This is a genomic window from Vagococcus xieshaowenii, assembly GCF_004792515.1.
Taxonomy (GTDB): domain Bacteria; phylum Bacillota; class Bacilli; order Lactobacillales; family Vagococcaceae; genus Vagococcus_A; species Vagococcus_A xieshaowenii.
In genome coordinates this window covers 1,277,501-1,335,171 of the sequence record NZ_CP038865.1, presented here as the reverse complement: position 1 = coordinate 1,335,171, position 57,671 = coordinate 1,277,501, and the positions used below count along the sequence as shown (strand labels likewise).

Annotated in this window: 49 protein-coding genes and 2 rRNA genes (2 of these 51 running past the window's edge); 47 read left to right on the top strand and 4 right to left on the bottom strand. The window is 35.2% G+C overall.

From position 1 onward, the window contains the following. The 9 genes from leuS to lepB (E4Z98_RS06355) form a co-directional block, all read left to right on the top strand. A protein-coding gene (gene leuS, locus E4Z98_RS06395; protein WP_135253431.1) for a leucine--tRNA ligase crosses the window boundary here: on the top strand, positions 1-2,238 show its 3' portion. 177 nt of this gene lie to the left of the window's left edge; 2,238 of the gene's 2,415 nt are visible here — the last part of the coding sequence; its start codon lies off the left edge, out of view; the stop codon is at positions 2,236-2,238. Positions 2,239-2,400: 162 nt separating this feature from the next. Then, entirely contained in the window at positions 2,401-2,856 is a 456-nt protein-coding gene (locus E4Z98_RS06390; RefSeq protein ID WP_135253430.1) for a YaiI/YqxD family protein, read from the top strand. Then, the gene (locus tag E4Z98_RS06385) at positions 2,849-3,319 is read left to right on the top strand and encodes a low molecular weight protein-tyrosine-phosphatase (protein WP_135253429.1); all 471 of its coding nucleotides are present in this window, start codon (positions 2,849-2,851) and stop codon (positions 3,317-3,319) included. The genes E4Z98_RS06390 and E4Z98_RS06385 overlap by 8 nt, the downstream gene beginning before the upstream one ends. A gap of 393 nt (positions 3,320-3,712) precedes the next feature. Next, positions 3,713-4,192 (top strand): signal peptidase I, encoded by a 480-nt coding sequence (gene lepB / locus E4Z98_RS06380; protein ID WP_168182775.1) that lies wholly within the window; start codon positions 3,713-3,715, stop codon positions 4,190-4,192. 22 nt (positions 4,193-4,214) lie between these two features. Then, entirely contained in the window at positions 4,215-4,943 is a 729-nt protein-coding gene (locus tag E4Z98_RS06375) for a hypothetical protein (protein WP_135253427.1), read from the top strand. 1 nt (position 4,944) lies between these two features. Beyond that, a complete protein-coding gene (locus E4Z98_RS06370) occupies positions 4,945-5,475 on the top strand; it encodes a hypothetical protein (RefSeq protein ID WP_135253426.1) in 531 nt (176 codons plus the stop codon). Between the two features lie 16 nt (positions 5,476-5,491). Then, complete coding sequence (locus E4Z98_RS06365; RefSeq protein WP_135253425.1) at positions 5,492-6,502, top strand: coiled-coil domain-containing protein; 1,011 nt, start codon at positions 5,492-5,494, stop codon at positions 6,500-6,502. Positions 6,503-6,557: 55 nt separating this feature from the next. Next, entirely contained in the window at positions 6,558-8,852 is a 2,295-nt protein-coding gene (locus E4Z98_RS06360; RefSeq protein ID WP_168182774.1) for a glucosaminidase domain-containing protein, read from the top strand. 162 nt (positions 8,853-9,014) lie between these two features. Then, positions 9,015-9,578 (top strand): signal peptidase I, encoded by a 564-nt coding sequence (gene lepB, locus E4Z98_RS06355; RefSeq protein ID WP_135255223.1) that lies wholly within the window; start codon positions 9,015-9,017, stop codon positions 9,576-9,578. A gap of 19 nt (positions 9,579-9,597) precedes the next feature. Here lepB (E4Z98_RS06355) and E4Z98_RS06350 read toward each other — a convergent pair whose 3' ends face one another. Further along, positions 9,598-11,073 carry an AcpB/EbpR/MafR family transcriptional regulator gene (locus tag E4Z98_RS06350; protein WP_135255224.1) on the bottom strand — a complete coding sequence of 492 codons (1,476 nt, stop codon included), beginning with the start codon at positions 11,071-11,073 and terminating at the stop codon, positions 9,598-9,600. 275 nt (positions 11,074-11,348) lie between these two features. On the opposite strand from E4Z98_RS06350, the gene E4Z98_RS06345 reads away from it, so the two are divergent. The 7 genes from E4Z98_RS06345 to E4Z98_RS06315 all read left to right on the top strand — a co-directional run bounded on the left by E4Z98_RS06345 (position 11,349) and on the right by E4Z98_RS06315 (position 20,865). Then, positions 11,349-12,362, top strand: a complete 1,014-nt coding sequence (locus E4Z98_RS06345) for a WxLIP family cell surface protein (protein WP_167790972.1) — start codon at positions 11,349-11,351, stop codon at positions 12,360-12,362. A gap of 20 nt (positions 12,363-12,382) precedes the next feature. Further along, on the top strand, positions 12,383-12,688 hold the full coding sequence (locus E4Z98_RS06340; RefSeq protein ID WP_135255226.1) for an EF2685/EF0750 family sortase-dependent surface protein: 306 nt from the start codon (positions 12,383-12,385) through the stop codon (positions 12,686-12,688). Position 12,689: 1 nt separating this feature from the next. Then, positions 12,690-13,451, top strand: a complete 762-nt coding sequence (locus E4Z98_RS06335) for a WxL domain-containing protein (protein WP_135255227.1) — start codon at positions 12,690-12,692, stop codon at positions 13,449-13,451. Between the two features lie 28 nt (positions 13,452-13,479). Beyond that, positions 13,480-14,373: a WxL domain-containing protein gene (locus E4Z98_RS06330; protein WP_135255228.1), complete on the top strand. Its 894-nt coding sequence runs from the start codon at positions 13,480-13,482 to the stop codon at positions 14,371-14,373. Between the two features lies 1 nt (position 14,374). Beyond that, on the top strand, positions 14,375-15,208 hold the full coding sequence (locus E4Z98_RS06325; RefSeq protein ID WP_167790973.1) for a WxL domain-containing protein: 834 nt from the start codon (positions 14,375-14,377) through the stop codon (positions 15,206-15,208). Between the two features lie 260 nt (positions 15,209-15,468). Next, positions 15,469-18,093 carry a MucBP domain-containing protein gene (locus E4Z98_RS06320; protein ID WP_135961178.1) on the top strand — a complete coding sequence of 875 codons (2,625 nt, stop codon included), beginning with the start codon at positions 15,469-15,471 and terminating at the stop codon, positions 18,091-18,093. 315 nt (positions 18,094-18,408) lie between these two features. Further along, positions 18,409-20,865, top strand: a complete 2,457-nt coding sequence (locus E4Z98_RS06315; protein ID WP_167790974.1) for a bacterial Ig-like domain-containing protein — start codon at positions 18,409-18,411, stop codon at positions 20,863-20,865. An 803-nt stretch (positions 20,866-21,668) separates the two neighbouring features. On the opposite strand, the gene E4Z98_RS06310 is transcribed toward E4Z98_RS06315, so the two are convergent. Next, the gene (locus E4Z98_RS06310) at positions 21,669-22,385 is read right to left on the bottom strand and encodes a class A sortase (RefSeq protein ID WP_135255232.1); all 717 of its coding nucleotides are present in this window, start codon (positions 22,383-22,385) and stop codon (positions 21,669-21,671) included. A gap of 294 nt (positions 22,386-22,679) precedes the next feature. Here E4Z98_RS06310 and E4Z98_RS06305 point away from each other — a divergent pair, with 294 nt between their 5' ends. From E4Z98_RS06305 to acpS, 5 genes are all read left to right on the top strand, one after another. Continuing rightward, the gene (locus tag E4Z98_RS06305) at positions 22,680-23,435 is read left to right on the top strand and encodes a hypothetical protein (RefSeq protein ID WP_135255233.1); all 756 of its coding nucleotides are present in this window, start codon (positions 22,680-22,682) and stop codon (positions 23,433-23,435) included. A gap of 134 nt (positions 23,436-23,569) precedes the next feature. Then, positions 23,570-24,610: a D-alanine--D-alanine ligase gene (locus tag E4Z98_RS06300; RefSeq protein WP_135255234.1), complete on the top strand. Its 1,041-nt coding sequence runs from the start codon at positions 23,570-23,572 to the stop codon at positions 24,608-24,610. Positions 24,611-24,683: 73 nt separating this feature from the next. Next, on the top strand, positions 24,684-26,066 hold the full coding sequence (locus E4Z98_RS06295) for a UDP-N-acetylmuramoyl-tripeptide--D-alanyl-D-alanine ligase (protein ID WP_135255235.1): 1,383 nt from the start codon (positions 24,684-24,686) through the stop codon (positions 26,064-26,066). Positions 26,067-26,194: 128 nt separating this feature from the next. Then, positions 26,195-27,787, top strand: coding sequence for a degradosome RNA helicase CshA (gene cshA / locus E4Z98_RS06290; protein ID WP_135255236.1), 1,593 nt, complete (start codon positions 26,195-26,197; stop codon positions 27,785-27,787). A 135-nt stretch (positions 27,788-27,922) separates the two neighbouring features. After that, positions 27,923-28,279: a holo-ACP synthase gene (gene acpS / locus E4Z98_RS06285; RefSeq protein ID WP_135255237.1), complete on the top strand. Its 357-nt coding sequence runs from the start codon at positions 27,923-27,925 to the stop codon at positions 28,277-28,279. Between the two features lie 27 nt (positions 28,280-28,306). Here the strand turns inward: acpS and E4Z98_RS06280 are convergent, their stop codons facing one another. Further along, complete coding sequence (locus tag E4Z98_RS06280) at positions 28,307-28,660, bottom strand: hypothetical protein (RefSeq protein ID WP_135255238.1); 354 nt, start codon at positions 28,658-28,660, stop codon at positions 28,307-28,309. 150 nt (positions 28,661-28,810) lie between these two features. Here E4Z98_RS06280 and E4Z98_RS06275 point away from each other — a divergent pair, with 150 nt between their 5' ends. The 14 genes from E4Z98_RS06275 (at position 28,811) to E4Z98_RS06210 (ending at position 43,030) form a co-directional block, all read left to right on the top strand. Beyond that, positions 28,811-30,532, top strand: a complete 1,722-nt coding sequence (locus E4Z98_RS06275; RefSeq protein ID WP_135255239.1) for a patatin-like phospholipase family protein — start codon at positions 28,811-28,813, stop codon at positions 30,530-30,532. Between the two features lie 4 nt (positions 30,533-30,536). Beyond that, the gene (locus E4Z98_RS06270; RefSeq protein ID WP_135255240.1) at positions 30,537-30,755 is read left to right on the top strand and encodes a YdbC family protein; all 219 of its coding nucleotides are present in this window, start codon (positions 30,537-30,539) and stop codon (positions 30,753-30,755) included. A gap of 19 nt (positions 30,756-30,774) precedes the next feature. After that, positions 30,775-31,659, top strand: a complete 885-nt coding sequence (locus E4Z98_RS06265; RefSeq protein WP_135255241.1) for a YicC/YloC family endoribonuclease — start codon at positions 30,775-30,777, stop codon at positions 31,657-31,659. An 89-nt stretch (positions 31,660-31,748) separates the two neighbouring features. Next, positions 31,749-32,363: a guanylate kinase gene (gene gmk, locus E4Z98_RS06260; RefSeq protein ID WP_135255242.1), complete on the top strand. Its 615-nt coding sequence runs from the start codon at positions 31,749-31,751 to the stop codon at positions 32,361-32,363. Between the two features lie 4 nt (positions 32,364-32,367). Then, entirely contained in the window at positions 32,368-32,667 is a 300-nt protein-coding gene (rpoZ, locus tag E4Z98_RS06255; RefSeq protein WP_135255243.1) for a DNA-directed RNA polymerase subunit omega, read from the top strand. Between the two features lie 120 nt (positions 32,668-32,787). Beyond that, positions 32,788-35,211, top strand: coding sequence for a primosomal protein N' (gene priA, locus E4Z98_RS06250; protein WP_135255261.1), 2,424 nt, complete (start codon positions 32,788-32,790; stop codon positions 35,209-35,211). A gap of 16 nt (positions 35,212-35,227) precedes the next feature. After that, positions 35,228-35,722 carry a peptide deformylase gene (def, locus tag E4Z98_RS06245; RefSeq protein WP_135255244.1) on the top strand — a complete coding sequence of 165 codons (495 nt, stop codon included), beginning with the start codon at positions 35,228-35,230 and terminating at the stop codon, positions 35,720-35,722. After that, on the top strand, positions 35,715-36,656 hold the full coding sequence (gene fmt, locus E4Z98_RS06240) for a methionyl-tRNA formyltransferase (protein ID WP_135255245.1): 942 nt from the start codon (positions 35,715-35,717) through the stop codon (positions 36,654-36,656). The genes def and fmt overlap by 8 nt, the downstream gene beginning before the upstream one ends. Before the next feature lie 11 nt (positions 36,657-36,667). Continuing rightward, entirely contained in the window at positions 36,668-38,026 is a 1,359-nt protein-coding gene (gene rsmB, locus E4Z98_RS06235; protein WP_135255246.1) for a 16S rRNA (cytosine(967)-C(5))-methyltransferase RsmB, read from the top strand. Between the two features lie 27 nt (positions 38,027-38,053). Next, positions 38,054-38,800: a Stp1/IreP family PP2C-type Ser/Thr phosphatase gene (locus E4Z98_RS06230; protein WP_135255247.1), complete on the top strand. Its 747-nt coding sequence runs from the start codon at positions 38,054-38,056 to the stop codon at positions 38,798-38,800. Next, positions 38,800-40,701, top strand: coding sequence for a Stk1 family PASTA domain-containing Ser/Thr kinase (pknB, locus tag E4Z98_RS06225; RefSeq protein ID WP_135255248.1), 1,902 nt, complete (start codon positions 38,800-38,802; stop codon positions 40,699-40,701). Before E4Z98_RS06230 ends, pknB begins: the two co-directional genes overlap by 1 nt. A 110-nt stretch (positions 40,702-40,811) precedes the next feature. Beyond that, positions 40,812-41,711, top strand: a complete 900-nt coding sequence (rsgA, locus tag E4Z98_RS06220; protein WP_135255249.1) for a ribosome small subunit-dependent GTPase A — start codon at positions 40,812-40,814, stop codon at positions 41,709-41,711. Positions 41,712-41,729: 18 nt separating this feature from the next. After that, positions 41,730-42,380: a ribulose-phosphate 3-epimerase gene (rpe, locus tag E4Z98_RS06215; protein WP_135255250.1), complete on the top strand. Its 651-nt coding sequence runs from the start codon at positions 41,730-41,732 to the stop codon at positions 42,378-42,380. A 2-nt stretch (positions 42,381-42,382) separates the two neighbouring features. Continuing rightward, positions 42,383-43,030, top strand: coding sequence for a thiamine diphosphokinase (locus E4Z98_RS06210; protein WP_135255251.1), 648 nt, complete (start codon positions 42,383-42,385; stop codon positions 43,028-43,030). Positions 43,031-43,133: 103 nt separating this feature from the next. On the opposite strand, the gene rpmB is transcribed toward E4Z98_RS06210, so the two are convergent. Continuing rightward, positions 43,134-43,322, bottom strand: coding sequence for a 50S ribosomal protein L28 (rpmB, locus tag E4Z98_RS06205; RefSeq protein ID WP_135255252.1), 189 nt, complete (start codon positions 43,320-43,322; stop codon positions 43,134-43,136). A 235-nt stretch (positions 43,323-43,557) separates the two neighbouring features. Between rpmB and E4Z98_RS06200 the strand changes: the two genes are divergently transcribed. The 12 genes from E4Z98_RS06200 to E4Z98_RS06145 all read left to right on the top strand — a co-directional run. Beyond that, positions 43,558-43,920: an Asp23/Gls24 family envelope stress response protein gene (locus E4Z98_RS06200; protein ID WP_135255253.1), complete on the top strand. Its 363-nt coding sequence runs from the start codon at positions 43,558-43,560 to the stop codon at positions 43,918-43,920. 78 nt (positions 43,921-43,998) lie between these two features. Next, positions 43,999-45,633 (top strand): DAK2 domain-containing protein, encoded by a 1,635-nt coding sequence (locus tag E4Z98_RS06195; RefSeq protein ID WP_135255262.1) that lies wholly within the window; start codon positions 43,999-44,001, stop codon positions 45,631-45,633. Between the two features lie 94 nt (positions 45,634-45,727). Further along, positions 45,728-47,773: an ATP-dependent DNA helicase RecG gene (gene recG, locus E4Z98_RS06190; protein ID WP_135255254.1), complete on the top strand. Its 2,046-nt coding sequence runs from the start codon at positions 45,728-45,730 to the stop codon at positions 47,771-47,773. Positions 47,774-47,817: 44 nt separating this feature from the next. Further along, positions 47,818-48,828, top strand: a complete 1,011-nt coding sequence (plsX, locus tag E4Z98_RS06185) for a phosphate acyltransferase PlsX (RefSeq protein ID WP_135255255.1) — start codon at positions 47,818-47,820, stop codon at positions 48,826-48,828. 86 nt (positions 48,829-48,914) lie between these two features. Then, positions 48,915-49,154 (top strand): acyl carrier protein, encoded by a 240-nt coding sequence (gene acpP / locus E4Z98_RS06180; protein ID WP_135961177.1) that lies wholly within the window; start codon positions 48,915-48,917, stop codon positions 49,152-49,154. 256 nt (positions 49,155-49,410) lie between these two features. Continuing rightward, the gene (locus tag E4Z98_RS06175) at positions 49,411-50,418 is read left to right on the top strand and encodes an ABC transporter ATP-binding protein (RefSeq protein WP_135255257.1); all 1,008 of its coding nucleotides are present in this window, start codon (positions 49,411-49,413) and stop codon (positions 50,416-50,418) included. Further along, entirely contained in the window at positions 50,418-51,368 is a 951-nt protein-coding gene (locus E4Z98_RS06170) for an ATP-binding cassette domain-containing protein (protein WP_135255258.1), read from the top strand. Before E4Z98_RS06175 ends, E4Z98_RS06170 begins: the two co-directional genes overlap by 1 nt. Positions 51,369-51,370: 2 nt before the next feature. After that, the gene (gene opp4B / locus E4Z98_RS06165) at positions 51,371-52,333 is read left to right on the top strand and encodes an oligopeptide ABC transporter permease (RefSeq protein WP_135255259.1); all 963 of its coding nucleotides are present in this window, start codon (positions 51,371-51,373) and stop codon (positions 52,331-52,333) included. A gap of 30 nt (positions 52,334-52,363) precedes the next feature. Further along, complete coding sequence (locus E4Z98_RS06160; RefSeq protein WP_135255260.1) at positions 52,364-53,287, top strand: ABC transporter permease; 924 nt, start codon at positions 52,364-52,366, stop codon at positions 53,285-53,287. A 54-nt stretch (positions 53,288-53,341) separates the two neighbouring features. Continuing rightward, on the top strand, positions 53,342-55,099 hold the full coding sequence (locus E4Z98_RS06155; protein WP_135255263.1) for an oligopeptide ABC transporter substrate-binding protein: 1,758 nt from the start codon (positions 53,342-53,344) through the stop codon (positions 55,097-55,099). Between the two features lie 392 nt (positions 55,100-55,491). Beyond that, positions 55,492-57,051 (top strand): 16S ribosomal RNA (locus tag E4Z98_RS06150). A 237-nt stretch (positions 57,052-57,288) separates the two neighbouring features. Further along, positions 57,289-57,671, top strand: a 23S ribosomal RNA gene (locus E4Z98_RS06145); it runs 2,534 nt beyond the window's last position. The 16S and 23S rRNA genes sit together here, the layout of an rRNA operon.

The following is a 57,671-nucleotide window of genomic DNA, read 5'->3' as shown; positions in this document are numbered from 1 at the left end:
ATCTTGTCACGTTTAAAACGTGCGCAAGGTTACAATGTTCTACATCCAATGGGGTGGGATGCGTTTGGTTTACCCGCTGAGCAATATGCCCTAGATACTGGTAACGATCCAGCGGAATTTACTGAAAAGAATATTCAAACATTCAAGCGTCAAATTAATTCATTAGGTTTTAGTTACGATTGGGACCGTGAAATTAATACCACAGATCCAAATTACTATAAATGGACACAATGGATTTTTACTAAATTATATGAAAAAGGCTTAGCCTATGAATCAGAAGTTGCGGTTAACTGGTGTCCTGCTTTAGGAACGGTCTTAGCAAACGAAGAAGTTATCGATGGCTTATCAGAGCGTGGAGGACATCCAGTTGTCCGCAAACCGATGAAGCAATGGATGCTTAAAATTACAGCCTATGCAGATCGTTTAATTGATGATTTAGAAGAAGTTGATTGGCCAGAAAGCATCAAAGAGATGCAACGTCACTGGATTGGACGCTCAGAAGGCGCACATATTACGTTCCAAATTGATGGGACAGATCACAACTTTACGGCATTTACTACACGTCCAGATACATTATTTGGTGCAACGTATGCCGTTATGGCGCCAGAACTACCATTAGTTAAAGACATTATGACGGATGAACAAGCAGACGCAGTTGAAGCATATATCAAAGAGGCAGAGAAAAAATCTGACTTAGACCGTACGGAGCTCTCTAAAGGAAAAACAGGAGTCTTCACAGGTGCTTACGCGATTAACCCAGCTAATGGTGAGAAAATGCCAATTTGGATTGCTGATTATGTGTTAGCAAGCTACGGTACAGGTGCTATTATGGCGGTTCCAGCTCACGACGAACGTGACTACGAATTTGCTAAAACATTTGGCTTATCCATTATTCCAGTGATTGACGGTGGCAACATCGAAGAAGCTGCTCACACAGGTGAAGGGACACATATCAATTCTGATTTTCTAAACGGTTTAGACAACGAAACAGCGATTGCTAAAATGATTGATTGGTTAACTGAAAAAGGTATTGGTAAAAAAGAAGTCAACTACCGCCTACGTGACTGGTTATTCTCTCGCCAACGTTATTGGGGAGAACCGATCCCTGTGATTCATTGGGAAGATGGTACGATGACAACTGTTCCAGAAGAAGAATTACCACTAGCTTTACCAAAAACAACCGACATTCAGCCAAGCGGTACTGGTGAATCACCTCTTGCGAACATTGAAGAATGGGTAAATGTTGTAGATCCAGTAACAGGTAAAAAAGGTCGCCGTGAAACCAATACAATGCCACAATGGGCAGGTAGCTCATGGTATTACTTACGTTATATCGATCCTCATAATCATGAACAAATTGCTGATCCTGCTAAATTAGCGAAATGGTTACCGGTGGATATGTATATCGGTGGTGCAGAACATGCGGTACTTCACTTATTGTATGCTCGTTTCTGGCATAAATTCTTATACGATATCGGTGTAGTTGGTACAAAAGAACCATTCCAACGCCTGTTCAATCAAGGGATGATTTTAGGTAGTAACAATGAAAAAATGTCTAAATCAAAAGGCAATGTTGTGAACCCTGATGATGTCGTTGAAAAATATGGGGCAGATACATTACGTTTATACGAAATGTTCATGGGACCATTAGACGCCTCAATCGCTTGGAGCGAAAACGGATTAGAAGGTTCTCGTAAATTCTTAGACCGCGTATGGCGTCTAATTGTTGATGAAAACGGCAAAATGCGTGACCGTATCACAACGAAAAATGACGGTAAATTGACAAAAGTTTACCATCAAACAGTGAAAAAAGTGACCGAAGATTACGAAATCTTACACTTTAATACAGCCATTTCACAATTAATGATTTTTGTTAATGAAGCGAATAAACAAGATGCACTTCCTTATGAATACATTAAAGGCTTCGTCCAATTACTAGCGCCAATCGCACCTCATTTAGGTGAAGAGTTGTGGCAAATTCTAGGGAACGAAAACGATATTTCTTACGTTGCTTGGCCAACTTATGACGAAGACGAGTTAACCGAAGATACAGCCGAAATCGTCATCCAAATCAACGGAAAAGTGCGCGCGCGTGTTGAAGTAGCGATTGATATTAACAAAGAAGACTTAGAGAAATTCGCGATTGCACACGAACAAATTGCCCCACAATTAGAAGGCAAAACGATTCGTAAAGTCATAGCTGTACCAGGCAAACTAGTCAATATTGTCGCAAATTAAAGTGCTTGTAGTCGTGTTTAGCTCCGACCAAAAGCCGGATTAGATAAAGTGCTTAAGGGGACGAATGACTTTTGAGCAATATGTTGTCCCCGAAAGCCTAAATAGAAAAGTAAAAAGGATTGTGGCCATTTGTCACAATCCTTTTTTGAAAGGAGCTATTATATGCGAATTGTTATTGATGGAGATGCTTGTCCAGTTAAGCAAGAAATCTATCAAGTTGCTCAAAAGACGCAAATCCCAGTTATTTTAGTTAGTAGTTACGATCATGTGAGTGATAAACATCCAGACCAAATCGAAGTGGTATATGTCGATCGTGGGGCGGATTCGGCAGATTACAAAATCATCGGCTTAATTCAAGCACACGATATTCTTGTCACACAAGATTATGGCTTAGCTTCACTTGCTTTACCTAAAAAAGTTCGTGTGTTACATCATACGGGTAAAGAATATACGTATACCAATATTGATCAATTACTTGAACAACGTCATCATTCAGCTAAACTAAGAAGAAGTGGCCAACGCACGAAAGGCCCAAGTAAATTGACGGTTGAACAAAAAGAAACATTTAAAGAACTGCTAACAAAAATAATATCAGAAGGAGATAACCAAGATGATTAAAGTACTATTTGTTTGTTTAGGAAACATTTGCCGTTCACCAGTTGGCGAAGCCGTAATGCGTCACAAAGTCTCACAAGCTGGCTTATCAAATCAAATTGAGGTGGCTTCACGTGCCACTAGTGATTTTAACGTCGGTAAACCACCGTATCATCAAACAAGAGAACTGCTAGACGAGAAAGGCATTGACTATTCAGGCATCACATCCGAACAAATAAAGCCCCAAGATTTCGAGGCGTTTGATTATATTATTGGGATGGATGAACAAAATATTGCCAATCTAAAAGCCATCGCACCGATAGAGTATCAGGATAAAATCGTGACATGCCTATCTGTATTGCCTGAAGCCGGTCGTCCAGATGTGCCAGATCCTTACTATACAGGTGAATTTGAGTATACATACGAGTTAATAGATCAAGCAACTGATAAATGGTTGTTGTATATATATAAAATATTGTCTAAATAATATTACTAAAACATAGAAGGTGGTCATTATTATAGCCACCTTCTATGTTTTTATGTCAATAATAAATTGGCAACAAATTGTTAAAATATTAAATTTATACCAATCATCATTCATTTTCACATAGATTAGTATTGTATTATTTTTATTTTGGTGTTAAACAGTTCTAAACTAAAACTCTCAAAAAAATTGTAGTTTTACTAAAAGGTCAAATTTGAAAAAAAATAAGTGTTTTTGACCTTTTTATGCATGTGAAGGAATAGTATTCTGAATACGATAGTATATGCCTATCTAAAGTATGAGGGTAATTCAATTTAAATTTATATAATAGATCATAGAAGTCTTATTGGGCAACAAAGAAGTGAGGGATTAAATTGAAAAAAAAAAATTGTTTTAGTGAATATAATCACTTTAATATTTATTATAGTATTTAACTTTCTATTTAAAATTCATTCTATTAATGGTAGAAGCATGGAACCAACAATCCATAATAATGATATAATTTTAATCAAGAAAACTAAATTAGTTCCTAGATATTCATTGATTGGTTTTGAAAATAAGGAGAGCGGATCTTTACTATTAAAAAGAGTAATTGGGATGCCAGGAGACGAATATATTATAGCTCATAATCAAATTATTATTACTAATAAAGAAGAAGATAATTATGCTTCTGTAAGCAAATTTGAGTTAGATATAAAGGTAGCTAAAGAGTTATCTTACTACAATAAAATTCCTGAAAATCAGTATTTTGTTATAGGTGATAATAGAGGAATCTCTAACGATAGTAGAAAATTTGGATTTGTTAATAAGGAAGATGTTGAAGGCATTCTAACATATCGAGTATATCCTTTTAATAAAGTGGGAAGAATAAATTAAAATTTAAAGAAGGGAGAAAAATATGTTGCTATTATTTATAATTATATCCATTTTAATAACGATGACTGTTTTAGTAGTTCCTAGAGCAATAATTCAGATGAATATAAATAAAATAAGTAAATTGAGACGATATTCTGAAGATTTTAAGCGTAAGTTTTTAAAATACCAAATGATACAAATGGTTAATCATGTAAAAATTTTAGTTTTGGTTGCCATTTTGTCAGTTGGATCTACAATTTTAATGACATATAAACTTATTGTGTATGAAATTAAACAGTCATCACTAGTTGGAGAGTTAGCTGGTGTCAGAGAAGAAATAGAGATAATACACTTAAAGTACCAAGAGTTATTAAATGAGCTTCCAGTTAGAGAATATCCCTCAAATGGTATAGAATTATCTCAAATTTTCCCGAAAAATAATGTAGACCAAAAAGAAATTGAAAAACTAGAAGTTAATATAGCTAATAAAATTTATCCATATTTTGGATATACTAGTCCAGTAGTTATTTATAATCAAGAAAAGAAACTACTGATAATTAATTTTAGTAGTTTAAGTGTTGAGAATATTCAAGCAGATGAGATAAAAAAAAATCAAAATTATTTTATCGAAGAACTATCTGCAAACAGAAGTATTATTGAAGTATTAATTAAATTTAATCAAAAAAATGAGTTAGTTGAACAATTTCATTATATTAGGAATACGATGACAGATAAATTGGAATCGAATTATGAATATGGAAAGGTGGATTAATATGATGGAGAAGTTTTTTTCTGTACAATCAATGATAAGTGAAATTGATTTGATGGATGAAGTGACTTTTGATAATACATATCAAAATTTGTTTGATTTGTCAGATAGTTTAAAAATGGAGAGAAAAAAAAACAAAGAGATTCGTATTTTAAAAACAGAAATAAATAACTTGAAAGAATCATTAGAAAATGAAAAAAAAGAGCGTTCAATTAGTGAACAGGAGATTATTTTGAATAATAAAAATCAAAGTTTTAAGATACTAGATATATTAGATAACATTGCTAGATTGGAATTTGAGTTGGATAAAAAAGATATAAAATCAGAAAATTCACTTAAAAATGCAACTTCTAAGAGTTCTAAAAAAGTGAGTTCAGACGATAATTTATTGCTTAATGATGGATTAAAAGAAAAAAGTAATCAAAAATTAGATGACGAAAATGTTAAAGAGAATTTGAAAAATTTAGATCAAGATTTACAGTTGTTTAGTGAACAGCTATTTTATGAAATAGATAATTTATTCGAGAATAATTAATTAGGAGATGAAAAGATTGAATAATAAAAAAGTGGAAACTTTTAAATTTCAAACAGTTATGACAGGATATTCAAAAAAAGAAGTTGATAACTACATCAATGATTTATTAGAAAAACAATCTAAATTAGAGAATATTAATAATGCTCTTAATGAAAAAAATAATGAATTAAAAGAAGAGCACTTACATTTGAATACGCTTTATAAACAAGAGCAAGAGCTGAGAAAGAGTCTAGATATTGAAACTAATAAATATGTTCAGGAAATGCAGAGAATAAAGAGTGAAAATGAAGAATTACTACGACATAATCTAAAAATTAATAAAAAAAACGAAGAACTTTTAATGCTGGTTGATAGTACAGAAGGATTAAAAGATGATGCTATTAATAGAGCGCAGGCTTTAATAATTGAAGGAAAGGAAAAGTTAGAAGAATATGCTCAAAAGATACAGGAAGATTTTATTGATGTTGAAAATAAGAAAAAACAACTAATAGATGAGGCTAATGAAAAAGCAAAGTATATTATAAATGAAGCCAATGAAACTACACTAAAAATTACACAAGAAGCAAATACAAAAGCTACTTTAATAGTACAAAAAGCATTCGATGAAAGAGAGCAGTTTTATGTCGATTTTGAGTTGGAAAAAGAAAATTTTGTTAATGAGGCAAAAAAACAACGAGAAAAATTATTTCAGCAATTAGCTAAAGAAAAAACGTCAGTTAAAGAGCAGTTAAATACATTGAGGATTAAAAGAGAAGAACTTGTTTCCCAGATAAATAAGTCTATTACAAATTTAGGTCAAGAATGCAGTATGTTAAAACAACAATTAGAAGAGATTAAGTATGAAGATAGAACATTTAGACAACAATTAGCCACTATGTATCAAAGGAAGATAGACGATTTAAAATTAGAAGAATCTGAAAACACCTCAATGGCTGCAATTGATTTTTTTAAGGAACTAGAAAATGAAGATAAATTATTAGATCAAAATTTCAATTCGGAATTATTGGATTATAATGTAGAAATTTAGTTTATTATTAGGAAGTATGCTGGTTGATAATTTCTTTATAAAAAGAGAGGGAAATATGAAAATAAAAAAAATAATTGTGATATCTTTAGTTATATTTGCTGGTTTAGAATTAACTAGTTTTGTAAAAGGAATGATTCAAACTAAACCATTAATGGCGGATGAATTAGATATAGTTGATTCAGAGACTATGTCTAATTCATATACAACAGAAGAGTTTATGGGGAATAAGAACAGTGAAGATGATGTTATATCAGTATTACCAGATCAATCATTAGAAATAATAGAATCAAGTGAAGAAATACCAAAAGACTCTAGCGAATTAATCGAAGAGACAACAGATCAAGTGACTACAGAAACAACAGAAATGACTGAAACAACGGAAGAAAATATTCCAGAATCAACAACTGATTCTAGTCAGACATTACCTGAGGAATCTCAAACAACCGAAGAAACTACTACTTCTGACGCTCAAGAAAGTACAGAGGAGACGGTGTCATCTACTGAATCAGAAGGTTCTGTGACTAATACAACCACTGAAACAAGTGAAAATTCGACAGAAACAACTGAGACAAGTAAAGAGTCGCCTAATAAAGAAGATAGTTCATCATCCGTAGACAAAGGTGAACAGCCAGTAGCTAATCAAAAACCCGGCAAAGATAATAATCCGGGGAAGAAGCCAGTGAATAATTTAAAACCAGGTAAAGACGAAATAAAACCTCATAAAGAAGGAAATAATCAACCAGTAGCAGCTTCTAAAACGAAACAAAATAATAAGCAATCAACAACGGATAATCGAGTAAGCACAAAAGCAGCCACTTCAGGTCCGTCATTTAATACGCAGATCGACTTAGGTGAACAGTCTGAAGAATTTGCAACGTCTAATCTATTAAATTACCGTTTACCTTTATTATCTGAACTAAAGTCAGAGCAAGAAGCTGTTCTTATTTATGGTAGTTTATTGTTGGTAGGCAAAGAGCAATTTGAAGAACCTTCAACAAAAGACAAAAAAAATGAACAACATAAAAAGCATGAAGAAAATAAAGAAAATAAGGTTAAGCCTACTCCTATTACCTCAAGAGCTTTAATGACATGGTTAGGTAATGAATATTTTGACCAAGATTTATTGACCAAACAAACTAAGCCATTATCTGCTTCAGAAACAATTGCTGTAGGCGATATTGTTGTTTGGACAAATTATATGAATCAAACGCAGTATGGTTTATATATCGGCGATGATTTGTTAATCACGGTAGAAAAAGATGGTGATGATCACTATGAAGTGGTAACTCAGTACTATGTCGAAAGTGATGATCAAACTATCTATCGAAATGAAAAGCTAACTTTAAATAAAGAAGGGGAAAAATTATTAAAACAATACCCTGCTTCTTTAAATTTTCAAACCAATCCGTTAACAGAAAAATTTGTTAAATCTATTGGAGAAGGAGCGCGTGAATTAGGTTTAAAATATGATGTTTTTGCATCTGTTATGATTGCACAAGCATTGTTAGAAAGTGCCTCTGGAACAAGTGGTTTAGCACAAGCACCTAACCATAATTTATTTGGCATAAAAGGACAATACCAAAGTCAGAGCGTTTCAATGGCAACAAATGAAGACGATGGTAAAGGAAATCTTTATGCTATCCAATCAGCGTTTAGAAAATATCCTAGTTATCAAGAATCTCTTAAAGATTATGTGTCATTAATCAAGAGTGGTACAGGATGGCAATCAGATTTTTATAAAGAAGCATGGCGATCAGAAGCTAATAACTATATTTCAGCTGCGCAAAGTTTAACAGGTAAATACGCAACGGATACACAATATGATAAAAAAATCATTAGTTTAATTGCTGCGTATGATTTAACACAATATGATGAACCAAAATTAGATAAAACTTATACTGGAACAACATCAGGCATTTTACAATCTAGAAATGAGATTCCAAAAGAATATCGTCGTTTGATGAAATTCCCCGATTTTAACCAAAAAAATTATAACACTTCAGGTTCTTATCCAATTGGTCAGTGTACATGGTATGCGTTTAACCGTGTGGCGCAACTAGGTATGACGGTAGATGATTATATGGGTAATGGTGGAGAATGGGGAACTAAGGGAGCTAAATTAGGTTATAAAGTAAGCAATACACCTAAAGCCGGCTATTTAGTTTCATTCTTACCAGGAGTTGCAGGATCTAGCAGTGAATATGGACATGTGGCGTTTGTTGAAGCAGTCACAAAAGATGGTATATTAATTTCAGAAGGAAATGTCTTAGGTGGCACACGTGTTTCTTATCGTATTATTTCAAACGATATCGCACGCTCAACACAAGTGAAATATATTGAAGCTAAGTAAAAACGTAATACTTTACTAAAATAATAAAATTATTATATAATTACCTTATTGAACCTCAATATTATATAAAAGACCAGTGAACATGTCGTCATTGGTTTTTTTATTAATTAAAAATTCAATAGTTGTTAAATAGATTAGTGAAATGTTTTTGGAGGTAGTTTTATGATAAAGTTTAAATCGACGAAAATATTAGTACAAAGTATAGTAATAATGTTTATTATAATACTATTATTGATTATACGAATTACTGTAAAGCCTTCAATTCATATGATATCAGGTAATTCTATGGTGCCTACAGTGAAGAACGGGGACTATGTTGTGACAACAAAGGTAAAAACAATTAATCGGTATAGTATTGTTGTAATAAAGGAAAATAATTCTGAAGAGTTGTTAATAAAGCGAGTAATAGGTATTCCAGGAGATGGAATTGTAAGATCAGGAAATAATGTATCTATTGTTAATAAAATGATTAGAAATTCTGATTTTTTATATAATTTTAGGGTATCCAATGAAACATTAATAGAATTACGATCTCATACCCACATCCCATTTAATAAATATTTTGTGATAGGGGATAATTTGGAATATTCTAGAGATAGTAGAATGTTTGGTTTGATAGATGAGGAGCAAATAATTGAACAAGTAAAAGGAAAGTTGTTTCCATTAAGTCAGTTTGAATTATTATATAAAAAAAACAAAGCCACTAGTAATTTCTTTTTTTACTAGTGGCTTTGTTTTTTTAAAATTAATTACTTAAAGCACGATGAATCATTTCATCTGCGATAGTATTGAATTTCTTTTTCAAAATATTTGAATGTAATTTTTTTATTTTAGTTAAATCAATTTCTGATAAGAAATGAGAAATAATTATATAGTTATCAATTTTGGGGGCATCATCAAAGAAATGATTAGTGATAACTAAATCATAATCATTAAAAAAAGATTCATCGAACTTAATTGATTGTCTTTCATCGATAAACTTTAAGGTGTTTTCACCAGGTAAAATAAGTTTAAGTTTATTTTTAAGATAAGAATTAAAAGAAAAATCAAAATTTACATAAACTAGAATCTCTACAGGTTTAATATTTTTCATGAAATTTTCGAGTAAATTATCAGTTTCGGTAATCATACTAAAGAAGATCATATACATGTTATTTTTTGATGTATTCTGGAAATGTTTGTTGAAAATTATTTTGAAAATATCGTTCATGTTTTCAAGAAAAAAATCATTTTCATTGAAAAACTTTTTATAATAGTTATTGGCAGATTCGTAACTATCCGGAATTGATAAGTATCCCCAAATAATATCATATATTTTTTTTAATAATTTATTACGGTTGTCTTCTGAGTATTTATAAATAAATACATGTTCGATTTCATCTAAAAAAAGACCGATTTTTTTAATCCTATCGTTATTTAATGATAAGTCATCGTTTTTTTCTAGAAAGTACCTATCGGTAAGTAAAAAATGGAATATTTTAATATAAGAAACACCCTTGTATTCTGGTATGAAAAGATTAGGCTTCTTAGATATTAGAGAGTTAATTATAGTTTCTCTATTTGAAATTAGATTAGGATTAATAGTAAAGGTATTACTATTAATCTCCCTTTGAAGAGAAACTAAAGAAAATAATTGTAAATTTAGTAAATCTTGACGACAATATTCTGAACCGAATTTAGTATGGAGGTTATTGTAAACTTGTTCTACAAAATATAAATCTTCATTTTTGAAAGGTAAATTTTCTAAACCAAACATTTCTTTAATTAAAATAATAAAAAAATGACGGATTTTTATTTCATCTCCAATAATTCTCACAGGTTTTGTAGAAATTTTATAATTAAGAGGACTTAAATTTAAGTTAATATCCTTAATAGTTCGTTTAATAGTCGATTCACTTGTGAATAGGGCTTCTGCTAGTGAAGAAATAGTGTAGCTTTCGTCAAAAAAAATTTTTAAAAGAAGATTATACTCTAAAGAGTTTTGCAGAGCTTTTGAAATACAATAGTCACTTGAGTGGTGATTGGCAAGCTCTAGACTTAAGATATTGCCGTTAGACACGAGCTTGGAAGGATGAATAAGATTGTTTAATTCATTAGATAAGCGAATAAGAGTTGCGCTTGAAATCTTGTATTTATTTAAAATATAGTTGATTTCTTTAGGTCGAAACTCCACCTCATTTATTAAATCTACAAATTTTTTGGTTCGACTTGGTAATAACATCGTTTCACTCCTTTGTTTCCTCTAACTGTTAAATAATAAATTTTAAGAATATATCTAAGTATTTAAAGTTAATCATATAAATATATAAATGTCCAACAGTTCAAAAATGTTTTTTATATTTTTTTTTTGAACTGTTTCTTTTAAATTTTTTTCGTTAATATGATAAAGTACTAGGAATTTGGTAGGGAATGATTAACTGTCTTTCATGAATTAATGTTTAATAAATTGGACGATTAAACTAAATCAAATGAAGAACTTAAGGAGAGATGTACATAATGAAAAAAATTTGTTTATTATTGATTACGTTATTTAGCTCAATGGTCACAGCAGCAGAGTTCGTTTCAGCCTCTGAGTTTAATTTTAGTGTAGATACGGTATTGCCAAACAATCAGCGTGAAGGAAGTACTTATTATGATTTAGTAATGGAACCTAATAAGCAGCAAGAAATTATTACAAAAATAAAAAATCATACTAATAGGGAAATTGAAGTTGAAGTATCCATTGAACCAGCCACTACTAATATTAATGGTGTTGTTGATTACAGTAAAACGGAAAAATCAGTGGATGAAACAGCACCTTTTAATATAAAAGATTACGTCAAAGCTAATGAGCAAACAATAAAAATACCAGCCAATGAAACATGTGAATATAAATTAAAGATTTCAATGCCTAAAAATAAATTTAATGGTATTGTAGCGGGTGGTATTACTTTTAAAGAATTAGAAGAAAAAAAAGAAAAAAAAGAAAAGAGTGAAAGCCAAAGTATGGCAATTGAGAATAAGTTTGCTTATTCCATCGCTTTACTATTAAGACAAAATGAAATTTCTTTAGACTCTGATTTGAAACTAATAAATGTTAGACCAGATCAATTGAATGGACGTAATGTCATTTATTCAGATTTGCAAAATCCAATTGCAAAGTACTTAAATAAATTAACAGTTGATGCCAAATTAACAAAAAAGGGAAAAAACGAAACTTTATTTGAAGCATCAAACGAAAACATGCAAATGGCACCTAATACAACAATGTCTTTTCCAATTAGATTAGATGGTAAAAAACTAGAAGCAGGAAAATATACGATGTACATTAATGCTTCTTCTGGAGAGAATAAATGGCAACTAGAAAAAGATTTTGAAATTACAGCGGAAAGAGCTCGTGAGCTAAATAAGACAGATGTTTCAATTGAAGAAGATAATTCGATGTTATTCATTTATATAGGAATTGGTATCCTGATAGTTCTTATGCTAATTATTATCATTTTGCTTATTAAGAAAAAAAATAAAGCATAGGGAGTGAAAAATAATTAATTATGATAAAAAAAATAATTTGGTTATTAGTTTGTGTATCGTTATTAGCATTATCAACAGGAACAGCTTATGCTGAGGATAATGGATACGTGACAAAGGGGCAAGTGAGTTTTACTGGTATATATGAAGAAGACAACGGCCCTGCTGTTTCACCTCTAACAGAATCTCCACAAAAGGTTCATCAGGAACACCACTATTTGCCACAAACTGGTGAAGAAAAAATGGAATATGAATTGTTAGGGACGTACATTGTTTTAATAGCAATCTATCTTTTACTAATAATTAAAAACAAACTAAGGGAGGTGTAAAATGTTAAAAACTAACCTGCTGTTTGTGCTTACCTTATTATTAATTCCTTCATCTAGTTTAGCAGAAGAAAAGAGCTATTCATCTAAAGGACAAATAGATTTTGTGCAAGGTGATGATGTTGTTTCGCCTATTGATCCAGAAAATCCTGATCCAGACCATTCGGTGGTACCGTGGGATCCAACAAATCCTGATGGACATGCAAATATAGGGACACAGGGGCCTCTTTCTATTGATTATGTTTCGAGTTTCGATTTTGGTGCTAATGAAATAAGTAACCAAGATACGATATATTATGCAAATCCACAATATTATTTTAATGAAGATGGGACCCAAAAAAGTGAAGCCATTAAGAAACCAAACTATGTTCAGATTTCTGACTTCCGTGGCAATAATTCAGGATGGTGTTTGACTGTAAAACAGTCTAAACAGTTTACAAATAATAAGACTAAAAACAGTATGTTAATAGGAGCTCAAGTTAGTTTACTAAATAGTCAAGCAACTTCCTATATTGAAGAAGAAGATCAAATTCCAGAAGTCAACGATATCAAGTTAGAACCAGGTGAAACTAGGATCGTTATGAAAGCAAATAGCGGCCAAGGAACCAATACTTGGATTAATTCTTGGAATCCAATTGAAATATTGGAAGACGGGGTAGTAAAAAACACGGGCATTCAATTATTTATACCGGGAGCTACACCAAAAGATTCAGTAAAATATACTACGGAATTTATTTGGACGTTATCAGACATTCCGTTTGAGTAAAATAAAAATTTATAAAGGAGTTTTAAAAATGAAAAAAACAAAAATTATTACAACAACCTTATTAAGCACGTTAGTTTTAGGAACTATTTCAGCAACAACAGTGGTAAACGCAGAAGAGGAAGTAAAAGAGTATAATACTAATGCAGCAGTGGGGTTTGAAGCTAATGATGAGCCGGCCCCCCCAGTAGATCCGGAAAACCCAGACCCAACAGAACCAATTGATCCAGTAGATCCAATTAAACCGACAGATCCAGAGCAACCAGGACCAACTCCTACTGTTGGACCTTTATCTATAGATTTTGCCTCTACTTTATATTTTGGCAATCAAAAAATTAGTACAGCAGATGAAACGTACTTTGCAGCAGCTCAGTTAAGTAAAAATTCAGATGAAACTTTTGATGAAACAACCAACTATGTGCAAATAACTGATTCACGTGGATTAACGGAGGGTAGATGGGAATTACGTGTAAGTCAACCTAGTGCTTTTATCTCTGATGAATCAAAACAAGAATTGTCTTCTGCAAAAATATATTTTACTGATATTGCGTTGGTATCACAAGAAGGAAATACATCGAAATATCCAGTGCTTAATAATGATGGATTCTTTTTAGAGAGTGGAAGTACTGAAATAGTAGCGACAGCAAATGAAGCTAATCAAGGTTTGGGAACATGGGTAACTCGTTTTGGAAGTAAAGGTACGTTAGTCGAAAATGAAGAAGGTAAAGAGGTCGAAATTGCAGGCAAAACTGTTACTGTTAAAGGTAAGTATGCAGAGCAAACAACTAAGTTAAGTCCACAAGTACGTCTAGAAGTTCCAGGAGCAGCTAACAAAGTAGCGGAGTTATATTCAACAAAGATTATTTGGACATTATCAGATACTCCTGATAATGGCGAAGAAAATACAGAAGGGGATACACTGTAAAATGAAAAATAAGTTAAAGAGTAGTTTAATATTAAGTTCATTGCTGTTAAATTCTATTTCAACCATTGTATTGGCTGATAATCAAGAAGAAGAAAAGCAAGTTCCCAAAGAGGCATCTGTAGAATTTGTTGCAGATGAATTACCTACACCACCTGTGGACCCAACAAACCCAGACCCAGACCCTGGTATTCCAGTTATTCCAACAGATCCAACAGATCCAACAAATCCACCAACTGAGCCACCAGTTGGAACAGATGGTCCATTATCTATCGACTTTGTTTCAACCTTATATTTTGGAGAGAATAAAATTACTGGTAAAACTGAAAATTATTCAGCCAGAGCCCAAGGATTATTTGTTGGAGAAGACTTTAAAAATGTTACGAACTATGCTCAAGTTACTGACAAAAGAGGCACATTAGAAGGATGGATCTTATCAGTTAAACAAGATACCCCATTTATGACGGAAGCTTCAGAAAACAACAAAGTACATGAGTTAGTAGGAGCTGAGTTATCATTTAAAAATGCTTATATTTCAACACATTCAGAAGATCCAGAAGTTTCTACTATCAAGGAAAAACATATTTTTGTTTCAGGTCAAGAAGAAGAAGTTTTATCCACGTCAAAAGGACATGGAGGTGGAACATTCACTTATAATATGGGATCACCAGAAAGTTTAGTTGTTCAAGATGGAGATAATGAAAACCTTAAAGATGATGAAAAAGTTATTATAAATAAAGATATTAATTTAAATGTTCCAGGAAAAGCAGTTAAAAAAGCTGAAAAGTATAGTACAACTTTAATATGGACTTTAAAGAATGCTGTAGAGAATAGATAAATACACTGTTTTATTAGTTAGAAGTACTAATTATAAAAGGAACCATAAAAGTTAGAGGAATGAACTCTAATTTTTATGGTTCTTTTTTTTTGCACATAATTTGACAAATTATAAAAATTAAAGCCTTCAACGTATTAATATATTAATAAAGATGCGTTTCAGTTCCTATAAAACAATATTTCTGTTTCAATATGATATATAGACAATTGTTTTTTTATTTGTTAGGACTTACGATTGGAATGCTATAGGAGGTATATGAATTGAAAAAAAATAATGTTAGGAACCTGATAAGTGTTTTAGCAGGTATCAGCTTGGTCTTAAGCCCATCTATTAGTGTAGCTGAAGCTATAACTCAAGAGACTGAAACGAGTAAGGTACTTGAGTCCATCAACGAAGAATCACTATCTACACAAATTTCTATTCCTGAAGATAAGGAGATTAGTAATAATAAGCTAGATTTTTCTGATTCATTTGAAGAAATAAGTTCAGAAACAGATAGTATTCATAAGGAAGAATACGCTGTTGATGAGCCAAATAATAAGAATCTCAAAATTCTTACTAAAACTGATGGAACGAATAGAAATTCAACTCATTTAGGCACATTAGGAACTTGTAGTTGGGAAATAACAGACGATGGTGTGCTTACAATTTTTGAAGGGGAATTACCAAGTTTATCAGAATCACCTTGGATAGAGTATAAAAACGAAATTAATAAAGTTGTCATAAATGGATCTATAACCACTAAGGCATATATGAATAATTTATTTGATGGATTAAGTAATGTTACCGAGATTAGTGGACTAAATAATATTGATACATCTAATACTACTAGAATGATGTACTTGTTTAGAGGCTGTTCATCATTGAAAGAGGTAGATTTATCTTCTTGGAGTACGTCTAAGGTTACGACATTTACTTCAATGTTTAATGGGTGTAGTAGCATTACTGAATTAGATTTATCAAATTTTGATACTAGTGTTACCAATTCATATATTTCAATGTTTGCAGGTTGTGAGTCACTAGAAACGTTAGATATTAGTGGACTAGGTAAAAAAAAGACAACTAATGCATATAAAATGTTTGATTCGTCCAATAAAAAACTACGTTCTATAACTGTAGGTGAATATACGCCTTTTGACGCCAGTGATTCTGGACTGCCAAGTCATACAGCTACAGGAAGTTACACAGAAGGTTGGATAGGAGTTAATACTAGTCAATACTACACTTCTTCTAAAAATTTTGCTAATAAATATGATGGAAGTTCCCCTGATACCTATGTTTGGGCTACACGTATATTAGTGGAATATTTAGATGAGCATGGGAATAAACTTCATAAGGACAATGAAATAATTGGTTACTTAGGTGGGGGGTATGATGCTACGATAGATGACTATCAATTAGAAATACCCGGATATCAATTAAATACTAGTAAATTGCCTGATAATGTTACCGGAATTTTTACTGAGGAATTACAGACAATAAAACTTGTGTATTCCTTACCAGACGCAAAAGATATCACAATTAAATATATCAATCAGGAAGGGAGTGAGATACATCCTTCGAAAACCATTTCAGGTAGCCTCGAGGATGCATACGATGCCACAACAGACGACTATAAAATATCTATAGATGGATACATATTAGATGAAAGTAAACTACCTGATAATGCTGTTGGAATAATGAGTGATAAAGAGCAAGAAGTGGTGTATGTCTATACACCAATCAAAGATGTGGAGCTACAAACGGTGATCGTAAGATTCGTAGACGAAGCAGGCAAAGCATTAGCAAGTCCTAAAACGTTACACGGGGCAGTAGGGGAAAACTATGAAACAAGTGCGCTTGAAATTGAAGGGTACGGGTTAAAAACTTACCCAAGTAATGCGAATGGCACCTATGGAGAGACACCAGGGGAAGTGGTGTATGTCTATACACCAATCAAAGATGTGGAGCTACAAACGGTGATCGTAAGATTCGTAGACGAAGCAGGCAAAGCATTAGCAAGTCCTAAAACGTTACACGGGGCAGTAGGGGAAAACTATGAAACAAGTGCGCTTGAAATTGAAGGGTACGGGTTAAAAACTTACCCAAGTAATGCGAATGGCACCTATGGAGAGACACCAGGGGAAGTGGTGTATGTCTATACACCAATCAAAGATGTGGAGCTACAAACGGTGATCGTAAGATTCGTAGACGAAGCAGGCAAAGCATTAGCAAGTCCTAAAACGTTACACGGGGCAGTAGGGGAAAACTATGAAACAAGTGCGCTTGAAATTGAAGGGTACGGGTTAAAAAAAATACCTGCAAATAAAAATGGGAAATATATTGATTTTCCAATAGAAGTTATTTATATTTATGAACCAACAGAACCAACAGAACCAACAGAACCAGCAGAACCAACAGAACCAACAGAACCAACAGAACCAACAGAACCAACAGAACCAACAGAACCAACAGAACCAACAGAACCAACAGAACCAGCAGAACCAACAGAACCAACAGAACCAGCAGAACCAACAGAACCAACAGAACCAACAGAACCAGCAGAACCAACAGAACCAACAGAACCAGCAGAACCAACAGAACCAACAGAACCAACAGAACCAGCAGAACCAACAGAACCAACAGAACCAACAGAACCAACAGAACCAACAGAACCGACAGAACCAACAGAATCAACAGAACCGACAAAACCAATAGAAACAACAGAACAAATCAAGGATAAGATAAATTCTCAAGTAGAAAATAGTAATCACTCTAATGATAAAGCTGGAGGTAGTGATATATTACCTCAATCTGGTGAAAATAAAAAATCACTTCTAGCTATAGTAGGATTAATGTTACTAAGTTTTTCTGCTTTATTCTCAAGGATAAAAAGAAAGAAATAAGTAGAGATTTATTAATAAATGAATGGCAATGTTGAAGTTTGTAAATAATAAAATTATAGAATAAGCTAATTAGGTGGAGTGTGTAAACTCCACCTTTTTGTGTTTACTCGATAATTTGTAGTAATAGTTTTAACCATGTTTTCACGGATAACTTCCATTAAAGAACCAGTCAAAAATGAAAAACATCTATCAATCTTGAACTGTTTAGAGGAAGTTACTTGTAGTAAAATTATGAAGCGAGAGTAATATAATTGGATTTTGAATTTAAAAGGATAATATGTTGATAATATAACCGCATGATAGGAGTGAATGTTTTTGAAAAAAAAGCAATTGAATAATTGGAAGGTATTTATAATTATTTTTAGTGTGATGATAAGTGGTATTCTTTTATATAGTAGTTATTTTCTGAAAAATGCGTCTCCTTTATGGGCGGATGAGGTGAAACTTGATCAAGTCGATACTACAGGAAGTCAAGAAATAGAAGAACTAAGGATAGAAGAAGCCCCAGAAGAGAGTGTAGAGCAAGAAGAAGCCCCAGAAGAAAGTGTAGAGCAAGAAGAAGCCCCAGAAGAAAGTGTAGAGCAAGAAGAAGCCCCAGAAGAGAGTGTAGAGCAAGAAGAGATTATGAATGATCAATTAAGCCCATCGATAGGTCAAAGAGTGGTTAGTGGTGATTATGAATATAAAGTGTTGAAAGATGGAACAGCAAGTATTACTAAATATACGGGTACCATTACTCATGACTTGGTAATTCCAGAGCAATTAGACGGCCTTCTTGTAACTGAACTTTCAGGATATACATTTGCTAGTAAAGGATTAACTGGTCATCTAACTATCCCTGAAAATATTAATAGGATAGACGGCTCGAATGTTTTCAGTAACAATAATTTAACCAGCGTAGAGATAAAGTCAAAACAATTAACGACCACTTCAAATGCTTTTCGTGCTAATAATATTAAAGAAATTATATTTCCAGAGGGCTATGATTATACCATCCCGTTTAACAATTTATTTAGTTCTCAAAAAACAGATATTTTTATGTATTTACCGGAGCTGGGAGATAGAGTAAATATTCGAGATTTTATCATAATTGACACGGATGAACCAATTAAGTGGTCATGTAGGCATACATCGGTTTCGATTGATGATCAATATATAGTATTTGATAATATGTTTAAAAGCACAAATATCGAACTGGAGGCTACTATTAAAGGTGGAAAATTAGGGGCGTTTACTTTAGAAGTTTTTAAGGAAAAATCATTTGTTGAAGTCTTTGATTCAATAGTTCCTCTAAATACATCATGGAAAGCTGATAATAACTTTGCCTATTCAATTGATGAATTAGGTTTTAAGTCTACTAGACTGGCGTTTAGTGGTGTGAAAGTTACTGGAGAGGTAGATACTACTACTGAAGGTGTTTACCCAATTACTTATACAAAAGATAAGTTTTCAAGAACGATTAATGTAACAGTTAAAGACACTAAAATGAAATTAGAGGCACATGATTCTGAGTTATTAATTGGAGAAACATGGGATCCAACAGATAACTTAGACAAAGCCATTGGAGAATTTGGTGAAGAAATTCCATTTTCAGAAATTGAATATGAAGGAACGGTAGATATTGAACAGATTGGAGAGTATCCAATTATATACAACTATCAAGGAATAAAAAAAGGAATAGTGGTATCGGTAATTGAACCAATAATTGTCAAAGCTTCCTATGTTGATTTGAACGGTAAAGAATTAGAACAAACAGAAGAAAGATTAGGTAAGACAGGAGATCCCTATTCTTTTGAACCTAAAAAAATTGAGGGTTATGTTTTGGCGTCTATCAACGGTGAAGTAGCAGGTAACATAAGTGAAGAGACAGAAGATATTGTTTTCAAGTATATCAAAGCAGAACAAGTCTTAAATTTAAATCAAGAAGTATATAATGAGGATGGTAATTCCTTAGATAAAGAATCAGTTAATAAAGAGGATTCGTTAAACTATAAGTTAACTGTTTCTCTAAATAAAGATATCGAATTAAGTTATTACAGCTTAGATAATATATCGCTAACAGAAGTGATTGATGCTTCACTTGAGAATGTTAGGAACATAAAATTAGTTAATTCAAAGGGAGAGGAATTACCATTTCAATTAGAAACGGAAACAAATACGATAATTTTCTCAGGGAAAACCGAATTATCTAGTGAATGGATTTTAACATATGATGCAGAAATTCCAAGAACAGCAGAAACAGCTACTGAAATTAAAGAAAAAGCAAATGTGACATTAACGCTTAAATCAGACTTGTTAGAAATTGAACCATTAATAGCTGAATCAAATGAGGTTGTAACAATTATAGCCCCCTCACCGCTGACCTTAATAAAAGCGCCTAAATCTATATCGTTTGGTCGTTCTAATATTATTCCTTCTAGTACTCAATCTTATGAGTATGAAGAGGTTGATATGGATGACAAAAACATCGTTATCAATGATGGGCGTGGTACAACAGGTGGATGGAGTTTGTTTGGCAAGATGGAAAAAGAACTAACAAATGGTAACTATGTATTAAGTTCAGCTTTAAGTTATAAGGAACAGGTAATGGACTCTATTAATGGAGCCTTGATTCATAATCAAGAAAAAACTGAAAATTCAAAAGATTTAACGATTGAAATTAATAAAGAAGATCTTTTATTAACTATTTTACCGGGTCAAGCTCGTCAAGGGGAATTTGAGGGGGTAATCCTATGGTCGTTGAGGGATGTGCCATCAAATACGGTTAACTAAAGGGATTTAGACATTTAAAAAGAGATGTAAATAGTTTATATAACAACAATAAATCGAACTGATAAAAGAAGTTGTTACTTTATCAGTTCGATTTTATTTCGGCTCCTCTTCAAATAGTGTTGATGAGTTCAAATTTATAAATTTAAGTCACTAGGTGAAGTGTAAAAGCTTCACCTTTTTGTACGATAGTTTGAAATATTAGTTTTTTAGAAATATAAATTCTATCACGTAAGTTTCTAAAGCTACGATATCCATATGAAACTCGTTTAATTTTATTATCAACGTCTTAGATAACAGGGATAAAATAAGACAACATCAAGGTGTTATATGTGCCTTTTTCGGGTCCATTGAATAAGATTAATCGATTTTTAAATCAGTTAGGAAGCTCTTTGGTTAGGGAAATATGAGAGTTGATTTAATTTGAAAATAATTAGGGAGCATGGTCATCAATTACTTTCAAATAAGAAAAACAACCAATTAAACAGATGAAGAATGAATGGTAAAGTTAGAAAAACAAGTTAGTTAAGAAGTAATACAGAAGGTTTATTTAAGAGGACTGAGACGGATAAGGAAATGGAACGACAACTATAATAATCAGAGGGATAATTTGGAACTATATGATACAGGTCTAGGAATAGATCATCTCAAACGAACTGAGTAAAATAAAAAATAAGAGCAGCTTTCGCTACTCCAAAATAAGTTTAACTTCTGGGTGTTCACTAAACTACTTAACTTTAACATGAAGAGCTCATTTATTCTTGCTCACTTAACTAGTTTGGTCATTAATTCAAAAATCAGGATATTTAGTTATTCAATCCAAAAATATTATTTTGTTCTTGATCTGCACCGTCAAAGTCTAAGACATCGACCAATTCACCTTGGACACAATAGCGATTTGTTCCTGTTGTATCACAAGTAATCAATGTAACGAGTGTTTGATCTTCCACATCATCAATTACTTCAACTTTTGTTGCGGGAATATAATCCATATAAGTTGCTTCATAAATGTAAACCTTGTCCAAATCAGTCAAATAAATTTTATCACCAGATTTAATCTCAAGTATCGGTGAAAATAGCAACGTAGGATCTACCATGCGATGACTAGCAAGGCCATAGTTTCCTTGCCCCATTGCTTGTTCGAGTTTCATTGTCCCTGCTCCGAATAGAAGAGAAGTATTCGATACACCTTTAAAAATGGGTAAATTCATATTCACACTAGGGACAGAAATGTTACCAATAACAGGTAAAGGCTCATTGGCAGCACGTGCTCTTAGAACGGATTCTAAATCAAGGGACTCTACTTTATCAAAATCAAATTCCGCATCGCCTTTTTGGTTCTTTTTGATATCCTCTAGACTTACGTTGTTTAGTTGATACTGATTCGTTTTTTGATGAATTAAAAAGTTTTGAATTTGCTTATTAAAAATCAAAGCTAGGCCAACTAATAAAAGTAGGAAACAGATGAAATTGATGAACCAATTTTTTTTATGTTTATTATTATTTTGCTGTTTATTTGTCATAGGTGGGTATCCTCCTTAATGGGGTATTATATTAAGATTGTTTTTTGTGAATATGGGACAGGAATATTTTACCATATAATTAATATAAATAGAGATGTTTTGAATTTGTTCATTAAAAATTTATGAACAAATAGCGAATACTCTATGAATGAATTAATTAATATAAATGATGTAATATTACAACATTATGTCTAGTTTTAATAATGTAACATAAATTTAACGTTTAATCTCTCCCATTTACTAATAGAATCATGTAAAATAATAAAGAGAGATATATAGAGGGGAGTGGGGAAAGTGAGTGGTTCACAAATTTATGTGCGTTTAGATTCTATGTCCAATGCTGTGACATCTAAAGGAATAGGTTTGAAAGATTTTCAAAATGCTATCACTACTTTTCCACAACATATATTATTATTAAATAATCAAGCAACACAAGGCGAAATCGAAACGAACACAGGCCTTCGAATGATTAAAGGCGAAGAAACTATTCGTCAGTTTTTTACAGAGCAGGCTAACTCAAGTCAATTGAAATGGATTGACTTTAAGAATATCGATTTAATTCGTCAAATGAAACCGATTGAAATTGCGGAATTACTTTATTTTGGTCATATGAAATCACAATTGCATTCACCGTTTTTTTATAAGTTGCAAAATAATTTTGTCTATTTTGCAGAAGATAATGACTTTGGTAAAGTTTATTATCGACACATGAGTGATTTTTATACCGTATTACAACACACAATTGAGCGGACATTACAAGGACAAATGGATGACAGTAGACGTTTCTTCCAAAAGAGAACCGTGGTTAAAACGATGGCTAGTGATTTATTAGAAGAACTGACGCCTATTTTACAAGAAGGAGTTGTCTTTGATTTTTCAAAAGCTGATAAAACCAACGACTGGGAAATCAATGCTTATATAGTTGAAGATAAATTTAGAATGTTAAATGCTAAAGATCAAGTGGTCTTGACGTTAAATTATGAGACAGAATCTAGTGAATGGTCGCTAGAGAAAAAAATCGAAATGACGAATTTTTTCGGAATTAGTTAATTAAATAGTGAAAAAGCCAAAACTTTTCTAAAATATTGTAGAAGAGTTTTGGCTTTTTTGTGCATATACTTTTTTTTTATTCTGAAAATTGCTATAATAGGATAAGATTTTGTTAAGAATAGAGGAGAACAACAATGAAAATTATTGCTTTATATGGTGGGAAGAGTGCTGAACATGATATTTCGATTCTATCGACTTTTTCAATGTTACAAGCTTTTTACTATGACTACTACCAAGTGCAATTAGTGCATATTACTAAAGAAGGTAAATGGTTTAGAGGACCATTATTAACACAAGCACCTGAAGCAATTGAGACACTACACTTAAATAATGAAACATTTGAAGAAATAAAAATTGGCGATATCATTGAAGAAAATGCTGTTGTATTTCCAATTTTACATGGTCCAAATGGTGAAGATGGTACGATTCAAGGGTTACTTGAAACCTTGAACATGCCCTATGTTGGGACAGGGGTGTTATCAAGTGCCTGCGGAATGGACAAAATCATGACGAAACATATTTTACAACAAATTGGTATTCCACAAGTTCCTTATGTGGCGTTATCAAAAGTAGAATGGTTAGCCAACCAAGAAAAAGTTTTTGACAAATGTGAAGGCTCTCTTATTTACCCAATGTTTGTTAAGCCAGCTAATTTAGGCTCAAGTGTTGGAATTAGTAAAGCCGAAACAAAAGAAGAATTGCAAGTGGCGATTGAAACGGCATTGAAATATGACCGTCGTATTGTGGTAGAGCAAGGAATCGAAGCACGTGAAATCGAAATTGGTGTTTTAGGAAATGATGAAGTACGTACAACACTAGCTGGAGAAATCGTCAAAGATGTGGCGTTTTATGACTACGAGTCAAAATACATTGATAATCAAGTAACCTTACAAATACCAGCTGATATTCCAGCTGAAATCCACGAACAAGCAAGAGAGTACGCAAAAAATGCTTATATCTCATTAGACGGTAGTGGATTAAGTCGTTGTGATTTCTTCTTAACGACTAACAATGAACTGTATTTAAATGAATTAAACACAATGCCTGGTTTCACCCAATTCAGTATGTACCCATTATTATGGCAAGAGATGGGCTTACAGTATGGGGACTTAATTGAAGAATTAATTCAATTAGCTTTAAACAGACATAAAGAAAAACAAGCATTAGCTAACTAAGCATGAGATAGACATTTTTTGAGACTGTGACCGTTGTTGTTGCAGTCTTTTACTATGAAGAGGAGCGTTTTTTATGTTAACCATTGGAGAAGTTGTTGAAGTTTTAGAGGCAAACTTATTGTTAGAAAAAAATTTAAACACTGAGATTACGTCAGTTGAATTTGACACGCGTAAAGTAGGCGAAGGATCGCTATTTATTCCGTTAAAAGGAGCTAGAGATGGACACGAATTTGTTACTCAAGCCATTGAACAAGGCGCAATCGCGACTCTTTGGGAAAAAGGAAATCCTCATACACAACCATCAGGTATTATTATGATTGAAGTAATAGATGTTTTACAAGCTTTACAAGATTTAGCGCATTATTTTGTTCAAAAAATTAATCCTAGAGTCGTTGGGGTAACTGGATCAAATGGCAAAACAACGACCAAAGATATGTTAGATTCAGTTTTAAGTCAAGCATTTAAAACATACAAGACACAAGGAAACTATAATAATGATATTGGGTTACCTTATACCATTTTACATATGCCAATTGACACAGAATTATTAGTATTAGAGATGGGGATGAATCATAAAGATGAAATTCGTCCGTTATCGTTGATTGCTGAGCCAGAATTAGCAGCTATTACTATTATCGGTGAATCTCATATTGAATATCTAGGTTCTCGTCAAGGCATAGCGGAAGCAAAAATGGAAATTGTTGAAGGTTTATCACTGACAGGAGAATTAATTATTCCTGGTAATGAACCATTATTAGAACCATTAGTTAAAGGCTTATCACAAACAATCGTGCGTTTTGGGCAAGAAGGAAATGAGGATATTAGTGCGACTATCGTGGAAAGTTCGAAACATTCAGTGACATTCACGGTTTCAGTATTCCCTGGTGAAACCTTTATGATTCCTATTGTCGGCGATTATAATGTGAACAATGCGTTGATTGCTATTCAAGCGGGCCGTTATTTTGGCCTAGAAGTTGAGCAAATTAAAACAGGATTGGCGCAATTAAATTTGACGCAAAGTCGAGCTGAATGGGTAAAAGCATGGAATGGTGCCGATATCTTAAACGATGCTTATAATGCCAATCCAACAGCGATGAGCTTAGTTTTAGAAACTTTTAGTCAAATAGAAGTTGAAGAAGATGGCAAACGGATAGTAGTTCTTGCCGATATGGGAGAGTTGGGTGAGCAATCTCAACAAATGCATGAAGAGATGTTACATGCTATTAATTTTGATGCGATTCATCATATTATTTTATATGGTGAATGGATGGGATATTTGGCGGATAAAATGGTAACAGCCGATACATTAGTTCCTATTGATTACTTTAATAAAGCAGAGCGTTTAGAGTTAGTGGCTCGCTTGCGTGAAATTATTTTACCTACTGATTTAGTGCTGTTTAAAGGCAGTAATAGTATGAAATTGTCTGAAATTATCAAAGAGATTTCTGAAAAGTAATCATATTTGTTTGTAAGTCTCTTATAATTGTGATAATATGTATTAGATGTGGACGGACACAAGACACCTACGGACAGGCATCTGTAGAAAATAAGTGAAACTGTAGTCAAGATTTAGGAGGATATTATTTGAAATTCAAAGATTTAGGATTAGCACCAGACATTTTGAGCTCAATCGAAAAAGCTGGTTTTGAAGAAGCAACACCCATCCAAGGTGGAACAATTCCATTAGCGTTGGCAGGAAGAGATGTAATTGGACAAGCCCAAACAGGAACTGGTAAAACAGCGGCGTTTGGTTTACCAATGTTACAAAAAATTGATACAACAAAAAAAGCTATTCAAGGGATCGTCGTAGCACCAACTCGTGAATTAGCTATTCAAACACAAGAAGAATTATACCGTTTAGGTAAAGATAAAAAAATCCGCGTACAAGTTGTATATGGTGGAGCAGATATCAGTCGTCAAATTCGCGGCTTGAAAGATTTCCCTCATATTATTGTTGGAACACCAGGGCGTTTAATCGATCATATTAATCGTCGTACATTGAAATTAAACAACATCGAAACATTAGTGTTAGATGAAGCAGATGAAATGTTGAACATGGGGTTCTTAGAAGATATTGAAACAATCATTTCAAGTACGCCAAGCGAACGTCAGACCTTATTATTCTCAGCTACAATGCCTAAGAGTATTAAAAACATTGGTGTGAAGTTCATGAAAAATCCTGAACACGTAAGTATTAAAGCTAAAGAAATGACAGCTAATTTAATTGATCAATATTATGTTCGTTGTAAAGATTTCGAAAAATTTGATGTGATGACACGTTTATTCGATGTTCAATCTCCAGATTTAACGATTGTTTTTGCTCGTACTAAACGTCGTGTTGATGAATTAGCACGTGGCTTAGAATCTCGTGGCTATAAAGCAGAAGGAATTCATGGTGACTTAACACAGCAAAAACGTATGAGTGTCTTACGTGCCTTTAAAGCAAACACAATTGATGTGTTAGTAGCAACCGACGTAGCAGCCCGTGGTTTAGATATCTCAGGCGTTACGCATGTATATAATTATGATATTCCTCAAGATCCAGAAAGCTATGTTCACCGTATCGGACGTACAGGCCGTGCAGGTAAAGAAGGTATGTCAATTACTTTCGTAACACCTAACGAAATGGACTACTTACATGTTATCGAAGATTTAACGAAAAAACGTATGTCACCATTACGTCCACCAACCGAGCAAGAAGCATTGCAAGGACAAGTGAACGCAGCCGTTCAAGGCATTGAAGAAGATTTAGCTAAAAATGGTTTAGAACAATACCTAAAAACAGCCGAAGTATTATTAGAAAAATATTCTGCTGAAGATTTAGTGGCATTGTTAGTTAAATCAGTTGCTAAAGAAGATTCATCAGCTGTTCCGGTTAAAATCACACCAGAACGTCCATTACCATCAAATCGTCGTAAAGGTAAAGGTGGTGGCGGTAAAGGTCGTGGCAATGGTAACGGCCGTGGAAACTACTCTAAGTCAAGAGATAGCCGTGGTGGTAACCGTGGCGGTAACGGTGGCGCTCGTCGTGACCGTAAAGAAGGCGAACGCAGTGGCGAACGTCGTGCAGGTAAAGAAGGCGGAGAATTCCGTGGCAATAACAAACGCAAAGACGCTGGTCGTAAACGTCCAGAAAAAAGCAAACGTGATTTTGTCATCAGAACTGCAAGTAAATAACAAAAATTGAGCAGTGTCACACATCAATAATAGCGTGACCTGTAAATAACTAACATAAAAAGTACGATAGTTTATGCTGTCGTACTTTTTTTGATATATAATAAAGAAAATGAAACGATTGAAGGTTGGGATAACATGGCGATTTATGGAATTGGCGTGGATGTTGTAGATATGCCGAGAATTAGACAGATTGTTGAGGAGAATCCGAAGTTTATTCAACGGATTTTGACGGACAAAGAATATGAACAGTTTTTGTCACGCGGTCTAAAAAGACAAGTAGAATACTTTGCTGGACGTTTTGCATGCAAAGAAGCCTTTTCTAAAGCGTGGGGAACGGGTATTGGACCAATCGACTTTAAAGCAATTGAGGTCTTAAATGAAGACAACGGCAGACCAATTGTTACTTCCTCTCCTTTTGAAGGGGAAGTTCATGTAACGATTTCGCATTCGGACACTGTGGCAATTGCCTATATGGTATTGGAAAACAAATAAACGGACTGTGACATCGTCACAGTCCGTTTAGCTTATTTTAGAATGTTGTGGCTCGATATAGCTAACTTTTCGAATATGTTTAATAGGCAACATATGTAAGGATTGTGTTTGTTCATCTTTGAGGATGACCGTGGTCTCATTTGTTGGTTGAAACATGACTTGTCCATACATAGTAGTTGCACGTTTCGTAACAGATTCAGATACTTGTAAGACAGTTGTTGCCTTTAGTGTAGAAGCTTTAATAAGCTGTTCTTTAATTTTTTCTAGTTCTTTCTTAGTGATTAAAGAGTCATCAAAGAAGGATGCGAGAAAACGTTGCGACGAACTAGAAATAATTTGAGTCAGTTGTTTGACTTGGTGCTTCATAGTTGTTTTTTCCATATTTTCTCCTCCAAACTTTTTTAATAATACGTTTATTATACTTAAATTTACGATTCTAATCAACTTAATCGATTATGTGGCTTTTCTATTTGCTAGGATATTTTTTAGGGTATAATAAGAAAGTAGAGAAGGACAAGGTGAGGTGGTTTAATGAAATATAGTGAATTAGTTGAAGATTATTTATTGGATTGGTCTGAGGTTGATTCGTTTATTCAACATGCAACGCCTATTATTACAAATGAGCTTAAAGATACGCGTGAACTATGGTTTCAAGGATATTTTCGTCCAAAAAAAACTGAAGATAAACGTGTGTTTTTGATATATGATCGCACAATATTGCTTGCCATACGTTGGCAAGAACTTGATAAGAGAGTCGTTTGTTTAAAGGAAGTGCTATTAAATAGTGACATTGAGATTAATCGAAACGAGTGTGTTGAACTTGTTCGTGTTGCGACACATTTAGGCTATTTTCGAGAATTGGTTATTGAGGAGAGTGATTGTAACCCTTCGTGGAAATATTGGCTTAAGCAAGCAGGAGCAGTGACACTATCTCATCGATTAACTTTGTCTAGTCAGTATACAGAAGGCTTGGTATTAAGTGGTGGGGGTGCTAAGGGGGCTTATCAGATTGGTGTATGGCAAGCAATTGAAGAACATGCTCGTCAGTTTCCTGTTATAACAGGTACATCGGTTGGCGCTTTGAATGGTGCTTTAATTATGCAAGGTGATTTTGATGTGGCAAAAAAAATGTGGGAAGACATCGCAACAAATAAGATACTTGATTTCCCAGTAAATGACGAGTTGGATTCTTATGATACCAATCACTTAGTTGAAAATATACAATTATTTATTAAGTCTGCCTTGATGAATAAGGGAGTCAGCACTGAACCACTAAAAAAAATGATAGAGACACTTTTGTCGGTTGAGAAGATTAAAGCCAATCCATCTCGTTTTTACATTTGTACCACCAGGCTTAAAATGATGAGTGAGAAAGTGATTGATATTAAAGAACAATCGAATGAAGACGTTTATTTGTGGCTGCTAGCGTCTTCTTCATTTTTTCCAGCGATGGCAGCGACCACTATTGAACAGGAGCCTTATATTGACGGTGGTTATCGTAATAATATTCCTATTGACGTAGCCTTAGCTAAAGGAGCAAATAGTTTATTAATTGTTGATATCGAAGGTCCTGGTGTGACAAAGACACATAAAATATCGCCTACCGTTCCAATCATATACTTAAAAAGTTATTGGTCACTTGGGACAGTGTTATTATTTGACCATGAACGTTCTAAATGGAATATTAAATTGGGTTATTTAGAAATGAAAAAAAAGTTAGGTGAATTAAGCGGCTATTTGTATAGTTTTAACTATGATGAGCAACAACAGCCTCTTAGGGCGATGAATTATCGGTTGTTGCCTCGTGTGTTTAGTAGTGAGCAAATAAAAAATATTTCGAATGATGCATTAGATGGGATAATCAAAAAAATTCGTAAATTAAGTAATGACAGGGTTTCAGTACATACATGGTTAGTTGTCTTAATGGAACTGCTAGCTAAGTATTTAGGTGTTTCACCTATACATGTGTATTCCTATGATGCATTTATTGAGGAAATTATTAAAGAATATCATGCATCCATAGAGGAAAAGTCTCCTACAACAAGTGACATGTTATTATCATTAGGTGAGCATTTAAGTGCTTATTTTGGTAGTACGCCGTTAATTAGTGAACGGGCACAGCTGGTGTTGTTGACAGATTTATTTTTACAAGAAAAAATTTCAACTGACACGTATAAAAAAATAGCGATGATAAATGAACCGGTATTGTTGATGGCTCAGATGTTATCGTGTTTCATTAAAGAAAGAGGGTAAAAATATGGCACAGGAATTTAAATATGAAATTGTTGAAGAGATTGTAGTACTATCTGAAAATCCAAAAGGTTGGCGTAAAGAGTTGAATTTAGTGAGTTGGAATGATCGTCCTGCGAAGTTTGATTTAAGAGATTGGTCCCCTAATCATGAAAAAATGGGCAAAGGTGTCACCTTAACGAATGAAGAATTTAACCTACTAAGAGAAACGTTAAAAAATATGTAGCAAAAGGAGCCCTGTCACAATGAAAAGTATGACTGGATTTGGCAAAAGCCAATCGTTAAATAATAATATTCAAGTAGAAATTGAAATTAAAAGTGTTAATCACCGCTTTCTTGATACTCAATTTAGGATGCCTCGTGAATTGTTAGCTTTTGAGAATGACTATAAGACTGTTTTAAAAGAATTAATTCAACGAGGAAGAGTGGAAAGTTATATCACCGTAACTACCAATATTGATAATCAACGACAATTAATGATTCATTGGTCGTTATTAGATGAGTTAGTCTTGCAATTAAATCAGGCAAGTGAGATGCGTTATAAAGAAAAGGCGTTTAATCCAGAAAGCATCATGACAGGTCTCGTAACAAATCCACAATTTTTTGAAGTGACAGAAAATAAAGAAATGACCCAAGAAGATGCGCAATTGATTATGAAGTGTTATCGTGAAGCTGTAGAACGACTAGATAGTAGTCGGTTAGCAGAAGGAAAACAGATTGCTGGTGTTTTAACGGTACTGCTAAATGAATTTGAGCAACAAATGTTAGCCGTTAAAGAATTAGTTCCAGAAATTGAACAAGACTATCGTCATCGCCTTGAAAAGCGCTTGAAACAAGAAGTGGGCGAGCAATTTGAAGAAAGTCGTTTGCTAACAGAATTGGCATTATTAATTGAAAAGGGTGACATTCAAGAGGAACTAGACCGCCTAGTCATCCATATAAAAAAAGCGCATGAATTAATCACAACAGATGGTCCAATTGGTCGAGAATTTGATTTTTTACTTCAAGAAATGAATCGTGAAGTAAACACAACAGGGTCTAAATCAGTGAATATTGCTGTTAAAGAACTGATTGTACAAATGAAAACAATGCTTGAGAAAATCAAAGAACAAATTCAAAATATTGAATAAATTAGTCAGATTGAGTGACTTACTCTTGAAATTATTGCGAATTTAACGTAATATAAAAGATACTATTGAAAAGTAGAGAGGACGACATTATGTCAACAAGAGGACTATTATTTATCTTGTCAGGACCATCTGGCGTAGGTAAAGGGACAGTGAGAAAAGCGTTATTTGAGAAAGAAGGCAACGAATTAAAATATTCAGTATCCATGACCACACGTAACAGACGTGACGGTGAAGTGGACGGGGTAGATTACTATTTCCGTTCAAGAGAAGAATTTGAACAGTTAATCGAGGAAGGGAAGATGCTTGAACATGCCGAGTATGTCGGTAACTATTACGGCACCCCGCTAGATTACGTGAATAAAACACTTGACGAAGGATACGATGTATTTTTAGAAATAGAAGTGCAAGGTGCTATGAAAGTAAAAGAGAAAGTGCCAAATGGTATCTTTATTTTCTTAACGCCCCCAGACTTAGGAGAATTAAAGGCGCGTATTATCGGTCGTGGAACAGATGAAATGTCTGTTATTGATGAGCGCATGGAAGTGGCGAAACAAGAAATTGAAATGATGAGCCACTATGATTATGCTGTCGTTAATGATAAAATTGAATTAGCTGTAGAGCGTATTCAATGTGTTATTGAGAGCGAACATTTAAAAGTATCCAATGTATTAGAACATTATCAAGAAATGATGAAGGAGTGGTAGACATATGATGTTAAAACCATCAATCGACTCATTATTAGAAAAAGTCGATTCAAAATACTCGCTAGTAATTTTAGCAAGCAAACGCGCGCATGAATTAGAATTAGGTGCAACACCAATGAAGGAAGATTTTTATTCTGTTAAGCACGTTGGTCAAGCATTAGAAGAAATTGAAATGGGCGATGTAGTGGTTGATCCTAACCCTGAATTAAAACGTGAATTACAACGTCAAAAAGAAGAAATGCGTTTAGCTGACAAAAAACGTGAACGTAATGAATTAGAAGCAAAGTTAAGAGCTGAAGGATAACATAATGTTATAGAGCTGTGACAGCGATGTCTCAGCTCTATTCTTTTTTGTAACAGACAAATGATAGATAGTTTAGTAAAATAGAAGTAATAGTCAAAAACAGTTAAGGAGGCAAGAATGATGCGAAAAGTAGCTGAAGTAATTGTCGATGTCCCTACAATGCAAACAGACTTGCCCTATACGTATCTCATTCCTGATGAATTAGAAGATAAGATTCTCCCTGGTATGCGAGTGATTGTGCCTTTTGGTAAAGGTAATCGTAAAATACAAGGATTTGTAACGGCAATCAACGAGATACTACCAACAGAGGATTTAACAGCTCTGAAACAGATTGAAGCACCGATGGATTTGGTGCCAGTGCTCTCAAAAGAATTGCTAGAGATGGCTGAGGAAATGCGACGTACGACATTGGCATTTAAGATTACTTGTTTTCAAACGATGCTCCCCAATGTAATGAAAGCTTCTTACGATAAAAAGTTAGTCGTACGCTCAGATTGTCCACAAGAAATTATGGATACGGTATTTGATGGTTTAGCTGAAATGACGTGGGAAGACGCTCAAACAAGCGGTAAACTCCCTACTATTATGAAGTTACGTCAAGAAAATCTCGTCGATGTCGTCTACTTGGTAAACAAAAAGAATCGTGTTAAAACAATTAAAGGCTTTCAATCTCTTTTAACCAGTCAAGAGTTAATGGCAGTTAAGGACTCGCTAAAGCCTAATGCGAAACAGCAACATTTACTAATAGATGTCCTACTGTTGCTCGATGGCAGCATGATATCTAATAAAGAAGCCCAAGAATTGTATGATATTTCTACAGCCGTTATTAAAACTGGGCAAACCAAGGGCTGGTTGAACATCATTGAACAAGAAGTAAAACGTGATCCTTATGCTAATCACACGTTCAAACAAACGTTTGCAGCGACATTAAATAGCGAACAACAACTGGCTTACGAAGCAATTACTCACGCTGTTAGAGAGCAAAAATCAGAGACATTTTTATTAGAAGGAATTACTGGTAGTGGGAAAACAGAAGTTTATTTACAAGTTATAGCCGATGTCTTGAAAGAAAATAAAACAGGCATTGTCCTAGTTCCAGAAATATCATTGACGCCTCAAACCGTTCGACGATTTAAAGAACGGTTTGGTTCTGAGGTAGCTGTCTTACACAGCGCGCTATCAGTCGGCGAAAAATATGACGAGTGGCGTAAGATTGAACATGGAGATGCCAAAGTAGTGGTCGGTGCGAGGTCGGCTATTTTTGCCCCACTTGATAATTTAGGTGTTATTATTATTGACGAAGAGCATGAAAGTACCTATAAGCAAGAAGAAAACCCTCGCTATCATGCGAGAGACTTAGCCATTTGGCGCGCAAATTATCACCAATGTCCGGTTGTATTAGGAAGCGCTACGCCTTCACTTGAAACCCGTGCTAGAGCGCAAAAAAAAGTTTACCACATGTTGCAACTAACGGAACGTGCCACACAAGCAAGTCGTCTACCAAAAACTGAGATTATTAATATGACGGAAGCCGAAACATTTGGAAAGATGCAAACTTTTTCTCGTCATCTCTTAGAAAAAATCCAATTGCGACTTCACAAAAAAGAACAAGTCGTATTGATGCTAAATCGTCGAGGTTATTCATCCTTTGTTATGTGTCGCGATTGTGGTTTCGTGGTACCGTGTCCTAACTGTGATATTTCTTTAACGCTACATATGGACAGTCATTCAATGAAATGTCACTATTGTGGACATGAAGAGCCAATTCCTAATAAGTGTCCAGATTGTCAAAGTAATAAAATTCGCTATTATGGAACGGGAACACAAAAAGTAGAAGAAGAGTTGACACAATTATTTCCAAAAGCCAGAATTTTAAGAATGGATGTAGATACGACAAGGAAAAAAGGGGCACACGAGCGCCTGTTAGAACAGTTTGGTCAGCATGAAGCAGATATATTGTTAGGCACCCAGATGATTGCTAAAGGGTTAGATTTCCCTAATGTGACGTTAGTCGGGGTCTTGAATGCTGACACGGCGTTAAATTTACCAGATTTTCGAGCAAGTGAGCGTACGTTCCAATTGTTAACGCAAGTTAGTGGTCGAGCGGGTCGAGGTGACAAAGCAGGAGAAGTAGTTATTCAGACGTTTAATCCGGATCATTACGCGATTCAATTGGCAAAACGTCATGATTATGAGCAGTTCTTTAGATATGAAATGTCAGTTAGGCATGAAGCTAACTATCCGCCGTATTATTTTACGGCGCAAATTATTGCTAGTCATCCAGAAGAAAATGTTGTAGCAAAAAAAATGTATGATATATTATTAGGTTTAAAAGAACAGCTTAGTGCTCAAGCGATTATTTTAGGACCAACGCCTAAAGCGGTTATGCGTGTTAATAATCGTTATTTTTACCAAATCGTGATAAAATATAAAGCCGAACCTCATTTATATGAGTATTTACGTAGTATATTAGAAAATAACCAAACAGAAATAAGCAAAGGTCTTAAACTATCTGTTGATACAGAGCCTTTGAATTTTGTTTAATGAAACGAGGAAGATAATGAATTATCCAGTAGTACTTCACCCAGATAAATTATTAAAGAAACAAGCGAAAAAAGTAGAAGCGATTACCGAAGAATTAATTGTCATGTTAGATAATATGTATGAGACAATGGTAGCTCATGATGGTGTCGGCTTAGCAGCGCCTCAAATTGGTCGATCACTTCGTATTGCAGTTATTCAAGCAGATGAAGAAGATGATATTTTAGAGCTAATTAACCCAGAAATTGTCTCTTTTGAAGGTGAGACGATAGATGTTGAAGCGTGTCTTAGCATACCTGGAAAATATGGATTAGTCCCTAGACATGATCGTATTGTAATTCGCTATTTTGATCGTGAAGGTGTCGAATACGAGTTAGAAGCAGATGATTATTTTTCTCGTATTATTCAACATGAAATGGACCACTTAGACGGTATTTTATTTATTGATAAAGCAACTAGATTAATGAGTGAAGAAGAAATGGTACAGTATATGGAGGAATTAGAAAATGACTAAAATCGTATTTATGGGAACGCCAGCTTTTTCAGTTCCTATCTTAGAAGGGTTAATAAAAAATGGGTACGAAATATTAGCGGTTGTGACACAACCAGATCGCCCAGTTGGACGTAAAAAAATACTAACCCCTCCACCAGTCAAAGAGGCGGCATTAAAACATGGGTTAGAAATTCTACAACCAGAAAAAATATCTGGTTCAACAGAAATGGCGCGTGTCATTGAATTGGCACCTGATTTAATCGTGACAGCTGCTTTTGGGCAGTTTTTACCAGAAAGTTTATTAAATGCGCCAACATACGGAGCAGTAAATGTTCATGCGTCATTACTCCCTAAATATCGTGGTGGTGCGCCTGTTCATTACGCCATTATGAATGGTGAAAAAGAAACAGGGGTTACGATCATGCGTATGGTCAAACAAATGGACGCTGGAGATATCTTAACGCAACGTTCAATTGCGATTGAATCAAATGATAATGTAGGCTCGATGTTTGATAAGTTGAGTCAAGTCGGTCATGACTTACTATTAGAAACTCTGCCAGAACTATTAGCAGGGAATATTACTCCCGTTCAACAACGTGAGGAAGAGGCAACGTATTCGCCTAATATTTCACGAGAACAAGAACAAATTGATTGGAATAAATCAGCTCAAGCCGTTGATTGGCAAGTACGTGGTATGTATCCGTGGCCTGTTGCTTATACAATGAATCAAGAAAATCGTTGGAAAATTTTGGGAGGATTTGTGGGAGAAGAAACAACCGATGCGTCAATAGGTACAATTGTAGCAATTGATAAAAAAGACTTTAGTATTGCGTGTGGCAATCAAAGCGTTTATCACGTGACGCATATCCAACCAGCGGGCAAAGGTTCTTTAACGGCACAAGAATTTATAAATGGAGTAGGTCGTCAAACACAAATTGGCGATCAATTAAACTAATGAGTAAAATAATGAATAAGCAAGTCCCAACTAAAATCAAACAAAATCCACGTTTTGTGGCAATGAACTTGTTAACGCAAGTAGATCAAAATCAAGCGTATTCGAATCTATTAGTAGATAAAGGCATTAGAGATGGCCAATTAGACGCTCGTGATGGCCGTTTAATGACAGAAATCGTTTATGGTACGATTAGTCGCCGTTTAACCTTAGAATATTATTTAGCGCCTTTTATTCAAAAGGTCAAAAAAATCGATCCGTGGGTTAAACAACTGTTATTACTATCAATGTATCAATTGCATTATCTAGATCGTGTTCCAGCGCATGGCATTGTTAATGATGCGGTAGACATTGCGAAGGCTTATGGTAATCCTGGCATTGGAAAATTTGTCAATGGTGTCTTACGTAATGTCTTGCGAACAGAATTACCAGATTTAGAGGAAATCGATAATACGACGAAACGTCTGTCTGTTCAATTAAGTTTACCGGAATGGTTAGTGGATAAATTGTTAGCAACAATTGGAGAAAATGAAACTATCGCATTAGGCGAATCACTGTTTGAAACGAGTCGTTCAAGTGCGCGTGTTAACACAGCATTGATTTCAAGAGAGGACGCACTTATCCAATTAAAAGATGAAGGATATGAAGTTGAAGCGTCAGAGGTTTCAACTTTTGGGATTATTGCTGCTTCAGGTTTCTTAGCAGGAAGTGAGTTATTCAAAAAGGGTTATATCACCATTCAAGATGAAAGCTCGATGTTAGTCGCACCAAGCTTGCAGTTAGAACTTGATGATATTGTACTGGACGCTTGTGCAGCGCCAGGTGGAAAAACCACACATATTGCCCAATTTTTAGATGCAAGCGTTGGAGGACGTGTATTAGGACTGGATATTCATCAACACAAAACAAAATTGATTGAAAAAAATGCCCAACGCCTTCAGTTGGAGTCAGTAGTGAGTGCTCAACAACTTGATGCTAGAGAAGTAAAAAATACATTTGAAGATGACGCGTTTGATAAAATTTTAGTTGATGCGCCGTGTTCAGGATTAGGTTTACTACGTAGAAAACCAGATATTAAGTATAGTAAAAAGCCAGAAGATTTTGTGAATTTACCAAAAATTCAACTTGAAATTCTTGAAAGTGTGGCTACGAAAGTGAAACAATATGGTATTATTACTTATAGTACCTGTACCATATTGCCTGAAGAAAATGAACAGGTCATTGAAGCTTTTTTAGCTAAACATCCTGAATTTGAAATAATTGATGTTGCAGGGGCTGATAAGTTTGCGAAATCAAACAGTTATGTAACACTTTATCCACACGAATATGGAACAGATGGGTTCTTTATTTGTAGTTTAAGAAGAGTTAAATAAACAAGCAATTTATAAGAGGTGTAAAAAATGAAAGTTGCTTTTCAAACGAATGTAGGGAAAAAACGTTCAAGTAACCAAGATTCTGTTGGTTTGTATATTAATCAGAAAAATATCGCGTTAGCAATTGTGGCCGATGGAATGGGAGGTCATCAAGCCGGAGATATCGCGAGTCAGTTGACCGTTAGTCAATTAGGCGATGCATGGGAACAAACCGATATTGATGACGAAGAGCTTGCAACGTCATGGTTAAATGTTGAAATTCAACGACTAAACCATTTGATTTATGAAGAAGGTATTCAATTTCCAGAACGAGTAGGTATGGGAACAACGATTGTTGCAGCAGTTGTAATTGATAAGCGTGTCATTTTATTCAATGTTGGAGATAGCCGTTCTTATAGGGTAAGAGGAGATGTTATTTCACAGTTAACAGAGGATCATTCGCTAGTTAACGAATTAGTGAAAACAGGTGAAATCTCAAAAGAAGAAGCCCAGCAACATCCAAGAAGAAATGTCTTAACACGTTCTCTAGGGTTACCTACTGATGTTGAAATTGATAGTGTAACTGTGGACTTACTATTGAATGACTATATCATTTTATGTACAGATGGCTTAAGTAATATGGTACCTGATGAGCGTATGTTAAGAGTTGTTAGTAGTGAGATGACACTCAAGAAAAAAGTAACAACGTTAATTGAAATCGCAAATGAAGCAGGCGGTAAGGACAACATTACGGTTCTGCTGATGGATTTTGAAGACGAAGAGGGTGAAAACTAATGGTAGAAATAGGTAACAAAATAAACGGTCGTTACCGAATTATTCGAAGTATTGGTAGTGGTGGTATGGCCAATGTCTACCTTGCTTACGATTTGATTTTAGATCGTGAGGTAGCTGTAAAGGTGCTACGATTTGATTTTCTTGATGATGAAACAGCCATTAGAAGATTTAGAAGAGAAGCTTTAGCCGCTTCAGAATTAGTCCATCCAAATATTGTTGGTATTTATGATGTTGGTGAAGAAGATAATCGTCAATATTTAATAATGGAATATGTCAAAGGAACAGACTTAAAAAAATATATTAAAGAGAACCACCCATTATCTAAGGAACGAGTAATTGCTATTATGCAACAAGTTCTTTCGGCAATTGGTTTGGCACATGAACATCGTATCATTCATAGAGACTTGAAACCCCAAAATATTTTAATGGATGAAGCAGGAAATGTTAAGATTGCTGATTTTGGCATCGCTATTGCGTTATCAGAGACATCTTTAACACAGACTAATACATTATTAGGTTCTGTCCATTATTTATCACCAGAGCAAGCAAGAGGAAGCATGGCAACACGCCAGTCGGATATTTATGCTTTAGGGATTATTTTGTATGAACTATTAGTAGGAAAAGTACCGTTTGAAGGAGAATCAGCAGTTTCTATTGCATTGAAACATTTTCAATCGGATATGCCTTCTGTGCGTGAACAATTACCTGATGTTCCACAAAGTTTAGAAAATGTTATTCTTAAAGCAACAACAAAAGAGCCTTCAGATCGCTACGTTTCTGCTGATGAAATGGCAAAAGATTTAATGACCTGTTTATTGCCAGAACGAGCAAATGAACCTATATTTAAACCAAAATCAATTATGGAAGATGAAACCAAACGAATTCAACCTATAAGCGATGCACAAGTAACAAAAGCTAATCAGACCAATCAATTGGATAAAGAGTCCGATGAGATAACAGTTGAAAAACCGCCTAAAATTGAACCTAAGAAGAAAAAACGACGTGGGGGTAAGATCGGGTTATTGTTAATGCTAGGTGTTTTAGCAGTTTTAGCAGGTGTCTGGCTTGCACCATCAGGAACAACTATTCCCGATGTTTCAGGTCAAACGATTGATGAAGCTATTACATTGCTAGAAGACAAAGGATTTAAGGTGTCGGATGATTATGAAGAAGCTTTTTCTGAAACAGTTAAAGCTGACCGAGTGATTAGCACATCACCTCGTATTGGAACGCGTGCCTTTAAATCTGAAAAAATAATTTTAACCGTTAGTAAAGGGTCTGAAAAAATTGAGATTGGTAACTATATTGGCTCTCGCTTGACAGATGCTAAAAAAGAATTATTAGATTTAGGTTTTACGGATGATCAAATTAAAATAGATGAAGTGGAAGATCCGGATTATGAACCAGGTGTCATTGTGAGTCAATCACCGGCAGAAGGGTCTAAAATTTCGCTAGCTGATGGTCAAGTAGAGTTAAAAGTCAGCGTGGGAACTGAAACGATTATTTTAGAAAATTTAACAGGTTACACATTAACTGAAGCTATTAATTATTTAAATGGCCAAGGATTAGGTTTTACTCAGGCTACAAGTGAATTTTCAAATAGTATTCCTGAGAATTCTGTTATAAGTACCTCACCAGGAGCGGGTGCAAGTTTAGTAAAAGGGAACTCTGTCATGATTGTGCTTTCAAAAGGACCAGAACCTGTTGAAACTGTCGAATCATCTGAAGAACCAGAAGTTGAATCAACTGAAGAGTCGTCAGCTGATTCAGAAAGCTCTGAAGAAAGTACGGAAGAAAGTACGGAAGATAGTTCAAAAGAAACATCATCTGAAACAAGCACATCTTCTGAGGTTGCCAAAGAAGAGTTATCTAGTGAAAAGACAGAAGATTCAAGTCAATAATATCTATCAACTCTAACAAGAAGTGTGTGATGCTCTTCTTGTTGGAGTTTTTTTATTATAAGTGAATTATGGTATACTGTAATTAATTAAATGGTCATAAAGGAGGCCCTATGGCAAAAGGACAAATAAGGAAAGCATTAAGCGGCTTTTATTATGTATATTCAGATGGAAAGACCTATCAAACAAGAGCGCGAGGAAATTTTAGGAATAGAAATATTACGCCTTTAGTGGGAGATGAAGTTGAATTTAAATTTGATACGTTAAAAGAAGGGTATATTTTAGCGGTTGAACCAAGAAAAAATGAACTGATTCGTCCGCCTGTTGCTAACATTGATCAAGCGGTCTTAATTATTAGTTGTAAAGAACCAAATTTTTCAGAAAATTTATTAGATCGCTTTTTAGTTTATTTAGAGTATAATAATATCGTGCCTATTTTATACTTTACAAAGACAGATTTGCTAGATGAATCCGGCTATTATCAAGTGAAAGAGTATGCAGATTATTTTGAAAAAATTGGGTATCACGTGCTGATGCCATTATTAGGCCATCCAGATGAGTTAGTCGCTACGATATCAACGTTATTTTCTGACAAAGTAACCGTCTTTATGGGACAAACAGGTGCTGGTAAATCAACATTGATTAATAAAATATCTCCAGAGTTGAACTTAAAAACAGGAGAAATTTCTCAATATTTAGGCCGAGGAAAGCATACGACACGTCATGTGGAATTAATTCCTTTAGAAGGTGGATTAGTTGGTGACACGCCAGGGTTTAGTGCTATTGATATTCCGCAAATGGAAACAACGGAATTATCGCAACAATTCATCGAAATAAATGAAGCAAGCCAGTCTTGTAAATTCCGTGAGTGTAAACATGTTCATGAACCTAAATGTGCAGTTAAGGCACAAGTTGCAGCAGGAGAAATTTCACAAGAGCGTTATGATAATTACTTGCAAATATTAAACGAACTTGAAAATCGTAAACCTATGTATGGAAAAAATAAACGTTAATTAGAAAGAGGGAATAAAATGAAAATTGCGCCATCAATTTTAAGTGCAGATTTTGCTAATTTAGAAAGAGATGTTGTATTAGTTGAAAAAGCAGGAGCAGATTATATTCATATCGATGTAATGGACGGTCAATTCGTCCCTAATATTACTTTAGGTCCTAATATTGTTGCTGCTTTGCGACCGGTAACTAAATTACCACTGGATGTTCATTTGATGATTGTGAATCCTGAGCGTTATATTGCTGATTTCGCCAAGGCAGGAGCAGATTTTATTGTGATTCATGCCGAAAGCACACCTCATTTGCATCGTGGTATCCAAATGATTAAAGATTTAGGTGTGAAAGCCGGTGTGGTAATTAATCCAGGGACACCCGTTAGTGCCATTGAACATGTTTTGAGCATGGTAGACATGGTGTTATTAATGACGGTTAATCCAGGGTTTGGTGGACAATCGTTTATTCCAGAAGTTACCGAAAAAATCGCACAAGTGGCGGCTATCCGTCAAGAAAAGGGTTATCAATACGAAATTGAAGTAGATGGTGGTGTAACGGATAAAACCATCAAACAATGCGCAGATGCAGGAGCGGATGTATTTGTTGCAGGCTCATATGTCTATGCTGCGGAGAATCCAGCTGAACGTATTCAAACGCTTCGTGATGCGGTACAGTAATTATGCAACAAGTTATCATTGCTGCAGGTGGATCCCCTTCTTTATGGCCTGTACTTGATCATTTTTCAGAAGAAGCGATTTGGATTGGAGTTGATCGTGGCAGCCTGTATTTGCTTAATCATGGTATTCAACCATTAGTTGCTATCGGAGACTTCGATTCGCTTATAAAGGAAGAATTTGAACAAGTAGCGCGACAAGTAAAAGAAGTCATCAAAGCACAACCTGAGAAAGATTTTACTGATACCGAGTTAGCTATTTTAGAAGTATTAAAAAGATACCCTGATTCGGAAATTACGTTGATTGGGGCTTCTGGAGGTAGATGGGATCATTTTCTAGCTAATATTTGGTTACCGTTTCATATAGGAGACTTGTCTATAACAAACAAATTAACCATTGCCGATAATCAAAACACGATGCGTTACTTTTTACCAGGGGATTATGTCATTGATAAAGAGATTGATAAGAAGTATTTAGCCTTTATTTGTTTAACGCCAATTGAGGGTTTTACAATTCATGATGCTAAATATAAACTCACTAATGTGGAGGTTGCTTTTCCAACAAGTTATGCTTCTAATGAGTTCGTATCCGATACGGTGAGGTTTAGTTTCACTAAAGGTGTTATAGCGGTGATACAAAGTAAAGATAAATAAAACAGAGGGAGGATATGACAAACTTTTGTCATATCCTCCCTCTGTTTTTGGATAAAAAAAAGACACCTAACAAAAAATATCAGATGTCTGTCTTAATTATAAATTAAACACGCTCAACTTTACCTGATTTCAAAGCACGAGTTGAAACCCAAACTTTCTTAGGTTTGCCGTCTACTAAAATACGAACTTTTTGTAGGTTAGCTTTCCAAGTACGTTTAGATGAATTCATCGCGTGAGAGCGAGAGTTACCAGATCTTGCTTTACGTCCAGTGATATAACATTCTTTTGCCATGGTCCTTCCTCCTTTGCTTTGATATTGAAGCGTTAATTTGTTTGCTCATACTAGAATAATTTATCATAAACCACTGCTTAATGCAAGCCTTTAAGAATAAGAAAAGATAAAAAAGCTTATGAAAAGTTACAGAAAATGTTTTTGACTAAATATGGAGTTTGACTTTTCTTATTAGATTGATTGTGATAGAATAGTTTAAGAATATGGGCGATTGTGCCTTAAGGAGGATATGTTTATGACTGTTAAAATTAATACACAAGCAGGAACTATCGAAATTAGCAATGAGGTGATTGCCACAGTAGTTGGTGGTGCAACCACTGAAATTTATGGCATCGTGGGCATGGCAAGTAAAAACCAAATTAAAGATAATTTTAATGAAATCCTTCGAAAAGAAAATTATTCTCGAGGCGTTGTTGTTCGTCAAGAAGATAACGGTGTAGCAGTTGATGTTTATACGGTTATTAGCTATGGAACAAAAATCTCAGAAGTATCTAAGAACGTTCAAGAGAAAGTTAAATACAATTTAGAAACAATGTTGGGCATTACTGCGAACTCAGTAAATGTATTTGTCCAAGGCGTACGTGTACTACCTGAATAATGTGTGAAGGTAGTCTTGACTAAAGGGAGGATTTATCAAGTGGAAATCAAAACAATTAAAGCGGGTCAATTTCAAGCAATGGTTCAGGCAGGATCAATGCGCTTGGATCAAAATGCCGAGTATGTTAACTCGTTAAACGTTTTTCCAGTGCCAGATGGTGATACTGGAACGAATATGAATTTATCAATGACAAGTGGTGCAAAAGCAGTAAGTAATTCAACATCAGAACATGTTGGGGAATTATCAAAAGTCTTATCAAAAGGTTTATTAATGGGAGCTCGTGGTAACTCAGGCGTTATCCTTTCTCAGTTGTTCCGTGGTTTCTCAAAAGCAATCGTTGATTTTGAAGAAGTAACAAGTGAACAATTTGCTACAGCATTCGCTAGTGGTGTTGAAACAGCGTACAAAGCGGTTATGAAGCCGGTGGAAGGAACGATTCTAACAGTTGCTCGTGAAGGCGCTAAAGCTGGTATGAAAAAAGCCCAACAAACAGAAGATTGTTTAGAAGTAATGGAAGCTGTTGTTAAAGGTTCTAAAAAAGCGCTAGATAAAACACCAGATTTATTACCTGTTCTTAAAGAAGTCGGTGTTGTAGATAGTGGTGGTCAAGGGCTATTATTTATTTATGAAGGATTTTTAAGTGTTTTATCAGGTAAAGAATTAGAAGCACCTGTATATCAACCAACACCTGCTGAAATGACAGAAATGGTAAATGCTGAACATCATCGTAGTGTAGCAGGTCATGTTGCTACTGAAGATATTAAGTTCGGTTACTGTACTGAAATAATGGTAAGAATTGGTGAAGGTGAAACAGTTGATAGTGAATTTGACTATGATACGTTCCGTAACTATTTAAATGAATTAGGTGATTCATTATTAGTGGTTGCTGATGATGAAGTCATTAAAGTTCACGTTCATACGGAGCATCCCGGTGAAGTGATGAACTACGGTCAGAAATTTGGTTCATTAATTAAAATTAAAGTAGATAACATGCGTGTTCAACATGAAACTATTCTTGAATCTGACGAAGTGGCACCAAAAGCTGATGCACCTCGTAAACCGTACGGAATTATCGCAATTGCTGCCGGAGAAGGATTAAAAGAATTATTCTTGAGTATGGGCGCTAACTATGTCATCAGTGGTGGACAAACAATGAATCCAAGTACTGAAGATATTATGAAAGCTATTGAAGAAGTACATGCTGAGAAAGTGATTATTTTACCAAATAATAAAAACATCTTCATGGCAGCAGATCAAGCGGCTGAAGTAAGTGAAATTCCAACAGTTGTAGTACCTGCTAGAACTATTTCTCAAGGGATGACTGCGTTGTTAGGCTTCAATGATCAACTATCATTAGAAGAAAATAAAGAAACAATGGTTGCTATGTTAGATGAAGTAGCAAGTGGTCAAGTAACAACTGCTGTTAGAGATACAACGATTGATGGTTTAGAGATTCATCAAGATGATTTTATCGGAATGGTAGAAGGTAAAATCGTTGTCGCTCAAACAGATCGTTTTACTTCATCAGTTAATACAATTGAAAAAATGTTAACAGAAGATAGCGAAATTGTTACAATTATTATTGGTGAAGAAGGAACACAAGAAGAAGCTGAAGCAATTGAAGCAGCTATCTTAGCGTTAAATGATGAATTAGAAGTTGAAATACACCAAGGAGATCAACCAGTTTATCCATATATCTTCTCTGTAGAATAAAGTACTTGAGTGAGCCTAGCTTTACAGAAAAAATAAAAATTAAAAAGACTGTGACAATTGTCATAGTCTTTTTGTTTATAAAGAGGTGAAACAATTGAAGTCGTTAAATGATGGAGTGGCTGTCTTAGCGGGAGTAGGACCTAAGAAAGTTGAGCAATTAATGTCATTAGGTATTGAAACAATTGAAGAACTTATCATGTATTTCCCGTTTCGCTACAATGATTTTCAGTTACGTCAAATTGAAGATATTGCAGATCAAGAAAAAGTGGTATTAAAAGGAACAGTCGTAACCGAAGCGGTAGTTTCCCATTTTGGCTATAAAAAAAATAGACTGATGTTTAATATTAGACAAGAGCATGTCGTAGTGAAAGTGACATTTTTTAATCAACACTTTTTACAAAAGCAAGTTCACATGGGCGAAGAAATAAGCGTGTATGGTAAATGGGATAGTAAACGTCAATCTTTAATGGGTATAAAAATATTAAGTAGCGGTGCTAAAGAACAAAGTGTTGATGAATTTGCCCCTATTTATCACGTTAACAAGCAAGTGAGACAACAAACACTTGTTGATATTATTGCAAAAGGAATAGAAGCTTATCTACCCTTGGTCGAGGACTGGTTACCGGATGAATTAGTTGAAAAGTATCATTTTTTAGATCGTCAAACAGCGGTCAAAGCCATGCATTTTCCGCAGACTATGACAGAAAATCAGGAAGCAAGACGTCGAATGGTGTTTGAGGAATTTTTTGAATTTCAAATGCGTATGCAACAATTGAAGCATCAGGAAAAAACGACAGATATGGGGACAGAGATACTATATGATAATGCTCGCTTAAAAACTTTTATTGAGACGCTGCCTTTTGAATTAACCTCCGCTCAAAAACGTGTAACAAATGAAATTTGTCGGGATATGAGAAGTAGTTTACATATGCATCGTTTGCTTCAAGGGGATGTTGGGAGTGGTAAAACAGTGATTGCTGCTATTGTTCTTTATGCTGCAGTCACTGCTGGTTTTCAAGGGGCTATGATGGTGCCAACAGAAATACTGGCGGAACAACATTTTTTAAGTCTAACTGAGTTATTTAAAGATACTGATGTAAGAGTTGCTTTGTTAACGGGTTCAACAAAAGCTAAAGAAAAGCGTGAAATCTTAGCGCAACTTGCTAATCATGAACTGGATATTATCGTGGGAACCCATGCGTTGATTCAAGACGGTGTGGATTATCATCATCTAGGATTGGTCATTACTGATGAACAGCATCGCTTTGGTGTTAAACAACGTCAAGCTCTAAGAGAAAAAGGAAATCATCCAGATGTCTTATTTATGACGGCTACACCTATCCCAAGAACTCTAGCGATTACGGCTTATGGTGAAATGGATGTATCAGTCATTGATGAGTTGCCAGCGGGTCGTATTCCTATCACAACAAGATGGGTTAAACCTCAGCAACTCAAGACTGTCTTAGATTGGTCAGCCAAAGAATTACGTCAAGGTCATCAAGTCTATGTGATTTGTCCGTTAATTGAAGAGTCCGAGTCCTTAGATTTGAAAAATGCCACTGAATTATATGATACATTACGCGACTATTATGCGCCTGACTTTGAAGTGGGATTATTACACGGTAAGATGAAACCTGCAGAAAAAGATGATATCATGACGAAATTTAAAGACAATGAGCTTCAAATTCTCGTTTCAACTACGGTTATTGAAGTAGGTGTTAACGTTCCAAATGCTACTATTATGATGATTATGGACGCAGAACGTTTTGGATTAGCTCAGTTGCATCAATTGAGAGGACGAGTGGGACGTGGTAGTGAAGCGTCGTATTGTATTCTTGTTTCTAATCCTAAAAATGATACAGGAATTGAACGGATGAAAATAATGACTGAAACAACAGACGGTTTTGTTTTAAGTCAAAAAGATTTAGAAATGCGAGGTCCAGGCGAATTTTTTGGTGCTCGTCAATCAGGGATTCCACAGTTTAATGTAGGCGATATGGTTGTTGACTTTGACATATTAGAAACTGCTAGGCAAGAAGCATCTAATATTTGGGAACAATATGAGTGGCAAATTAAAGCAGCCTATCAACTTCTAGCCCAACGAATGGTTGAGGTTGAACAGACTGGAAAATTTGACTAATAATAGGTAGAGATATGGTATAATTTGACCAAAGGAGTGATAATATGAGAATTGCAGTCGATGCAATGGGTGGCGATAATGCCCCAAAAGCAATTGTTGAAGGGGTTATGTTAGCCAAGAAAGAATTACCTTCAATTGAATTCCAATTATTCGGTAAAGAAGAAGAAATTAAACAATACGTAACGGATATGGAGAATGTTACAATTATTCATACAGATGTGAAGATTGAAAGTGATGATGAGCCGGTTAAAGCAGTTAGACGCAAAAAAGATGCCTCAATGATGTTAGCTGCTAAAGCAGTAAAAGACGGAGAAGCAGATGCTGTTTTTTCTGCAGGGAATACAGGAGCATTGTTAGCGGCCGGGTTATTAGTAGTTGGACGTATTCCACAAATTGAACGCCCAGGTTTGATGACGACATTACCTACTTTTGGAAAAAACAATCAAGGATTCGATTTTATGGATTTAGGTGCAAATGCCGAAAACAAACCCGAGCATCTTGTTGAATATGCTGTAATGGGAACACATTACGCTAAGCAAGTTCGTGGGATTACAAATCCTCGCGTTGGGTTGCTTAACAACGGAGAAGAAGAAACTAAAGGTAATGAATTAACTAAATCAACGTATCAATTACTAAAAAATGAACCAAGTATTAATTTTATTGGTAACGTTGAAGCAAGAGAATTATTATCTGGTGTTGCGGACGTAGTAGTAACAGATGGATTTACTGGGAATGCAGTACTAAAAACCATCGAAGGAACAGCTCTAGGCATTATGTCTATTTTAAAAGAATCCATTTTAGATAGTGGAATTAAAGGGAAAATGGGTGCTGTCTTACTAAAAGATGCGTTGAAAAATGTTAAAGGAAGTCTTGATTATTCAGCGTATGGTGGTGCGGTATTGTTTGGTTTAAAAGCTCCTGTGGTAAAAACGCATGGATCAACTGGTCCAGAAGCTGTTGCTTATACCATTAAACAGATTCACACGATGTTAGAAACAAATGTAACAGATGGCTTAGTTTCTTATTATGCACATAAAGATGAAACGTCTAAATAGATAGACTATAGACAAACGCAAAAAAAAAAAGTAAAATAGTGAAGTGTAACTTAGTCAAAGAAGAAATGAGATGGAGGTGGAGAAACTTGACACGTGAAGAAGTATTAGCAAAAGTTTCAGCAATCATTTTAAGACATTTTGATATTGAAGAAGATAAAATCAGTGAAGAATTAAGCATTAAAGATGATTTAGGTGCTGATTCTATTAAAATTATGGAATTTGTATTAGAAATTGAAGACGAGTTCGGTACAGAGATTTCTGATGAAGATGCTGAAAAAATTGAAACAGTTGGTGCAGCTGTTGATTATATAACAAATAATCTTTAATATGTAGTCGAATCCTTAAAGTTTCTATAAGGATATTTGTCTCAATCAAAGAGAGCAATAATAATTTATTGCTCTTTTTTTTGTCCAAAAATTAGAGGAACATGAAAGAATACCTTGAAAAAGTATGGGAATTTAAGTATAATTATTAAATATTGAGAAGAATATTAAAAATAAAAAAGAAACATGCTGATTACTATAAGAAAATTGACAGATTTCTAAAAAGAGTATTAAGCACGCTTTAGGAGAGGGGTATCTTATGAAGACTGGGGAACAACTACTCGAAGTCCGTAATTTGCATACAGGTTTTAGAATTAAAGATACATTTTATGACGCCGTCGATGATGTTTCTCTAACACTCGATAAAAATGAGATTTTAGCGATTGTAGGGGAATCAGGGTGTGGTAAAAGTACATTAGCAACAACAATTATGGGGCTACATAATCCCAATAATGCGAAATCAACAGGTCAAGTTATCTATAAAGATATGAACTTGTTAGAATTTAATGAAACTTTATACAATAAAATTAGAGGAAATGACATTGGAATGATCTTTCAAGATCCTTTATCAGCATTAAATCCATTAATGAGAATTGGTGATCAAATTGCTGAAGCTTTGTCATACCATACAGATTATACTAAAGAACAACGTGATGAACGCGTTTTAGAGTTGTTAGCCCAGGTTGGTATTCCAAATCCAGCACGTGTTGCTCGTCAATACCCACATGAACTATCAGGTGGTATGCGTCAACGTGTCATTATTGCGATTGCTATTTCTTGTAAGCCGCCAGTTATTATTGCGGATGAGCCAACAACAGCATTAGATGTAACTATTCAAGCACAAATTTTAGATTTATTAACTGATTTACAGGCTGAAACAGAGGCAGGTATTATCATGATTACTCATGATTTATCAGTAGTAGCTGAAATGGCTGATCGTGTTGCAGTAATGTACGGTGGTCAAATTGTTGAGCAAGCACCAGTAGCTGAATTGTTTGCTAATCCGAAACATCCATATACACGTTCATTATTGAACTCTATCCCTCAAGAAGATAGTCCAGATGAGGAATTACACGTAATTGATGGCGTGGTTCCTTCATTAACTAAAATGCCTAGAACAGGATGTCGTTTTGCGGCACGTATTCCTTGGGTTGCTGAATCAGAACATGAAGAAAACCCAACCTTACACGAAGTAGGACCCGATCATTTGGTTCGCTGTACTTGTTATAAGCATTTCCATTTCAAACATGAGGGAGGAGCAGAATAATGAGTGAATTACTAAGAATTGAAGATTTAAAAGTTCACTATCCAATTAGAAGTGGCTTCTTCAACCGAGTAACTGACCATGTATATGCAGTTGATGGTGTGAGCATGACTATCGAAAAAGGTAAAACATATGGTTTAATCGGTGAATCAGGTTCAGGAAAATCAACGATCGGTAAAGCGGTTGTTGGATTAGAAAAAGTAACAGATGGACAAATTATTTATAACTCACAAGATGTGACAAAACGTTCAATTAGAAAAGCAACAAATTATAATCGTGACGTTCAAATGATTTTCCAAGATTCAATGTCAAGTTTGAATCCTAAAAAACGAGTGATCGATATTATCGCAGAACCTATTCGTAATTTTGAAGAGTTAACAGATTTAGAAGAAAAACAACGTGTGAAAGAAATGCTGGATATCGTAGGAATGCCAACTGATGCGTTATACAAATATCCGCATGAATTTTCAGGTGGACAACGTCAACGTCTAGGGGTTGCCCGTGCAGTAGCAACAAATCCTAAATTAATTGTCGCTGATGAACCAGTATCTGCTTTGGATTTATCTGTTCAAGCGCAAGTATTAAACTTTATGAAACATATCCAACAACAATATGACTTGAGTTATTTATTTATTTCTCATGATTTAGGTGTCGTGAAATATATGTGTGATAATTTAGCTATTATGAACAAAGGTCGTTTTGTTGAAGTTGGAACTCGTGAAGATATTTATAATAACCCACAACATATCTATACCAAACGTTTATTATCAGCGATTCCGAAGATTGATGTTGAGAATCGTGAAGCGCATAAAGCGCAACGTCGTGAAGTGGAAAAAGAATATCAAACATTGATGAGTGATTATTATGATGAAAACGGTCGTGTATACGACTTACAAGAAATTTCATCAACGCATAAAGCGGCAGTTATTCATCGAGAAAGCGAGGAGAAATAATTATGTGGAAAACAATACTACGTCGTGTTCTTTTAATGATCCCACAAGTCATTATTTTAAGTGTTTTCATCTTCTTACTTGCTCAAGCAATGCCAGGAGATCCATTTACAGGTTTAATTAATCCAAACATGGACCCAGCTGCAATCGAAGCACTTCGTGAACAAGCTGGTTTAAATGACCCATGGTACACGCAGTACTTCCGTTGGGTAGGGAATGCTTTACAAGGTGATTTTGGAACAAGTTTCTTATACAAAATGCCAGTTGCTGAAATTATCGGACAACGCGCAATTAACACGATTTTATTATCAATTGTGACAGTTATTTTAACTTATTTAATTGCGTTACCATTAGGGCTGTTTGCAGGACGTTTCCAAAACTCATGGTTTGATAAAGCAGTTGTTATTTACAATTTTGTGAGTTTCGCTATTCCAGTATTCATTTTTGCTTTATTAATGTTATTTATTTTTGGTTACAGATTAGATTGGTTCCCAACAACAGGATCTGTTTCGGCAAATGTTGAGCCAGGTACAATGGCTTATGTTTGGGATAAATTCCATCATTTAATTTTACCAGCACTAAGTCAAGCGCTATTAGGAACTGCCGTAACGATTCAGTACTTACGAAGTGAAGTAATTGATTCACAAAACTTAGATTATGTTAGAACAGCACGTTCAAAAGGTGTGCCAACTAACAAAGTGTATACACGTCACATTTTCCGTAACGCCTCATTACCGATTGCTTCACAATTAGGTTATGAGATTACAGGATTAATTAGTGGATCAGTTGTAATTGAACAAATTTTTGCTTATCCAGGTATCGGTAAATTATTTATCGACTCATTATTACAGCGTGACTACACAGTCATCACTGCCTTAATTTTGATTCTTGGTATTATGACGTTAATTGGGACTCTACTATCAGATATTATTATGAGTATTGTTGACCCGAGAATTCGTATTCAGTAGATCAAAATAAAAGGAAAGGTGGCAAATAATATGTCAGAAGATGTAAAAAAAGATACAGCAGTTGTGGAAAGTATCCCACCAATGGGATTCCGCATGATTGCGCGTGAATTTAAAAAAGATAAATTAGCGATGTTCTCTTTAATTTTATTAATCGCTATTCTACTATTTGTATTTATTGGTTCAATTTTTGTTGACCAAGATAAAGTGATGTACGTCAGCATTTTTGATAAGTATGCAGCACCAGGAACATATAGTGACACTAAAGGAATGAGTTTCTTATTAGGTGCAGATGAAGGTGGTCGTGATGTATTCGGTCAATTGATTATCGGCGCTAGAAACTCGATCTGGATTGGTTTTGCTATTACAGTTATTACTTCAATTATTGGGGTAGGATTAGGAATTGTTGCTGGTTATTATGGTGGCGCAATTGATAACATTTTAATGCGAATTGTCGATTTCATCATGATTTTACCAACACAAATGTTAATCATTGTATTTGTAACGATTGTACCTAAATTTAATGTTTGGTCATTTATTGGGATTATGTGTTTATTCTACTGGGTAGGGAAAGCACGTTTGTTCAGATCTAAGACGTTATCAGAATCAAGAAGAGATTATATTAGTGCATCAAAAACATTAGGAACAAATGATTTCAAAGTCATGTTCCGTGAATTAATGCCTAACTTAAGCTCATTAATTATTACCAACTTAACGATGAACTTTGCAGCAAATATTGGGATTGAAACAACCTTAACGTTCTTAGGATTTGGTTTACCAGCAAGTAACCCAAGTTTAGGAACATTGATTGCTTATGCAAGAAATGGTGATGTTTTATCTAACATGTTATGGATTTGGCTACCAGCGTCACTATTAATTTTAATTATGATGTTAGCTATTAACTATGTTGGTCAAGCATTCAAACGCTCAGCAGATGCACGTCAACGATTAGGGTAAAAATAAATAGGGGGAATTAACTTGAAGAAAAAACATTTATTAGCAGGTTTAACGATGATGACTGCCGCAACTTTATTAGTAGCATGTGGCGGAGATGACAAAAAAGGTAAAGACAAAGATGCATCACAAGGTGTAGATATTGCAACTTTACCAGTAAAAAGTACTAACCAAGACAAAGCTATTGCTGGTCAAACAATGGAAGTTGCTGTTGTAATGGATACACAATTCAAAGGCTTATTCTTATGGGAATTATATGAAGACAGCTATGATGCTGAATTCATGGCACCTTCTCATGGATCACTTTTCACATCGGATGAAGATTTCGTTATTACAAACGATGGTGTAGCGTCATTAGATTTAGATGTAGAAGGAAAAAAAGCGACTATCAAGATTCAAGAAGATTTAAAATGGTCTGATGGGGAAGCTGTCACAGCTGAAGATATGATTTATCCGTATGAAATCATTGGACATAAAGATTACACAGGTGTTCGTTATGATACAACATTTACTAATATTGTAGGTATGGAAGAATACCACGCTGGTAAAGCTGATTCAATTTCAGGAATCAAGAAGATTGATGACAAAACAATTGAAATCTCATACAAAGAAATGAATCCAAGCATGCAACAACTAGGCGGAGGCATCTGGAATTACGCAGCTCCTAAACATGTATTAAAAGATGTGGCTATTAAAGACTTAGAAAAAGCTGACGCTGTACGTCGTAATCCTGTAACATTTGGACCATATAAAATGTCTAAAATCGTTGCTGGTGAGTCAGTTACGTTCACACCAAATGAATACTACTACAAAGGTAAACCGGCTCTAGATAAACTTGTTTTTACTGTTGTACCAACTGCTTCATCAATGGAAGCTATGCGTGCGTCTAAATACGATATGATGATTAAGATGGCAACAGATACATACCCTAACTATAAAGACACTGAAGGTTTTGAAATGTTAGGTCGTGAAGAATTATCTTACACATATGTAGGTTTCAAACTTGGTAAATGGGATGCTGATAAAGGCGAAGTCGTAACGGATCCAAATGCTAAAATGGCAGACAAATCTTTACGTCAAGCAATGGGATACGCAGTAAATAATGACCAAGTAGGAGAAAAATTCTATAACGGTTTACGTTCAAATGCTAGCACATTGATTCCACCGGTATTTGGTTCATTACATAATGATTCAATCGAAGGCTTTACTGAAAATAAAGACAAAGCAAAAGAATTATTAGCAGATGCAGGTTTTAAAGATGTAGATGGTGATGGATTTGTTGAAGATAAGAATGGTAAGCCATTGGTTATTAAATTTGCCTCAATGGACGGTGGAGAAACGGCACAACCATTAGCAGATTATTATGTGCAATCTTGGAAAGAAATTGGTTTAAATGTCCAATTATCAACAGGACGTTTAATTGACTTCCAATCATTCTATGATAAGTTGAAAAATGATGATAAAGAAATTGATGTCTTCCAAGGAGCATGGGGAACAGGTACTGATCCAACCCCAACTGGTTTATATGGAAGAACAGCACAATTCAACTACACACGTTTTGCAAGTGAAGAAAATGATAAATTATTAGCAGCAATTGATTCTAATGATTCATTTGACCCAGAAAAACGTAAAGAAGCATTTGATGCATGGCAAAAATATGCAGCTGAAGAAGCTTTTGTAATTCCAACTCTTTACCGTAATGAAGTATTACCAGTTAATACTCGAGTAACAGGTGTTGATTGGACAAGTAATGTTTTAGCGCAAGACTTATGGTTTAATATTGGAGTGACTGCAGAAAGCAGAACAGCTAAATAACATCAAAAAGCAAGGTACGAAAGTATCTTGCTTTTTTTTATAAATATAGTTGACTTAGTCAACGTGGAATGATAAGATAGTAAAGTTGAAAGGGCAAAAGTCCTTGATTATATAAAAAAGTTAAAAATTTGTTGACAAAGTCAACTAAACATGATAAACTTTAGAAGTTGTCACAAAAGACAACAGCTTTAAAAAGTAGACCTTTGAAAACTGAACAATGAATAAGACAAACCAAATGTGTAGGGTGTTTTACAAAGTGTAAAACAAAACCAACAATTTTTAAATTTTAGTGAAGTAATTCGCTAGCAAACATAAATGAGCTAAAACTCATAAGATGCTAGAAACAAGTTTCTAGCTATAGTGGTACATCAGCTTTGCTGTGAACCACTTATATTATTGAGAGTTTGATCCTGGCTCAGGACGAACGCTGGCGGCGTGCCTAATACATGCAAGTCGAACGCTTTTTCTTTCACCGGAGCTTGCTCCACCGAAAGAAAAAGAGTGGCGGACGGGTGAGTAACACGTGGGTAACTTGCCCATCAGTGGGGGATAACACTTGGAAACAGGTGCTAATACCGCATATCTCTTTTGATCGCATGATCGAATGATGAAAGACGCTTTCGGGTGTCGCTGATGGATAGACCCGCGCTGCATTAGTTAGTTGGTGAGGTAATGGCTCACCAAGACCGTGATGCATAGCCGACCTGAGAGGGTGATCGGCCACACTGGGACTGAGACACGGCCCAGACTCCTACGGGAGGCAGCAGTAGGGAATCTTCGGCAATGGACGAAAGTCTGACCGAGCAACGCCGCGTGAGTGAAGAAGGTTTTCGGATCGTAAAACTCTGTTGTTAGAGAAGAACAAGCGTGAGAGTAACTGTTCACGCCTTGACGGTATCTAACCAGAAAGCCACGGCTAACTACGTGCCAGCAGCCGCGGTAATACGTAGGTGGCAAGCGTTGTCCGGATTTATTGGGCGTAAAGCGAGCGCAGGCGGTTCTTTAAGTCTGATGTGAAAGCCCTCGGCTCAACCGAGGAAGGTCATTGGAAACTGGGGAACTTGAGTGCAGAAGAGGAGAGTGGAATTCCATGTGTAGCGGTGAAATGCGTAGATATATGGAGGAACACCAGTGGCGAAGGCGACTCTCTGGTCTGTAACTGACGCTGAGGCTCGAAAGCGTGGGGAGCAAACAGGATTAGATACCCTGGTAGTCCACGCCGTAAACGATGAGTGCTAAGTGTTGGAGGGTTTCCGCCCTTCAGTGCTGCAGCTAACGCATTAAGCACTCCGCCTGGGGAGTACGGTCGCAAGACTGAAACTCAAAGGAATTGACGGGGGCCCGCACAAGCGGTGGAGCATGTGGTTTAATTCGAAGCAACGCGAAGAACCTTACCAGGTCTTGACATCCTTTGACCATTCTAGAGATAGAACTTTCCCTTCGGGGACAAAGTGACAGGTGGTGCATGGTTGTCGTCAGCTCGTGTCGTGAGATGTTGGGTTAAGTCCCGCAACGAGCGCAACCCTTATTGTTAGTTGCCATCATTAAGTTGGGCACTCTAGCAAGACTGCCGGTGACAAACCGGAGGAAGGTGGGGATGACGTCAAATCATCATGCCCCTTATGACCTGGGCTACACACGTGCTACAATGGACAGTACAACGAGTCGCGAGACCGCGAGGTCAAGCTAATCTCTTAAAGCTGTTCTCAGTTCGGATTGTAGGCTGCAACTCGCCTACATGAAGCCGGAATCGCTAGTAATCGCGGATCAGAACGCCGCGGTGAATACGTTCCCGGGCCTTGTACACACCGCCCGTCACACCACGGGAGTTTGTAACACCCAAAGTCGGTGAGGTAACCTTCGGGAGCCAGCCGCCTAAGGTGGGATAGATAACTGGGGTGAAGTCGTAACAAGGTAGCCGTATCGGAAGGTGCGGCTGGATCACCTCCTTTCTAAGGAATATTACGGAATACACAGGTTGACTTATTCATTGCTCAGTTTTGAGAGGTTTACTCTCAAACATTCGTTCATTGAAAACTGGATATTGAAACAAAATGTAAACAAACCGAAAACACCGCGTTGAAACGAGTTAATAAACAAAGTTCAATAGCTAAAACATAGGATTGATGGAGCTGACTATCGCTAGTTGGTAGAAATCAAGAGTCTAGCACGTAAGTGGTAGCAAATAAGGTTAAGTGAATAAGGGCGCACGGTGGATGCCTTGGCACTAGAAGACGATGAAGGACGGGACTAACTCCGATAAGCTTTGGGGAGCTGTACGTAAGCTATGATCCAGAGATTTCCGAATGGGGCAACCCAGCAGCTTTAATAGGCTGTTACTCCTAACTGAATACATAGGTTAGCGAGGGTGAGACGCAGAGAACTGAAACATCTAAGTACCTGCAGGAAGAGAAAGAAAAATCGATTTCCTTAGTAGCGGCGAGCGAAACGGAAACAGCCCAAACCAACAAGCTTGCTTGTTGGGGTTGTAGGACTCAGCTGTGGTAGCTGTGAGTAGTAGTTGAATTGACTTGGAAAGGTCAGCCAAAGAGGGTGAAAGCCCCGTAAACGA

Bases quoted from the DNA above. Each gene is read 5' to 3' on its own strand.
- E4Z98_RS06360 (WP_168182774.1), top strand. From the start codon at position 6,558: ATGAAAATAAAAAAAATAATTGTGATATCTTTAGTTATATTTGCTGGT.
- E4Z98_RS06270 (WP_135255240.1), top strand. From the start codon at position 30,537: ATGGCACAGGAATTTAAATATGAAATTGTTGAAGAGATTGTAGTACTA.
- opp4B (WP_135255259.1), top strand. From the start codon at position 51,371: ATGTGGAAAACAATACTACGTCGTGTTCTTTTAATGATCCCACAAGTC.
- rpoZ (WP_135255243.1), top strand. From the start codon at position 32,368: ATGATGTTAAAACCATCAATCGACTCATTATTAGAAAAAGTCGATTCA.
- lepB (WP_135255223.1), top strand. From the start codon at position 9,015: ATGATAAAGTTTAAATCGACGAAAATATTAGTACAAAGTATAGTAATA.
- E4Z98_RS06345 (WP_167790972.1), top strand. From the start codon at position 11,349: ATGAAAAAAATTTGTTTATTATTGATTACGTTATTTAGCTCAATGGTC.
- E4Z98_RS06210 (WP_135255251.1), top strand. From the start codon at position 42,383: ATGCAACAAGTTATCATTGCTGCAGGTGGATCCCCTTCTTTATGGCCT.
- E4Z98_RS06335 (WP_135255227.1), top strand. From the start codon at position 12,690: ATGTTAAAAACTAACCTGCTGTTTGTGCTTACCTTATTATTAATTCCT.
- E4Z98_RS06200 (WP_135255253.1), top strand. From the start codon at position 43,558: ATGACTGTTAAAATTAATACACAAGCAGGAACTATCGAAATTAGCAAT.
- rpmB (WP_135255252.1), bottom strand. From the start codon at position 43,322: ATGGCAAAAGAATGTTATATCACTGGACGTAAAGCAAGATCTGGTAAC.
- E4Z98_RS06370 (WP_135253426.1), top strand. From the start codon at position 4,945: ATGATGGAGAAGTTTTTTTCTGTACAATCAATGATAAGTGAAATTGAT.
- priA (WP_135255261.1), top strand. From the start codon at position 32,788: ATGCGAAAAGTAGCTGAAGTAATTGTCGATGTCCCTACAATGCAAACA.
- rpe (WP_135255250.1), top strand. From the start codon at position 41,730: ATGAAAATTGCGCCATCAATTTTAAGTGCAGATTTTGCTAATTTAGAA.
- E4Z98_RS06280 (WP_135255238.1), bottom strand. From the start codon at position 28,660: ATGGAAAAAACAACTATGAAGCACCAAGTCAAACAACTGACTCAAATT.
- E4Z98_RS06295 (WP_135255235.1), top strand. From the start codon at position 24,684: ATGTTAACCATTGGAGAAGTTGTTGAAGTTTTAGAGGCAAACTTATTG.
- E4Z98_RS06265 (WP_135255241.1), top strand. From the start codon at position 30,775: ATGAAAAGTATGACTGGATTTGGCAAAAGCCAATCGTTAAATAATAAT.
- plsX (WP_135255255.1), top strand. From the start codon at position 47,818: ATGAGAATTGCAGTCGATGCAATGGGTGGCGATAATGCCCCAAAAGCA.
- E4Z98_RS06230 (WP_135255247.1), top strand. From the start codon at position 38,054: ATGAAAGTTGCTTTTCAAACGAATGTAGGGAAAAAACGTTCAAGTAAC.
- gmk (WP_135255242.1), top strand. From the start codon at position 31,749: ATGTCAACAAGAGGACTATTATTTATCTTGTCAGGACCATCTGGCGTA.
- def (WP_135255244.1), top strand. From the start codon at position 35,228: ATGAATTATCCAGTAGTACTTCACCCAGATAAATTATTAAAGAAACAA.
- E4Z98_RS06195 (WP_135255262.1), top strand. From the start codon at position 43,999: ATGGTTCAGGCAGGATCAATGCGCTTGGATCAAAATGCCGAGTATGTT.
- E4Z98_RS06310 (WP_135255232.1), bottom strand. From the start codon at position 22,385: ATGACAAATAAACAGCAAAATAATAATAAACATAAAAAAAATTGGTTC.
- E4Z98_RS06160 (WP_135255260.1), top strand. From the start codon at position 52,364: ATGTCAGAAGATGTAAAAAAAGATACAGCAGTTGTGGAAAGTATCCCA.
- E4Z98_RS06275 (WP_135255239.1), top strand. From the start codon at position 28,811: ATGAAATATAGTGAATTAGTTGAAGATTATTTATTGGATTGGTCTGAG.
- E4Z98_RS06350 (WP_135255224.1), bottom strand. From the start codon at position 11,073: ATGTTATTACCAAGTCGAACCAAAAAATTTGTAGATTTAATAAATGAG.
- E4Z98_RS06300 (WP_135255234.1), top strand. From the start codon at position 23,570: ATGAAAATTATTGCTTTATATGGTGGGAAGAGTGCTGAACATGATATT.
- E4Z98_RS06385 (WP_135253429.1), top strand. From the start codon at position 2,849: ATGATTAAAGTACTATTTGTTTGTTTAGGAAACATTTGCCGTTCACCA.
- E4Z98_RS06155 (WP_135255263.1), top strand. From the start codon at position 53,342: ATGATGACTGCCGCAACTTTATTAGTAGCATGTGGCGGAGATGACAAA.
- rsgA (WP_135255249.1), top strand. From the start codon at position 40,812: ATGGCAAAAGGACAAATAAGGAAAGCATTAAGCGGCTTTTATTATGTA.
- E4Z98_RS06330 (WP_135255228.1), top strand. From the start codon at position 13,480: ATGAAAAAAACAAAAATTATTACAACAACCTTATTAAGCACGTTAGTT.
- E4Z98_RS06375 (WP_135253427.1), top strand. From the start codon at position 4,215: ATGTTGCTATTATTTATAATTATATCCATTTTAATAACGATGACTGTT.
- E4Z98_RS06175 (WP_135255257.1), top strand. From the start codon at position 49,411: ATGAAGACTGGGGAACAACTACTCGAAGTCCGTAATTTGCATACAGGT.
- rsmB (WP_135255246.1), top strand. From the start codon at position 36,668: ATGAATAAGCAAGTCCCAACTAAAATCAAACAAAATCCACGTTTTGTG.
- E4Z98_RS06390 (WP_135253430.1), top strand. From the start codon at position 2,401: ATGCGAATTGTTATTGATGGAGATGCTTGTCCAGTTAAGCAAGAAATC.
- E4Z98_RS06325 (WP_167790973.1), top strand. From the start codon at position 14,375: ATGAAAAATAAGTTAAAGAGTAGTTTAATATTAAGTTCATTGCTGTTA.
- fmt (WP_135255245.1), top strand. From the start codon at position 35,715: ATGACTAAAATCGTATTTATGGGAACGCCAGCTTTTTCAGTTCCTATC.
- E4Z98_RS06170 (WP_135255258.1), top strand. From the start codon at position 50,418: ATGAGTGAATTACTAAGAATTGAAGATTTAAAAGTTCACTATCCAATT.
- acpS (WP_135255237.1), top strand. From the start codon at position 27,923: ATGGCGATTTATGGAATTGGCGTGGATGTTGTAGATATGCCGAGAATT.
- pknB (WP_135255248.1), top strand. From the start codon at position 38,800: ATGGTAGAAATAGGTAACAAAATAAACGGTCGTTACCGAATTATTCGA.
- E4Z98_RS06340 (WP_135255226.1), top strand. From the start codon at position 12,383: ATGATAAAAAAAATAATTTGGTTATTAGTTTGTGTATCGTTATTAGCA.